This is a genomic window from Streptomyces sp. NBC_00249 (assembly GCF_026342355.1).
GTDB lineage: Bacteria > Actinomycetota > Actinomycetes > Streptomycetales > Streptomycetaceae > Streptomyces.
Map to the genome: position 1 here is coordinate 334917 of NZ_JAPEMV010000004.1, position 55191 is coordinate 390107.

The following is a 55191-nucleotide window of genomic DNA, read 5'->3' on the forward strand; positions in this document are numbered from 1 at the left end:
AGGTGTACTTCGCGGCGGACCGCATGTACGGCCTGATCGAGGGCACCATCCACCGTGACGGCGTGCAGCCGGTCATCGCGACCTCCGACTGGATCGTCGCCTAGCACCGCGCTCCGACCGCTCGGTGGGGCCCGGACCGCGTCGCGGGGTCCGGGCCTCAGTGCTGCCCGGGCCTCAGTGCTGTCCGGGCTGCTGCGACGGCGGCGCCCCGACGAGGAGGTTCCAGCGGCCCGCCCGCCCGCTGAGGGCCGTCACGGTGTCCGGCCGTACGTCGAGCCGCCAGAACGCCGCGGCCGGCAGCTCCAGCGCGGCCACCACCACCGCCCGTACGACGGCCTGCGCGACCACCGCGTGGTGCCGGCCCGGTTCCAGCGCGGCCAGGTGCGCTCCCGTACGGGCGATCAGCGCGGCCACCGACTCCCCGCCGCCCGGGGGCGCGTAGTCGGGGTCCGTGAGCCAGCTCCGCACCCCCTGCGGGTCCTCGGCGGCGACCTCCTCCAGGGTCCGGCCCGCCCACGCCCCCAGGTCCGGCCCGGCGAGGCCCTCGTGGCCCGGGCAGGGCCGCGCGGACCCGAAACGGCCCTGGCGGGCGGCGTCGTCGAGCGGGGGCGTGGTCAGCAGGAGCCGTACCGGGGCTGCGGAAGATGTCACGGGCATGGGCAGGAGCGTAGAGCGCGCGCCCGGGGCGTGAGACGGCGGACACACGCCGTGGTGTTCAAGCCACGAGCGCGGTACGGTCTCGGACGACATGACGAAGGCATGACGGAAGCACCGGTGAAAATCCGGCACGGTCGCGCCACTGTGAACCCTCCCCGCACCATGAACGGGAGGCAAGTCAGACCCGCCACCTTCGTCGAGTGCACCACTGACCGGGACGCGTGTTCCCTCTGGAGGTTCTGCCATGGCCCACTCCGCCACGCCCACCACGGCCCCTGTCGCCGTAGCCCCCATCTCCCTCTCCGCGCTGGCCCCCTGGGCCGCGTTCGCCGCCGTACTGACGCTGGTGCTGCTGTACTTCGTCGGCATCGAGCAGGGCGCCACCGCCGTCTTCCAGGGCGAGAACATCCACGAGTGGCTGCACGACGGCCGTCACCTGCTCGGCTTCCCCTGCCACTGATCCCTGCTGATCCCTGTCTCGATCACGCAAGGGAACCCCACGTGAACACCATCTCCCCCCGCGTCCTGCTGCTGCGCGGAATGCTCGCCGGGCTGCTCGCCGGCGCGGCCGCGTTCCTCGTCGCCTACCTCATCGGTGAGTCCAAGGTCGACGCCGCCATCGCCATCGAGGAGGCCGGCGCCGCCCTCGGCGGCCACGACCACGGCGACGAACCCCCGGTCAGCCGAGCCCTCCAGGCCACCGCCGGCCTGGGCACCGGCGTCCTGCTGTACGGGGTCGCGCTCGGCGGCATCGCGGCGCTCGTCTTCTGCTTCGCCCTCGGCCGCATCGGACGCTTCGGCCCGCGCGCCACGGCCGCGCTGGTCACCGGCGCGCTGTTCGTGACCGTCACCCTGGTGCCGTTCTTCAAGTACCCGGCGAACCCGCCGGCCGTCGGCGACCCGGACACGGCCGCCCGCCGGACCGCCCTCTACCTGCTGATGATCGCCCTGAGCGTGCTGCTGGCCGCGGGCGCGCTGATCCTGGGCCGGCGGCTCGCCCCGGGCCTCGGCAACTGGAACGCCTCGATCGTCGCCTCGCTCGCCTTCGTGGTGGCGGTCGGCCTGTCGTACGCGCTCCTGCCCGGGATCAACGAGGTGCCCGCCGACTTCCCGGCGGCCCTGATCTGGCAGTTCCGGCTCGCCTCCCTGGCCATCCAGGCCACCCTGTGGGCGGCTTTCGGCCTGGCCTTCGGTTTTCTAGCCGAACGCGCTATTGCCCCGGCCGCCGCGCCCAAGGAGGCTGTACAGCCTACAAGTTGAGAGCGTGACACCTGTGAAGGTGTCGAGGGTGGGGGCCGGGACATGCACACCGCGATCCGGGAATGGCGGGGCTGGACCGGCGCCGCACCGTTCTGGCTGAATTCGCTCCTGCTCGTCCTGGCACCCTTCACCGCCGTCACCCTGCTCGCGCAGCTCGGCGTCATCACCGCACTCGCCGCCCTCGGCGGCCTGGCCCGCCAGCTCTGGTACGGCGACTACGGCCACCCCGCGATGCACCTCGCCGCCGCCCTCATGGGGGCGGCGGCGGTCGCATTGGTGGTGGTCTGACGAGGGAGAATGACGGTTCGTTCGAACGAACCTGAGGGGCTGGCGTGACGTCTGGGCGGGACATACCCGAGGAGTATCTGAGCGGGTACGCACGGATCCTCACCACGGCCGCGGCCACCGGCCGGCGTCCCGGCCGCGAAGAACTGGACGCCCGGCGCGCGCTCGGCGAGAAGGCCGCCGAGGACGGCTACGCCCTGCGGACCCTGATCGGCGCCCACCTCGCCACCACCCGCCGGGCCCTCGCCGGCCGCATCACCCCCGACCACGTGATGGCCGCGATGGAACAGGCCGTGGACGCCTTCGCCGAGGGCCACGAGCGGGCCCAGCGCCTGGCCGTGCGCCAGGAGGAGGCCGCGCGCCGCGAGTTCATCGACGACCTGCTGCTCGGACGCAGCCACCTGGGCCGCCTCAGCGAACGCGCGGCCCGCTTCGGACTGCACCTCGCGCACGCCCACGCGGTGGCCGTCGCGCGCGGCCCCGAGTCCTACGAGGACACCGGCGCGGCCGCCCGGCAGGTCGAACTGGCCCTGACCGCCCGCTTCGGGAGCCGCACCTTCCTCCTCGCCACCAAGGACGGCCAGCTCATCTGCGTGGCACCCGGCGACCATGACGAACTCCTCGCCTGCTTCGCGAAACAGGCGTACGAGGCGGCCTCCGCGCGCGGGCTCGTCGCCGTCGGCCGCCCCCACCCGGGCGCGGGCGGCGTCGTCACCTCCTACGAGGAGGCCCTCGGCGCCCTCGACCTCGCCGACCGGCTCGGCTTCGACGGACCGGTGCTGCGCGCCGCCGACCTGCTGGTCTTCCCCGTCCTCACCCGGGACCGGGCCGCCATGGCCGACCTGGTGCTGAGCGTCCTCGGACCGCTGCGCGCCGGACGGGGCGGGGCCGTACCCCTGCTGGACACGCTGACCGCGTACTTCGACGCGGGGTGCGTGTCGGCGGAGGCGGCCCGCCGGCTGAGCCTGAGCGTGCGGGCCCTGACGTACCGCCTGGAACGCATCCACCGCCTCACGGGCACCGACCCCGGCGACCCGGTCCAGCGCTACACCCTCCAGACGGCCGTGATCGGCGCCCGCCTCCTGGACTGGCCGCAGCGCCCGCTGTAGCGGCGCCGCCGCGGCCGGTTCACCCGTTCGGCCGCACGGCGGCCGTCGGCGGGAGCACGACCGGCGCACCGCCCGCCAACTGCGAAGACGCCGCCAGGGCGTTACGACACTCCGGTGACGCGGAGCCAGTTCCTGGCACTCGCCGATGTGCGCACGGCCCGGGAGCGGTCCACTGCTCCCAGGAGCCGGCCGCACGGGCCGGGACAGGAGGAACACCATGCCCCACGCCCGGTGGGCCGTCGCCGCCCTGACGGTCACCCTGCTCTGCGCCGGCGCGGTGGCGTTACGGGACGGTACGGGCGGCGCGGGCGCGGACCCGGCGGCCTCCGGCGTCACGGACGCGCTGCCCTCCCGGGCCCTGGGCCTGTCCGGACACCGCCGGCTCGTACGCGGACTGGAGCAGGCCGGCGAACACGCCCCGGGCCGGAACTCCCGCGCGGTGCCCGCCACTCCGATGCGCGCGGCCCGGCCGCTGCGGCTGCGGATCCCCAGCCTGGGGGTGGACGTCCCGGTGACGGGCGGCCCCCGGGGCGAGCGGGGCGCGGCCGGCTGGGACACGGCCGGCCCGGCCCCCGGGTCCGCCGGGACCGCCGTGGTCACCGGCAGCGGGCTCCCGCTCGGCGGGCTGCGGCGCGGCCGGACGATCGAGATCCCGCGCGCGGACCACCGTACGGCGGTGTTCACCGTCGAGCGCATCTCGCCGGGCGGGGTCGACGCGGCGCCGTCGGACCGGCCGGGCCGGGCCCGGCTGCGGCTGGTCAGCGGGGAGACGGCCGTGCTGGCCCGGCTGGCGGGCCCGCTGCGCACCGGCTGATCCCCGCTCCTCGACCGGCACCCCCTTCGGCCACCTGTCAGCCGAGAGGGGGTGTCTTCGTCCCCCGGTCGGGGGCTTCTTGGGGCCGGGCGGGGAGTCGCCCGGCGTGGCGGGGCATGGAAGCGCTCATGAGCGGTGCGCGGAACACGCGGACGGTGCTGGCGCGGGCCCTGACGGTGGCCTGCGTCGCTCTGCTGTGCCTGTTCGGCCCCGGTCCGGCGATGACGAGCGCGGCGACGGCCGCCGAGCTCCGGCCCGCCTCCTCCGTACCGTCCGAGCCCACCGAGGGGCCCTCGGACCCGGGCGCGGAGCCCGAGGCCCGGGCGGCAGTCCGCCCGGCCGCCCGCGGGGTTCCGGCCGTACAGCGGCCGATGCCGGAGATGTTTCACGTGAAACACGCGGACGAGCCGTCCCGCGTGGCCCGGTACGGGACGGCCGGCACGGCCCCGTCCCGGCTGACGGTGACGGGTGTGGTCCTGCGCTGCTGAGCGGGCCGAGCAGCAGCGCACCCCCCACACCCCCCTCGAACACCGTGAGGTTCCGCCATGCCCATCGACCCGTACGCCGCTCTGAACGCCATGCTCCGCGCCGAGGCCGCCCGTTTCACCCCGCCGGCCCGCCGGGCGGAGCCGGCCCCGCCGCAGCCGGTACCGGTACCCGCCGACACCGAGCCGACCGGTGAGGTAACGCAGGGCCCGGGCGACCCGGTGGCGTAACGCGCGGCGCCGGTTCCCGCCACGGGAACCGGCGCCACGGTCACTCCAGGGCTTCAGTCCTCCCGCGTGTAATACCGGTAGAACGCGACGATCCCGACGCCCGCCCCCACAGCCAGTCCGATCCCCGTGGCGCGCAACACCGAGGAGTTGGTGAGGCTGTGCAGGTAGCCCGCGGCGATACCCGCGAACACCCCGTACGCGGCGGCGTGCACCTCTCTCTTCAGCCTCGGCCCGACGCGCGCGAGGGCGAACATGCAGGCGGCGAAGAGCGCGCCGCACAGGATCCCGTAGAAGACGTTGCCCGCGTCGACCGGGCCCATCTGGCGCTTGATGAAGGCCGCCCAGACCCCGTAGACGAGGCCGAGCGCCAGCGCGCGGATCAGGGAGTTCCTGCTGGTGTGGTCCACGTCCGCCGATGTCCTCGGGCGGTGCCGCCGGTGGGCGGTGGGTGCCGCATGTGCCATGGCGGGACTCCTCTCTTCCACCCTCCAGGGCACACCCGGCGCCCCGGAGCGGCAAGTGGATCACCCGGGACACCCGGACGCAGCAGCACCACTGGCGCCGGGCACCGCCCCGGCTTCCCCTGGTGACGTGCGCACCTACCTTTCGGCGGCCCTCATCGTGCTCGTGGCCCTGCTCGTGCCCGCGAGCGCGGTCGCGTACTGGGCCGACCGGGAGCTGGGCAACGCCGACCGCTACACCGCGGCCATGTCCCCGCTCGCCTCGGACCCGGCCGTCCAGGAGGTGGTCGTCACCCAGACGGGCCGCGCCCTCGCCGGGCAGATCGACGCCGGCCCCTTCCAGGGCGGGGTGGACGCCCTGATCGGCGAGGCCCTGCGCTCCTTCGCCGGGACCCCCGCCTACCGGACGGCCTGGGACGCGGCCAACCGCGCCGCGCACGCCTCTTTCCTCCGCGCCCTCACCACCGGCGACGGCGACGCCGTCACCCTCGACCTCGCGCCCGTGATCGCCCAGGTCAAAGGAGAGCTGGTCGCCGACGGAGTGCCCTTCGCCGACCGCATCCCCGAGACCCACCTCTCCGTGAAGGTCATGGAGTACGAGAACCTCGGCGCCCTCCGGAAGGCCTTCCGCATGCTCCAGATCGCCGGCGTCTGGCTCCCCGTGCTGACCGTGGTGCTCGCGGTGACGGCCGTCGCCGTAGCCCTCCACCGCCGCCGCGCCGTCATCGCCACCGGCATCGGCCTCGCCGTCGGCGCCCTCCTCCTGTGGATCGCGACAGCCCTGTGCCGCCGCCTGACCCTGGACGACCTGCCCGACGACACCGACCGGGCGGCCGCCGCCGCCGTGTACGACGCGCTCACCACGTTCCTGCGGACCACCGCCTGGGTGGTCCTCGCCATCGGTCTCGCCGCCGCGCTGAGCGCATGGCTGGCGGGCCGGCTACGCCGCACCCCATAAGCTCGGAACGTACCCATCCTCCGCAGAACTCCCCAGAAGAACCGATTCGCGAGCGGCGACACGGAAGCGGAATGACCACCGAACGACGCACCGAGCACATACCGTCCGGGCGGCCCCGGCCGAAGCCACTGACTCCGCCCGCCTGGCTGCTCGCGGGACTGCGGCCCAGCAGCGCCCCCATCCCCTGGGCGGCGGTCGCCCGCGCCGGGATCGCACTCGCCACCCCCCTCGCCGTCGGCTTCGCCCTCGACGAGCCCGAGTACGGGGCACTCGCCTCCATGGGCGCCCTGTCCGGGGTGATCGGCGACACCGCCGACGCCTACCGGATGCGGGTCCTGAACATCGCCGTCCCCCAGCTCCTCGGCGCGGTCGGAGTGGCCATCGGAACCCTGGTCTTCGGCCACGGCTGGCTGGCGGTCGGCGTCCTCACCCTGGTCGCCCTCGTCTCCGGAATGATCTCCTCGATCGGCACGGTCGCCTCGGTATCGGGCCTCCTCCTCCTGCTCAACGCCGTGGTCGGCGCCGGCCTGCCCATGCCCCAGCCCTGGTGGACGGCCCCCCTCCTGCTGACCGCCGGCGGCCTGTTCGTCCTCGCCCTGACCCTCCTGGGCTGGCCCCTGCGCGGCCGCCAGCCCGAACGGGCCGCCGTCGCCACCGGCTACCGGGCCCTGGCCGACGCCCTGGAAGCCGCGGGCGGCCCCGCCTACGACGAACGCCGCCAACAGCTCACCCAGGCCCTCAACCAGGCCTACGACCTCGTCCTGGGCCGCCGCGCCCGGGTCCACGGCCGCAGCCCCTCCCTCGTCCGGATGCTCGCCCAGCTGAACGTACTGATCCCCCTGGTCGAGGCCGCCCCCGCCGCCCACCTGCGCCGCCGCCCCCTGCCCCCCGAGATCCCGGCCGCCGTACGCGAACTGGCCGCCGCCGTCGAAGAGGGCCGCACCGGAACCCCCGACCTCCACCTCCCCGCCCCGCACACCCCCTCGGAACGGGCCGTGGACGCCGCCCTGCGGCACGCCGCCGCCATCGTCCACCTCCCCGAACCCGACCTGCACAACGTCGACGACCGCCTGGGCCGCCCCGCCGCCCTGGGCGTCCGCGCCCGCCGGGCGGTCCGCGACATGATGCTGTCCAGCGCCTCCTGGCGGTACGGCCTGCGCCTCGCCCTGTGCATCGGCCTGGCCCAGTCCCTCGTCTCCCTCATCCCCGTGGAGCGCTCCTACTGGGTCGCCCTCACGGTCACCTTCGTCCTCAAACCGGACTTCGGCTCCGTGTTCTCCCGCGCCGTCCTGCGTGCCCTGGGCACAGCCGCGGGCCTGGTCCTCGCCGCAGCCGTCCTCGCCGAAGTCCCCCGAGGCTGGTGGGACGTACCGGCCATCATGTTCCTGGCGGCCCTGATCCCAGCCTTCTCGGCAAAGGGCTACGCCTTCCAGACCGCCGCCATCACCCCGGTCATCCTCCTGCTCTCCGACCAGCTCAACCACCAGGGCTTCGACCTGATCCGCCCCCGCCTCCTGGACAGCCTCATCGGCTGCGCCATCACCCTCATCGCCGGCTACCTCCTGTGGCCCGAGAGCTGGCGCACCCGCATCGGGGACCGCCTCGCCGACGCCGTGGACGACGCCGCCCGCTACGTGGAACGGGCCTTCGCCCCGGTCGCCGACGAAGCCGCACTCCGCGCCGCCCGCCAGTCCCGCCTCCAGGCCCGCCGACGGATCTACCGCGACCTCTCGGGCCTGCGCAGCGAGTTCCAGCGCGCCCTCACCGAACCCCCGCCCACCGGCGCCCGGGCCGCCGCCTGGTGGCCCCTGGTCGTAGCCGTGGAACGCATCGTCGACGCCACCACCGCCGCCCGCGTCCGCGTCACCCACGGCGCCGAACCCCCGGCCCCCCACGAGGTCGACCAGATCACCCGCCAGCTCCGCGCACTGGCCGAACGGGTCCGCAACAGCACGGTCCCCTCCCAGACCACGGCGGAACCGACAACAGACGACACCAGCGTCCTGGCCCCCCTGGACCAGGAAATCGCAGCAGCCCTGGCCATCACCCAACCGGACCACTGACCACAACGGACCGGGACGGGGACCACGGACCTGAGGGGTCGGGGACGGGGTGGGGTGTCGTCCGGGATGTAAAACGTGATGTGTTGGCGCGCGGTACCTCGTATCCAACGAAGCACCGGACGGGGCGCCATAAATCATGCCCATCCCGGACGGCACCCCACCCCGTCCCCGACCCCGCCCCCACCCATCCCCAGAACACCCGCATCCCCCGAACGGCCCCCACCCCAGGCCCCCCACCCCACCCCGCGCGAGCATCGAAGCATGCGCCGCACCCGAGCCCTGCTCGCCCTGGCCGCCCTGGCGGCAACGGCAGGCTGCGCCGACGTGGCAGGCCTCCAGAACGACGGCGACCTCGGCACCGTGCACGCCCCCCAGACCCTGTGGAAGAACATCCGCCCCGACCCCCCGGCCCCCGGCCAACAGCCCGGCACCGCCGCACCAGTCCCGGGCCTCCCCAAAGTCCCCAGCGGCAGCGACATGCGCACGGTGGACGCCCTCTCCGTAGTCCGCGCCGACATCACCTCCGCCACCACCGAAGACAACGGCACCGGCCGCCTGGTCGACCCCCGCGCCATCCAGCGCCTGGCCCTCTGCACGCGGGCCCCCGCCGGCGGCCCCGACTGCCCGGTCCGTCCCCCCGCCCTCCACGACGTGACGGGCGACGGCAAGCCCGAACTGATCACCGCCCTGGACATCGACGGCCGCCTCTCAGAACTACGCGTCTACAAGATCACCAACAACGGCGGAATCACCCGCATCCTGTCCCGCCGAGCCGTCCTGGAAGGCGTAGAGGTCGCCGCCGAACACCTGGCCGTCCGCGAGCCGACCTCCAACCCCCAGTACACCTCCGTCTCCGACTACGTGTGGGACCCCAAGGCCGGGATCATGAACCTGTCCCAGCTGACCCTGGACGAGTGCCAGGCCCTCACCGACACCCCGCTCGGCCCGGACCGGACCCGATGCGCCCGCTGAGCAGCCTGCGCTGGAAGATCGCCCTCACCACCACCCTGGTGTGCTGCCTGGTCGCCGCCGTCCTCGGGATCCTGGTGCACAACGTGGCCGCCCAGCAGATCGTCGGCGAGGTCCGCAAGGACGCGAACCAGGAGCTGGACCACGCCCTCGGCCACTACGAGTACGGCACCGCCCACGGCGACGTGAACGTCGCCCTCGACCCGCCCGGCCTCCCCCCGCCCCTGAAGGCGCTCGTCGCCCGCGGCCGGACCGGCAGCATGGTCGGCCTGCACGACGGCGCCCCCGTCATGTGGGCGGCCGCGCCCGCCGACCGGCAGGCCCTCGCGGTCTGGATCCCGTACGAGCACACCCGCACCCGCCTCCGCGACATCGACGCCGCCATCCTGGCGTCCTCCGCGCTCGCCGCGGGCCTCGTCGCACTGGCGGGCCTCTTCCTCGCCAACCGGATCAGCCGCCGCCTGACCACCACGGCCGCCGTGGCCCGCCGGATCAGCGCCGGGGACCTGGACGCCCGGGTCGGCTTCCCCGCCGACGACGCGACCCTGCGCCCGCGCCGCTACCGCGACGAGGTGCGCGACGTGGCGCAGGCCCTGGACTCGATGGCCGCCTCGCTCCAGGGCCGGCTCGAGGCGGAGAAACGCTTCACGGCCGACGTGGCGCACGAGCTCCGCACCCCGCTCACCGGATCCCTGGCCGCGGCCGCACTGCTCCCCGAAGGCCGCCCCAAAGAAATGATCAACGACCGCCTCAAGGCACTGCACCTGCTCACCGAGGACCTGCTGGAGATCTCCCGGCTGGACTCGGGCGTGGAGCGGGCCGACCTGGCCCAGGTGGAACTGGGACGGGCGGTCCAGCGGGCCGTGGCCGCCACCCGGCTCGCCGCCGAAGTCCACGTCGTACGCGACGCGGTGGTGCTCACCGACCGCCGCCGCCTGGACCGCATCCTGGCCAATCTCCTGACGAACGCGCACAAACACGGCCTCCCACCCGTGGACATCACGGTGGAAGGCCCGGTCCTCACGATCCACGACCACGGCGGGGGCTACCCACCCGACCTGATCGACCAGGGCCCGCAACGCTTCCGCACCGGCGACCCCGGACGCGGCCGGGGCCACGGCCTGGGCCTGACCATCGTCGCGGGCCAGGCGGCGGTCCTGGAGATCGCCCTGACCTTCGACAACGCCCCGGACGGCGGCGCCCGCACGACGCTGCGCCTCCCGGTAGGAAAACTGCCGGAGGGCAGCTGACCGCAAACGGCCAACTGCCCCACTCAGCTACTCAGCCACTCACCGACGACATCACACGCCGAATCACACGCCGATGTTCTTGCCGTCCTTGCGCCACACGGACACGACCGCCGGACGGACGATCTTGCCGGGCCCGTCGGGCCACACCGACTGCGGCTTCTCGACGGACGCGCCGTCGATCTCGCCCGGGTGCTGCACCGACACCAGGACGCGCTTGTCCTGGATCAGCGGACCGCAGGTCTCGGCGCCGCGCGGAACGGTCAGGAACTGCTTCAGCTCACCGCGGCGCTCACCGGCGGTCGCGACGCCGAACAGGCCGTCGTGCGAGCCGAGCTGGTTGCCGTCGGTGGAGATCCACAGGTTGCCGTGCGGGTCGAAGGCCACGTTGTCGGGGCAGGAGATCGGGCTGACCTTGTCCTTCGGGAAGCCCGCGAAGTAGGTGGCCGGGTCGTTCGGGTCACCGGCGACCAGGAAGAGGCGCCAGGCGAAGCCGTCGCCCGCCGCGTCGTCGAAGTTCTCGGCGAGCTCCAGGATCTGGCCGTGCTTGTTCAGGTTGCGCGGGTTGGGCTCGGTGGCGCCTTCCTTGCCCGGCTTGCCGCGGTCGGTGTTGTTGGTCAGCGCGATGTACACGCGACCGGTGCGCGGCGACGGCTCGACGTCCTCGGGGCGGTCCATCTTGGTGGCGCCGACCTTGTCACCGGCCTGGCGGGTGAAGACGAACACCTCCTCGGCGGTCATGCCCTCGACGTGCGAGACGTTGCCGGAGGCCGAAGCGGTGGCCAGCTTGATCCAGACGCCGGAGCCGTCGAACTCGCCGTCGGCGGGGAGCTTGCCGGTGCCGTCGATCGCGGCGGCCGGGGAGTCACCGGTGAGCTTGGCGACGTAGAGGGTGCCTTCGTCGAGCAGCGTCAGGTTGTGGTCCTTCGCCGCGCGCGAGTTGCCCTTCTTCATCTGCTTGCTCGACACGAACTTGTAGAAGTAGTCGAAGCGCTCGTCGTCGCCCATGTAGACGACCGGACGGCCGTCCTCGGTCAGGCGGGGCTGCGCGGCCTCGTGCTTGAAGCGGCCGAGCGCGGTGCGCTTGCGCGGGACCGAGTTCGGGTCGTACGGGTCCAGCTCGACGACCCAGCCGAAGCGGTGCGACTCGTTGGGCTCCTGCGCGACGTCGAAGCGCTTGTCGAACCGCTCCCACTTGCGCTCGGTGGCGCCGGCGGTGACGCCGTAGCGCTTCAGGCGGGCGGCCTGGCCGGCGTCGGTGACCTGGCCGGCGTTGCCGAAGTACTGGTTGAAGTTCTCCTCGCCGTGGAGGGTCGTGCCCCACGGGGTGGTGCCGCCGGCGCAGTTGTTGAGGGTGCCGAGCACCTTGGTGCCGGTGGCGTCCACGGAGGTCTTCAGCAGGGCGCTGCCCGCGGCGGGACCGGTCAGCTTGAACTCGCTGGTGGCGGTCAGGCGGCGGTTGAGCTGGTGGCGGGTGACGGCCGTCAGCTTGCCGCTGCGGTGGTCCTCCTGGACGACGACCACGGACAGGCCGTGCGCGGCCCAGGCGATCTCGACCTGCTCGCGGGTCGGGTTCGCCGGGTCGTAGCCCTTGAACATGAGGTTCTCGTCCGTGTACTCGTGGTTCGCCACGAGCAGCTGCTGGCGCTCGTAGTTGCCGCCGAGCGGGAGCAGGCTCAGGAAGTCGTTGTTGTAGCCGAACTGACCGGCCTGGGCGGCGGCGGTCTGCTTGTCCGGGTTGAAGCCGGGGGCGCCCTTGAGGATCGGCTCGCCCCAGCGGATGACCACGTTCTGCTCGTGGCCCTCGGGGACGGTGACCTTGTCGTCGGTGTTCGGCGCGACGGCCTTGAAGCGCAGGCCGCGGGCGGGCTCGCCGCCGCCGCCCGCGCGCTGGGCGTCGGCGCCGTCGACGGGGGCGGCGCTGGCGCTCTGGCCACTGCCGGTGCCGAGGGCGACGGCGGTGCCGGCGGCGGTGGCGACCGTGACGACGGCGGCGGAGCGCAGCATCGAGCGGCGGGAGTACGCCCGGGCTATGACGTCGCCGACGTACTCGTTGTCGCTGGTGTTGGGCACCTCGTGGAAGCATGCGTCGCCACAGCGGTAGCGACAGGTGAGAGCGGAACGGCCGCTCCCATGCGGGTTGCCGATGAGCGGCAGGAGCTTGCGCACGAGGTGTCCTCCGGTGAAGTGCACGGCGCCGACAACGTGTCGGTAGGAATCCAGCCGTGACGCTAGGGCCGAGTTGCGCCGGTGCGGCGGCGCGGGGATGAACGCCGGATGAACCCGGCACGGCGGAGGGGGAGTTCGGAGAGCGGCGCCACGAAAGGCGCCCCTGCCGAAGTTCCAGCCACGGGGCCGATAACCTTACGTGTCCACTCTGGGCAGGGATCAACCGCACAGTACGGACAAATGACGCACGCACTCATGCGAAAGGCCTGGCCCATGGGTATTCGGAGCTTGTTGCGCAAGGTGTTCGGACGTTCTGCGGAACCGGTTCCGGAGACTTCGGACACCCCTTCTGCCGCCGTCCCGAACCAGGCGGAACGCACTCCCCTGGACGTGGCCGCCGAACTGGTGGCGGCGTCCTTCGACAATCCGACCGTTCCGCCGCAATCCGCACCGCGCGACCGGGAGCCGGGCACGCTGCTCACGGCCCCGGCCACCACCTCGGACCCCACGGTCCCGGAAGCCCGCCGCCCGTCGCCTCCGGCGGTCCCCGACCCCACCCCCGCGGCGGTAACCCCGGAACCCGAAGCGGAACCGGTTGCCACCACGCCGGAGCCCAAGGCCGAGGCCCTCACCCCCGAGCCTGAGGCTCAGCCCGCACCGGCCGAACAGCCGGAGGCAGAAGCCGTCACCACCGAGGCGAAGCCCGAGCCGGTCGCCGCCGAGGCGGAGCCCGAGGCTGCTGCAGCGCCGGAGGCAGAGGCCGTGGCCGTAGAGGCCGCTGCCGAGCCGGAGGCCGAGGCTCAGCCCGAGCCGGTCGCCGCCGCGGCGGAGCCCGAGGCAGCCGCCACCGAAGCCGAGCCGGAGGCCGAGGCCGTCGTCACCGCCGAGCCGCAGGCCGACGTCGAGCCGCAGGCTCAGACCGTCGCCGACGACGCCTCCCTCACGGCCACGCCCGCCGAGCCCGAGGCCGCTGCCGAGCCGGAGACCGAGGCACAGCCCGAGCCGGTCGCCGCCGAGGCGGAGCCCGTCGCGGAGCCGGCCGCCGAGGCCGCTCCCGAGCCGAAGGCGGAGGCCGACGTGGCCCCCGAGCCTGAGGCCGAGGCGCAGCCCGAGCCCGTCGCCGAGCCGCAGGCCGACGTCGAGCCGCAGGCTCAGACCGTCGCCGCCGACAACGCCGTCACGGCCGCGCCCGCCCAGGCGGAGCCCGAGGCTGCTGCGGCGCCGGAGGCAGAGGCCGACGTAGCCACCGAACCCCAGCCGGAGGCAGCGGCTCAGCCCGAGCCCGTTGCCGCCGCGGCGGAGCCGGAGACGGAGGCCGACGTAGCGACCGAAGCCGAGCCGGAGGCAGAGGCAGAGGTCGAGCCCCTCGCCGCCGAGTCGGAGGCACAGCCCGCGCCGGAGGCAGGGGCTCAGCCCGAGGCCCCCGAGACCGAGCCGGAGGCAGAGGCAGCGGCAGAAGGTCCCGCGACCCCCGCGGCAGCGGTCCGGCGGCGGGCGCCCCTGGTGGCGGGCGCGTACAAGACCGCCGGCCAGGTGCTGCGCACCAAGGGCAAGGCCGGCGCCCGCGCCAAGGTGTACCTGGTGCTGGACCGTTCCGGTTCGATGCGCGGCTTCTACAAGGACGGCAGTGCCCAGCACCTCGCCGACCACGTCCTCGCCCTGTCCGCGCACCTCGACGAGGAGGCCACCGTCCACACGGTGTTCTTCTCCACGGAGGTGGACGGCACCGCCGAGCTGACCCTCGACGCCCACGACGAGGGCTGGGTGGAGGCCCGGCACGGCGAGCTGGCCCGGATGGGCCGCACCAGCTACCACGTGGCCGTGGAGGCCGTCCTGGAGCGCTACCAGAAGGACGGCGGTACGGGCCCGGCCCTGGTCGTCTTCCAGACGGACGGCGCGCCCGACAACCGTCAGCCCGCCCGTCAGGCGATCACCGATGCCGCGACCGCCGCCCCGGAGGTGTTCTGGCAGTTCGTGGCCTTCGGTGACGACGACTCGAAGGCCTTCGACTTCCTGCGCAAGCTGGACGCCGAGAACGCCGGTTTCTTCCACGCCGGCCCGGCCCCCACCGAGCTGGCCCCGGCCGCGCTCGTGAAGGGCCTGCTCCAGCGGTTCTGATCCCCCCGGCACACAAAAGGGCGGCGCCCCCTCCACCCGGAGGGGGCGCCGCCTTCGTACTGCCGAATACCAGGTCAGCCGCGCGGCGACCCGGCGTCCGGGATGACCGCGTCGGAGACGGGCCGCTCCGAGGCCGGGGCGGCCTTGGTCTCGACCGGCTTGCGCAGCGCGATGTTCAGCTCGCGCAGGCGGGCCTCCTCCAGCACGGTCGGCGCGCCCATCATCAGGTCCTGGGCGTTGCCGTTGAGCGGGAAGGCGATGGTCTCGCGGATGTTCGGCTCGTCGGCCAGCAGCATCACGATGCGGTCCACGCCCGGGGCGATGCCACCGTGCGGCGGGGCGCCGAGGCGGAACGCGCGCAGCATGCCCGCGAACTCCCGCTCGACGGTCTCGGCCTCGTAGCCGGCGATCTCGAAGGCCTTGAGCATGACCTCGGGCTCGTGGTTGCGGATGGCACCGGAGGACAGCTCGATGCCGTTGCAGACGATGTCGTACTGCCAGGCCAGGATGTCGAGCGGGTCCTTCTCCTCCAGGTCCTTCATGCCGCCCTGCGGCATGGAGAACGGGTTGTGGGAGAAGTCGATCTTGCCGGTCTCCTCGTCCTTCTCGTACATCGGGAAGTCGACGATCCAGCAGAAGCGGAAGACGTTCTCCTCGAACTGGCCCGCGCGCTTGGCCGCCTCGACGCGGACGCCGGACATGATCTTGGAGACCTCGTCGAACTCGCCCGCGCCGAAGAACACCGCGTGCCCGGCCGCCAGGCCCAGACGCTCGGTGAGGACCTTGACGTTCTCCTCGGTGAGGAACTTGGCGATCGGGCCGGTCAGCGCACCGTCCTCGCCCACGCGGACCCAGGCCAGGCCCTTGGCGCCCAGCGAGATCGCGTACTCGCCGAGGCCGTCGAAGAACTTGCGCGGCTGCGCGGCGGTGTCCGGGACGGCCAGGGCGCGCACGTGCTTGCCGGCGAACGCCTTGAACTCCGAGGCCTCGAAGACGTCGGTGATGTCGACGAGCTCCAGCTTGGCGCGCAGGTCGGGCTTGTCGTTGCCGTACTTGAGCATCGACTCGCGGAACGGGATCCGCGGGAACGGCGAGGTGACCTCGCGGCCCTTGCCGAACTCGGTGAAGATCTCCGTCATCAGCCGCTCGATCGGCTGGAAGACGTCTTCCTGCTCGACGAACGACATCTCGACGTCGAGCTGGTAGAACTCGCCCGGCGAACGGTCGGCGCGGGCGTCCTCGTCGCGGAAGCAGGGCGCGATCTGGAAGTACCGGTCGAAGCCGGAGATCATCAGCAGCTGCTTGAACTGCTGCGGGGCCTGCGGCAGGGCGTAGAACTTGCCCGGGTTCAGACGCGACGGGACGACGAAGTCACGGGCGCCCTCGGGGGAGGTCGCGGTGAGGATCGGGGTCGCCATCTCGTTGAAGCCGAGGGCCACCATCTTCGAGCGGATCGACGCGATGACCGCCGAGCGCAGCATGATGTTGCGGTGCATGCGCTCGCGGCGCAGGTCGAGGAAGCGGTACTCCAGGCGCCGCTCCTCGTTCACACCGTCGTCGGTGTTGATGGTGAAGGGCAGCGGGGCGGCCGCGCCGAGCACCTCGACCTCGACGGCCTCGATCTCGATCTCGCCGGTGGGCAGCTCGGCGTTGACGTTGTCGGCGCCACGGGAGACGACCTTGCCGTCGACCCGTACGACCGTCTCCTTGGACAGCTTGTCCAGGACGGCGGCGGCCGCGGTGCCGGGGCGGGCGACGAGCTGCGTGATGCCGTAGTGGTCACGCAGATCGATGAAGAGGATGCCGCCCAGGTCTCGACGATTGTGCAGCCAGCCGCTCAGCCGGACGTCGGAGGCGACGTCGGAGGCACGGAGCTCGCCGCACGTGTGGGACCTGTACCGATGCATCAGTCATCCAGTTCTACGCGATACCAGGGTGGATTCAACCGTCCCAAGGTTACCGTCAGGGCGCGCCACCGTGCGGGCACGCCCGGGGACCGCCGTGAACAGGCACTCCGGTGGGATGACCTGTAAAGATGACGGAGTGCGCACCGAGGACGTCCTGGCCGCCATCGCGACCGGTCTGTGGCGATGGGACAACGCCTCCGGGACGGTCACCCTCGACAGCGAGGCCGCCCGGCTGCTCGGTCTGCCCGCGGAGCCCGTCATGCTGCCCGAGGTGGCGGTGCGCTCGCGTTTCCATCCGGTGGACTGGAACGAGATCAACGGCATCGTGAACCTGGCGGTGGCCGAGGGCACCCTCGCCGAGGCCCGGCTGCGGATCATGGACGAGGACGGGCGGGTCCTGCGTACGGTGCGCAGCCGCTCCAAACCGCTGGAGAACGTCACGGCGGACGGCCGCAACGACTACGAGCTGATCGGCACCCTCCAGGAGATCGCCGAGCCGCAGCCGGGCACCACCGCCGCGCACACCCCCATCACCGGTGACTGGCGGCGTTCCCGGGAGGCCTTCCTGCTGGACGCCGGCCGGGCGCTGGCGGAGGCGCGGTCCACGGCGGAGGTGCTGCGGGTGGCGGCCTCGCTGTCCATGCCGGGGTTCAGTCCGGACGGGCTGGCCGTGTTCGGCGTGGCGGGCGACCGGCTGTCGGTCACCGGGCACCACGGGCACGGCCCCGGCGACGAGGGCCCCTTCTCCGACATGGGCCTGGACACCGACTATCCGGCGGCGGAGGTCGTCCGGACGGGACGGGCGATCTACCTCCCCTCCCCCGAGGACTACCAGCGGCGCTTTCCGGCCACCTGGCCGCTGGCCCAGCGCTTCGGCCGGATCTCCTGGGCCTTCCTGCCGCTGATCGTCGCCGGACGGACCATGGGCGCCTGGATGGCCGCCTTCAAGCATCCGGTGTCCTTCTCGCCCGACGAGCGGTCCGTACTGACGACGGTGGCCCGGATGCTGGCCCAGGCCCTCCAGCGGGCCGGTGTGGCCGAATCCGAACGGGAGCTGACGACGGGGCTCCAGCGGTCGATGATGCCGCAGCTCGGGCCGGAGATCCCGGGCATGACGATCGCCGCGCGCTACGTCCCGACTGGTGGCGGGCTCCAGGTCGGCGGCGACTGGTACGACATGATCCCGCTGCCGTCGGGCCGGTTCGCGCTGGTCATCGGCGACGTCCAGGGGCACGACGTACGGGCCGCGGGCCTGATGGGCCAGCTGCGGATCGCCGTACGCGCCTACGCCTCCGAGGGCCACCGGCCCGACGCCGTCCTGTCGCGGGCCTCCCGCTTCCTGGCCGGACTGTGCTCCTCCCAGGAGCACCCGGCCGGCTCCGGCTCCCCCGACCCGGACTTCCACAGCCCCCGGTTCGCGACCTGCCTCTACGTGGAGTGCGATCCGGCGACCGGCCTGCTGGAGGTGGCCCGCGCCGGGCATCCCGATCCGGCGGTGCGGATGGCGGACGGCACGGTCCTGATGCGGCCGACGGCGGGCGGGCTGCCCCTGGGCATCGTCCCCGACACCGACTACCCGACGACCCGGTTCACCCTGGAGCCGGGCGAGACGATGATGCTGTGCACCGACGGGCTCATCGAGACCGGCGGGCACGACCTGGACACCGGCTGGGCGCGGCTGCGCGCCATCCTGGAGTCCGACACCCTCGACCCGGACTCCCCCGATGCCTCCGGCCCCTCGGAGGGCCACCTGGAGCGGCTCGCGGACCTGCTGGTCCAGGCCGTGCACGGGCCGTCCTCGCACCACACCACCGGACCGCTCGCCGACCGCCGCGAGGACGACATAGCCGTGGTGCTGCTGTGCCGCGAGAGCGCCGACTGCGGCTGCGGCACCCCGCCGCTGCACCCGTCGCGGCCCCCGCGGCGCACGATGCTGACGGTGGCGCAGGCAGAACCGGAGCGGCTCTCGGGCGCCCGCCGGCAGGTCCGGGAGCTGCTGCACGACTGGGCGGACCCGGAGCAGGTGGACTCGGCGGTACTGATGGTCTCCGAGATGGTCACCAACGTCCTGGTGCACACCGACGGCGACGCGGTACTGGTGGCGGAGGCGGCGGGCGAGCTGGGCACCCGGCGGCTGCGCGTGGAGGTCGCGGACGCCAGCGACGAGCTGCCGCACAAGCGCCACCCCGGGGAGATGGCGTCGAGCGGGCGCGGGGTGCTGCTGATGGAGATGCTGGCCGACACCTGGGGCGTGGACCCCCGGGGCGCGGGCAAGTCGATCTGGTTCGAGCTGTACGAACGCTCCAAACCGGACGACGACGTCGAGGACTGAGCCCTCTGCACACTGAAAGGTAAGTGGACGCGGCGATGCCGACCCCTCTGCTGCCCGAGCCGGTGCGGCGACTGGCCGCCTGGTGTGCGGTCCTGCTGCTGGTCACGGGTGTCGCCGCCGTCGGGATCTGGCTGTGCGTGGTCTTCAAGACCGCCGTCACGCCCGTCCTGCTCGCGGTCCTCGGCACCGCCCTGCTCGGCCCGCTGCACCGCCGCCTGGTCCGGATGGGGGTGAACCGCTCGCTGGCCGCCGCGGTCACCTGCCTGGCCGTGGTCGCCGTCGTCGGCGGGGCCACGTACATCGTGGCCCTGGCGCTCGTCGAGACCGGCGACCAGATCATCGACGCGCTCGTACGGGCCGGGGAGAGCCTCGCCGAGCACTTCGGGGCGGCCGGCACCTCGCTTTCGGACCTCGCCGCGAACTCCAAGGACCTCCTGGCGAAGTTCGGCGGCACGGCCGCGTCGGGGGTCCTCGCCGGACTCAGCGTGGTCGGCACGATGATCGCGACGGCCCTGCTGGCCCTGGTCCTGATCTTCTTCTTCCTGCGCGACTCCGACCGGGCCGTGGGCACGCTGCGGGCCCTCGTCCCGAGCCGCTCGGGCGACCTGATGGAGGCGATGGGGCGGCGCGCCTACGGGGCCGTGGAGGGCTTCATGCGCGGGACCACCTTCGTGGCCCTGGTCGACGCCGTACTGATCGGCGCCGGCCTGCTGGTCCTGCGCGTACCGGGCGCGCTGGGCCTGGCCGCCCTCGTCTTCGTGACGGCGTACATCCCCTACCTCGGCGCGTTCCTGTCGGGCGCGGTGGCGGTCCTGGTGGCCCTCGCCGACCGGGGCTGGGTGATCGGCCTGTGGACGCTGGGCGTGGTCCTGGCCGTCCAGATGATCGAGGGCTACGTCCTCCAGCCGATGGTCCAGAGCCGCACGGTACAGATGCACCCGGCGGTGGTGATGCTGGCCATCACGGCCGGCGCGAGCGTCGCGGGCATCCTCGGCATGCTCCTGGCAGTCCCCCTCACAGCAGCCGCCTTCGGCGTCATCTCAGAACTCCGCACCCGCTACACCGCCCCGGCAGGGCCGCCCCCGAGCGACTGAGGCGCCTGTTCAGGTCCTGTCCGGGTCGCGTTCTTCCTTCAGGACTCCGTAGACGATGGAGTCGCGCCAGCTGCCCCGGACGAGGACATGCCCGCGAATGCGGCCTTCTTCGGTCATGCCAGCGGCCAGGAGGGTCTTCGCCGATGCGCTGTTCTTCGGGGCCCGGGCAGCCCAGACACGGTGCAGGTCCAGGTCGTCGAAGGCGAGGTCGAGCAGGAGGTGGACGCTCTCGGTGCCGTACCCCACCCCCCAGGCGTCCGGACGCAGGGCGAAGCCGATGGTCGCGGCCTGTTGCTGATGAGGGTCCATGGCCAGGCGCGCGAAGCCGACCAGCGGGCCGCCCTCGCCCTCTGTGACGGCCAGGGCGTATTCCTGGCGAGGCGTGGCGGTGGCCGAGGCCATCGAGCGGGCCACGATGCCTGCGACCTGGTCGCGGGTCCGTGGTTCGAAGGAGAGGTGTTCGGTCGCCTCGCTGCTGCCGTAGATGGCGTGGACGTTGTCCACGTCATCGAGTCTCAGCTCGCGCAGGGCCAGACGGTGGCGGTGACGGGCGACCGGATACATGCGGCGGACTCTATGCGAGGTTCAGCGGGGTAGGGCAAGAGCAGGACGGGAGAACGTCTCGATCTCCTCGCGCAGCTCGCGGGCGACGGCCGCGTCACGGTAGCCGGGCTGCAAGAGGGCCGAGCGCACCCGGCGAGCGGAGTGGATGATTCCCGCGTTGCGCTGGTCCGCAGACAGGTCCAAGACGGGACGGACTGCTTCTGCGGCTCCGTCGAGGTCCCCGGTCCAGAGGCGGGCCAGGCCAAGATTGGTGCGGGCGCCGGCAGCGTCCCCGAAGGCCCAGTCGGCATGCCCGGGGTCGCTGAAGCCGCCCACCGCCCGCTCGGCGCGTTGTGCGAGCTGGGCATCCCCGTGGCCGAGCAGGACATGGGCCTCGACGTCGTAGTAGTCCTGGCGGACACGGGGGAACGTGAGCAGGCCGCCCAGCGCGTCCAGGTCGTCGGGGACCGTGGTCTCGCGCAGATCAGTGGCGCGCCTGGTGGCCCGGGTGACGGTGTCGGCGTCGCCGATCAGCGAGGCCGCGCGGGCTTCGAGACCGGCCAGCCACACCGTCACCGTGCCGTGCTGGGAGGCGGCCTGGGCCGCGCCCTGGCGGGCGTAGTGGAGGGCGTCGGTGGGGCGGTCGGCCCAGTACGAGATGAGGGACTGCAGCCCCCTGACCCAGGCCCCCATCGCGGGGTGATCGGCCTGCTCGGCGCAGACGGCGGCGGTGCGCGCCTGCATCATCGCCGCGTTCGGGTCCCCCAGGTCGTGACCGGCCTTGGCGAGCATGCCCGAGGACAGGGCTGCGATCAGGTAGAGGTCGCGCAGCTGGACCGGGCGGGCCCGTCCGGATTCCAGGAGGCGGAAGCACTCGTCCTGCACGCTGATCAGATCGTCCAGGACCGCTGCGAGCGGAACCCGGACGTAGGCGGACGCCAGGCGCCGTGCCTCGTCCTGGAGGTATCCCATGGTCTCCTCGCCGACCCGGCCTCGCTCTTCTCCCATGGCGAATGCCATCGCACGCCGTGCTGCCATAGCTGCGTTCGTTCCCATCTCGTGCAGACCCGCGCCGTCAGCGGCGCCGGGTGGGGCGGAGTACGACATACCGTGCCGCGCCGGTGCGGGCGCGGCGCGGGGCGGGGCGGATGCCGGAGACCACAGGTCGTCGATGCTGTGGCCCAGCAGGTGGACCAGGACCCGCCGGGAGTCCGGATGAGGCCGGCCGGTGCCGTAGTACCAGCGCTCGAAGGTCGCCTCGGAGACGGTGAGCCTGGCGTACTTCTCCAGGCCTTCCAAGTCGGCCAGTTCACTGGCGGCCGCCGTGAAACGGGAGAGGAAGACATCGAAGTCCCGCCACTCCCTGGCATCGAGCAGCACCCGCAGCAGCGTCGTCATCACGCCCCCTTACCGGTCCGGTATGTCGCGTCCGACCGTAACCCGACGCCGTCGTCAATCTCCTTCCCAAAAAGGGAAGTTGGCGCACATGAGGCGCGAATGAGGGAGAAGCGATGCCGCACCTCACCCCACAGGCGGATTCCAAGGGCCGAATGCGGGTGGATCTGCTCCGCTTGCCGCCACCACGCTCGTACGTGTCCCTGCCGACGAGCCGGCCGCCGCAATCGGGCCGGGCCGAAATGGTCCTGGGGCGGCCCCACGGCCGCCCTGGGAAGGAAACGAAGGCCGTCGTGATCGAAACCCCCGCGGACCTCAGTACCCCCGTCGCCTGCGAGTGGTCGATGAGCTACACCATGGTCAAAGGGTCGGTCGGTCTCACCCGGATCCACGCCCGCAGACTGCTGACCGCATGCAACTGGACCGGCGACGTCCAGGACGCCGTCGTCATCGTCAGTGAGCTGGTCACCAATGCCATCCGTCACGCGCACAAACGGGGCCACGTCCTGGGACTGCGGATCTCCGTCCTGGAGGACCACACCCTGGTCATCGACGTCAGCGACCCCGTCCCCGCCTTCCCCCGCACGGGCGGGCCCGCCCCCGGCGATCAGGACGAGGGCGGCCGGGGCCTGCTCGTCACCCGCGCTCTCGGAGCCGAGGTGACCTGGTTCCTGCGCAGGCACGTCGGCAAGACCGTCCGCGCCACCCTCCCCGCCCACCGCGCAACGGCCTGACGCTCGAACGGGAACGAAAAGGCCCAGGTCAGCGACCTGGGCCTGCTTCGTTCCCGCATCTTCCGGCGCCCCAACCACAGGGCCCGGGCCGGTCAGTCCTGGTCTGCCTCGCCCGTGCCGCGGTGGCCGAGGCCCGTGCGGGCCGTGGTGGGGATGGTGCCGAGGCGGCCCGCCTGGAAGTCGTCGAAGGCCTGCTGGAGTTCGTCGCGGCTGTTCATGACGAACGGCCCGTAGTGCGCCATCGGCTCGCGGATCGGCTGTCCGCCGAGGATGACGACCTCCATGTCCGGCGCGTTCGAGTCCTGGGACTCGTCCGCCCGCACCGTCAGCGAGCCGCCTTCTCCGAAGACCGCCGTCTGTCCGGTGTGGATCGGCCTGCGGTCCTCGCCGACCGAGCCGCGCCCGGCCAGGACGTAGACGAGGGCGTTGAAGTCCTCGCGCCACGGGAGGGTGATCTGCGCGCCCGGGGTGACGGTCGCGTGGACCATCGTGATCGGGGTGTGGGTGATGCCCGGGCCCTCGTGCCCGTCGAGCTCGCCGGCGATCACCCGGAGCAGCGCGCCGCCGTCCGGGGTGGACAGCAGCTGGACCTGGCCGCCGCCGATGTCCTGGTAGCGCGGGGGCATCATCTTGTCGGAGGCCGGGAGGTTCACCCACAGCTGGAGGCCGTGGAAGAGGCCGCCGGACACCACCAACGACTCCGGCGGGGCCTCGATGTGCAGGAGGCCCGAACCGGCGGTCATCCACTGGGTGTCGCCGCCGTTGATGACTCCGCCGCCGCCGTTGCTGTCCTGGTGGACGAAGGTCCCGTCGATCAGGTAGGTGACGGTCTCGAAGCCGCGGTGGGGGTGCCAGGGGGTGCCCTTGGGCTCGCCCGGCGCGTACTCCACCTCGCCCATCTGGTCCATCATGATGAACGGGTCGAGGTACTGGTAGTTGATCCCGGCGAACGCCCGGCGCACCGGGAACCCCTCGCCCTCGAATCCACCCGGAGCCGTGGTCACGGCCAGCACCTTGCGGGCGGCGGCCGTCTGCGGCACGGCCACGCGCGGAAGGGTCAACGGGTTCTCAACAGTCACTGCGGGCATGGTCAGGACCTCCTTCTGCGTCGAGTTTAGTTGAAACTCGAACTTTCTGCCACCGCTCAGAACAGCGCACCCGCCCGGCTCATTCCCGGACGGGTGCGTGAAGGGTGGCAGGCCCCCCGACCAGGGAGATCCCGCCAATGTGCATACGTATGACAACCGGGGCGCCCGCGATGCGGTCTTCCCGGACATGGAGAACCGCACGACCGATCCCCTGCCCGAGCCGGGAACGGAGACCGAAGCCGCCCCCGCCCCCCGCTGGACCCCGCCCGAGCCGCTGCTCGCCCTCGGCCGGGCCACCGGCATCACCGCCCTGGTCACGGCCCTCGGCTACGCCGCCTACCGCTGGGCCGCGACCGGCCTGCCGATGGAACCGCTGCCCGGCTCGCCCTGGCCGTACCTCACCGCCTGGGCCGTCCTGACCTTCGTCGCCTGCCTCATCCTGAACTGGGCGACGTCCGGGATCGACTACGACGGCCGCTGGCAGCTCATCGTGTTCCCGGCGTTCGCCGGGGTCCGCCTCTGCCTGCGCCTGCGCCCGGACACCGCGCTCGTGTACGCGTACGGGCTGGGGTTCCTGGCGGTCGCGGCGGTGGCGGTCGCCGTGTGGCGGTGGCGGTGGCGCCGACGGCTGTCCGCTACCAGCTCGAAATGACGATCGAGTTGATCGGCGAGAGGTTCTCCGGCCAGCCGTCCCCGGGACGCATCTTGGGCAGGCAGTCGGTGCCGTTCGAGCCCCGGCAGAGCTTCACGGTCCAGCCGCCGGTCTGGTTGTTGTAGACGATGTGCGTGCCCTCCCAGCCGTCGATCCGGTGCGTCCCCCAGGCGCTCCAGCTCCTCGACGGCGCCTGGTTCCAGTCCGTGCCGGGGTAGAAGCAGACGGACCCCGACTCACAGCCGAACGAGCTGTCCGCGTGGGCCGGGCCCGCCGCCAGGACCCCCGTTCCGAGCGCCAGCGTCGCGGTCGCGGCCACCGCTGCGAGCTTCGTGCGGATCGACGTGATCGACGTACGGGCCATCACTGCCTCCTCGATTGGAGCGGGGGATCCCCCCGTGGTTTCCCCCGCGCCCCGATGGTCCGCCGCACCCGCCCGGCCCCGCGATCCTTTCGGCGGTGCCCGAAGGCTTCACCGAAGGCTTCACCGCAGCCTTCAGCGGCCGCCACCGCGCAGCAGGTCCACGCCGAGTCCGGTGGCCGAGTGCAGGACCGCCTTCCCGTCCCGCTCCGTGGTGATCAGCCCGGCCGCGCGCAGGGTGCGGGTGTGCTCGGACACCGACGGCAGGCTGATGTCGAGGTCCCGGGCCAGCTCGCTCGTCGTGCGCTGCGCGGTCAGCCGCTGGAGGACCGCCGCCCGGGTGCGCCCCAGCAGGGCGTCCAGCGCCCCGTCGGCGGGGCCCTCGGCGGCCAGCGGGAAGGGGGTCAGCGCCGGGTAGATCAGTACGGGCCGCCCTCCGCCGTGGTCGGCCAGCATCGGCCGTCCCGTCCCGAAGACGGTGGGCAGCAGCTGGAGGCCGCTGCCGTCGAGGCGCACCTCGTAGTCCGGCGGGAGGTCGACCTCGAAGGTGGTGCCGGACCAGCGGGCCCGCGGATGGGTGCTCGCCAGGACGGCCTTGATGCCGTGGGCGGCCATCAGCCGGCTGCGCCAGGCGACGTCGGCCTGGAAGGACTGCCGGATCCGCGCCCAGTGCGGGGCCACGGCCGCCGCGTGCCCGGCGCGCAGGGCCGCCTCCAGCTGGTCCCAGGCGGCCGCGTCCTGCCGCCACAGCGCCCGCAGCCAGCTGCCCGAGCCGCGGGCCCGGGACACCGCCCGCTCCAGCTCCTCGCGGGTCAGGGTGGACCGCGCCGCCCGGACGGCGAGGAGCCCCTCCTCCACGTCGGTGACGAAGGGCTCGGCGAAGGGCGGGTTGTCGCCGTCGGGCCGGAGCAGGTCGAGCAGCGGCCGGACCCGGTCCGGTAACTCGCGGGTGAGGCGGCTGCGCCAGCGCCCGTAGACGGCCGCTTCGTCGGTGCGCTGCCAGGCCACCAGCGCGGTGCCGAGCTCGACCAGGGGGTAGGGCTCCCGGGCGAAGGTGACGCCGAGCAGGTCCTCCGCGGTGAAGTGCACCTTCAGCAACGTCCGTCCCCCGTCAGGCCCCGCCGACCGGCCGCTCAGCCCACGAGCAGCCGTCTAGCCGTCTAGCCGTCTAGCCGTCTGCGCATGAATGGCGTCTAGCCGTACATCCGGCGCATCGCGAAGTCGACCATCTGCTCGACGGCCTTCGCGTCGAAGACCATCCGGTGGTCGCCCTCCATGTCGAGGACGAAGCCGTACCCGGTGGGCAGCAGGTCGATGACCTCGGCGCCGGTGATCACGAAGTACTTGGACTCCTTGCCGGCGTACCGGCGCAGTTCCTTGAGCGTGGTGAACATCGGGATGACCGGCTGCTGCGTGTTGTGCAGGGCCAGGAATCCGGGGGTGTCGCCGCGCGGGCAGTAGACCTTCGAGGTGGCGAAGATCTGCTGGAAGTCCTCGGCGGACAGCGATCCCGTGGTGAAGGCCCGTACCGCGTCGGCGAGCGACGGCGGCGAGGGCTCGGGGTAGAGCGGCTGCTCGCCGTACCCGCCGCCCATCTGCTGCGGGGCGGCGTACTGCTGTTGCTGCCCTGCGCTCACGTTCTGGTCGTAGCCGTACATGGACCGAAGCGTACCGAGCGCCGCCGTCTTCCAGGATCCCTCCACCGGTTCTGGCTTGATGCTGGTCACAGTCGTCGGTGAAGGGTTGATTCTTATTACTGGTGGGTAGCATCATGACGTTACCGATTGGTATGTACGAGGAACCTGTCTCCCCGAGCCTTAACGGAGCCGTCGCCATGGGGCACTACAAGTCGAATCTCCGCGACATCGAGTTCAACCTCTTCGAGGTGCTCGGCCGCGACAAGCTGTACGGCACCGGTCCCTTCGAGGAGATGGACACCGAGACCGCCAAGAGCGTCCTCTCCGAGCTGACCCGCCTCGCCGAGAACGAGCTGGCCGAGTCCTTCGCGGACGCCGACCGCAACCCGCCGGTCTTCGACCCGGCCACCAACACCGCGCCGGTCCCGGCCGCGTTCAAGAAGAGCTACGAAGCCTTCATGGACTCGGAGTACTGGCGCCTGGGCCTGCCCGAGGAGATCGGCGGCACCACCTCGCCCCGCTCCCTGATCTGGGGTTACGCGGAGCTGCTGCTCGGCTCGAACCCGGCCATCTGGATGTACTCCTCCGGCCCGGCGTTCGCCGGCATCCTCCACGAAGAGGGCAACGAGGCGCAGAAGAAGGTCGCGCAGATAGCCGTCGAGAAGCGCTGGGGCTCCACCATGGTCCTCACCGAGCCGGACGCCGGCTCGGACGTCGGCGCCGGCCGCACCAAGGCGATCGAGCAGGCCGACGGCTCCTGGCACATCGAGGGCGTGAAGCGCTTCATCACCTCCGGTGAGCACGACATGGAGGAGAACATCCTCCACTACGTCCTCGCCCGCCCCGAGGGCCACGGCCCGGGCACCAAGGGCCTGTCCCTCTTCCTCGTCCCGAAGTTCCACTTCGACTGGGAGACCGGCGAGCTGGGCGAGCGCAACGGCGTCTACGCCACCAACGTCGAGCACAAGATGGGCCTCAAGGCCTCCAACACGTGCGAGATGACCTTCGGCGACCAGCACCCCGCCAAGGGCTGGCTGATCGGTGACAAGCACGACGGCATCCGCCAGATGTTCATGATCATCGAGTTCGCCCGGATGATGGTCGGCACGAAGGCCATCGCCACCCTCTCCACCGGCTACCTCAACGCCCTGGAGTACGCCAAGGAGCGCGTGCAGGGCCCGGACCTGGCCAACTTCATGGACAAGTCCGCACCCAAGGTCACCATCACGCACCACCCCGACGTGCGCCGCTCGCTCATGACGCAGAAGGCCTACGCCGAGGGCATGCGCGCCCTCGTGCTGTACACCGCCTCCGTCCAGGACGCGATCCAGCTCAAGCAGGCCGCCGGCGAGGACGCCTCCGCCGAGATCGGCCTGAACGACCTGCTCCTGCCGATCGTCAAGGGCTACGGCTCCGAGAAGTCCTACGAGCAGCTCGCGCAGTCCCTGCAGACCTTCGGCGGTTCCGGTTACCTCCAGGAATACCCGATCGAGCAGTACATCCGCGACGCCAAGATCGACACCCTCTACGAGGGCACCACGGCCATCCAGGGCCAGGACTTCTTCTTCCGGAAGATCGTCCGCGACCAGGGCGCCTCGCTGAACATCCTCTCCGAGACGATCAAGAAGTTCCTCGCCGAGGCCGTCGGCGGCGAGGACCTCGCCCCGGCCCGCGACGCCCTCGCCAAGGCCGCCGTGGACCTCGAGGCGATCGTCGGCCAGATGATCGTCGACCTCACCGCCACCGGCGAGGACGTCCGCAACATCTACAAGGTCGGCCAGAACACCACCCGCCTGCTGATGGCCTCCGGCGACGTCGTCGTCGGATACCTGCTGCTCAAGGGCGCCGCGGTGGCCGCCGAGAAGCTCCCCACGGCCTCCCCGAAGGACGTGGCCTTCTACACCGGCAAGATCGCCGCCGCGAAGTTCTTCGCGCAGCAGGTCCTGCCCGGCGTCTCCGTCCAGCGCGCGCTGGCCGAGATCGTCGACAACTCCCTGATGGACCTCGACGAGGCCGCCTTCTAGGCCACGCCGCACCACAGGGCACACGACGTACGCGGTGTACGTACGACAGCGGCCGGGCCTCCCGTACGGGGGCCCGGCCGCCTGCCTGAGCGGCCGTTTTCCCCGTTGTCGGCGGTCCGTGGCACGCTCGTAGACATGAGCCCACAGGAGCAGCACGGCAGCAGGGGGTATTCCGTCCCCACCGGGCGTCCGTACGCCCTCAAGGAGCTCCAGGCCAACGTGGGCGCGCTCGGCGACCGGGTCAAGGAGCTCTACGACGGCGCGCACCCCGCCGAGTACGACCCGGTGGCCGACGCCCTCTACGTGGCCTTCCAGACGGCCGCCGCCCTCGCCCCGGCCAAGAGCTACACCGGCTGCCCCGAGCACCCCAACGGCGCCCTCGACCCCGAGGCGCCCGAGGGCTGGGGCCGCTGCCTCATCTGCAACGACCGGCGCCGCCTCGGCCGCCGGCTCCAGGGCGGCCGGGCGGCGGGCCCCGCGCCCGCCGGGGAGCAGCGGCGCCTGGGCTACCCGGTGCCGGAGCCCCCGTACAGCCTCGAGGTGCTGCGCCAGTACCTGCGTACCATCGACGAACAGCGCTTCCACCTCACCCTGGGCTCCCCCGACCAGGACTTCGTGCGCATCGCGGACGACCTCCACCGGGCGTTCATCGTGGCCAGGGAGCTGTCCCGGCCGCGCAACGCCTCGGGCTGCTCCGAGCACCCCGGAGCGCCGATCGACCCCGATGCCCCTCCCGGTGAGGCCTGTATCTTCTGCGCCGGGCGCAAAAGACGCGCGCAGCGCCCGCCGCAGACCCCCGAGATGCTTCCGCGCATCCGCCGGGGCGAGCGCAGACAGCTGCAGCGCCGATTCGAGCGTCCGCCGGGCTGACCTAGGGGAGTGCGGGCCAACCGCCCCTCGCTCCCCGACCTTCCGGCCATCCGCCGCAGTCCGGCCAAGGCGAACACGACCGTCGTTAAGGTGACACACATGAGCTCTCCCGCCCGCTTCGACCGCGGCCACACCGACGACCTGATGACCTTTCTGACGGCCAGTCCGTCGCCGTACCACGCCGTGGCCAACGCGGCCGAGCGGCTGGAGAAGGCAGGCTTCAGGCAGTTGTCGGAATCGGACGCCTGGGACTCGGGCACCGGAGGCCGCTTCGTCCTGCGCGGCGGGGCGATCATCGCCTGGTACGTGCCCGAGGACGCCGAGGCGCACACCCCCTTCCGGATCGTCGGCGCGCACACCGACTCCCCCAACCTGCGGGTCAAGCCCGTCCCGGACACGGGCTCGCAGGGCTGGCGGCAGGTGGCCGTGGAGATCTACGGCGGCACCCTGCTCAACACCTGGCTGGACCGCGACCTGGGCCTGGCCGGCCGCCTCACCCTGCGCGACGGCACCGAGCGGCTCGTGAACATCGACCGGGCGCTGCTGCGCGTCCCGCAACTCGCCGTGCACCTGGACCGGTCGGTGAACACCGACGGCCTGAAGCTGGACAAGCAGCGCCACATGCAGCCGATCTGGGGCCTGGGCGACGCCCGCGAGGGCGACCTCATCGCCTTCCTGGAGGAGGAAGAGGGCCTGGCGCAGGGCTCGGTGGCCGGCTGGGACCTGATGGTCCACTCGATCGAGGCGCCCGCCTACCTGGGCCGTGACCGCGAGCTGCTGGCCGGCCCGCGCATGGACAACCTGCTGTCGGTGCACGCGGGCGTGGCGGCGCTGGCCGCCGTCGCCACCGCCCCCGGCAAGCTGGACCACATCCCGGTCCTGGCCGCCTTCGACCACGAGGAGAACGGCTCCCAGTCGGACACCGGCGCGGACGGCCCGCTGCTGGGCAACGTGCTGGAACGTTCAGTCTTCTCGCGCGGCGGCTCGTACGAGGACAAGGCCCGGTCCTTCGCCGGCACGATCTGCCTGTCCTCCGACACCGGGCACGCCGTGCACCCCAACTACGCGGAGCGGCACGACCCCTCGCACCACCCGCGCGCCAACGGCGGCCCCATCCTGAAGGTCAACGTCAACCAGCGGTACGCCACCGACGGCAGCGGCCGCGCGGTGTTCGCGGGCGCCTGCGAGCGGGCCGGCGTGCCGTGGCAGACCTTCGTCTCCAACAACTCGATGCCGTGCGGCACGACGATCGGCCCGATCACCGCCGCCCGCCACGGCATCCAGACCGTCGACATCGGCGTGGCGATCCTCTCGATGCACAGCGCCCGCGAACTGTGCGGCGCCGACGACCCGTTCCTCCTCGCCAACGCCCTCCTCGCCTTCCTGGAGGGCTGACCCGCCGCCGGGGCGGGGCTCAGGCCCGGGGCGTCAGCTCCCGCGCCCGCCCCTCCCCGTCGCGGACGGCCTCCCGCGGCGCCTCCGCCCGGGGCGCGGGCAGCAGCCCCGCCGCCGGGGCGGCGGCCGGGGCGGGCGGCGCGGGCGCCGTCCAGTGGCCGAGGGAGATCTCGGCGGTGATCCCGGGCCCGAAGCCGGCCAGCAGGCCGCGCCCGCCCGGCTTCGCACCGCCCTCGGCGAACAGTCGGGCGAGGGCGTCGAAGACGACGGCACTGGCGATGTTGCCGCGTTCGGTGAGCGTGGCCCGGCTGTGCCGGAACGTCGTCGGGGGAAGCCCCAGGTGCCGGCCGAGGTCGTCGAGGATGCGCGGGCCGCCCGCGTGCACCAGGTAGAAGTCGAGGGCGCCGACGTCCCAGCCGTGCGGACCCGCCATCTCCCGCAGCGCGGGCGCGAGGACCTCCATGGTGCCCGGGACCCGCTTGTCGAGCCGGAAGTGGAAGCCGGTGTCGCGGACGGCGTACGAGATCCAGTCCTCGGTCCCCGGCACCAGGTGGGAGCCGTTGTGCTCCAGGCGGATGCCGTGCCCGCCCTCCCCGCGCACCACGACGGCGGCCATCGCGTCGCCGAACAGCCCGTTGGACAGCAGGCTCCCCACTCCGAGGTCGTCCGGCTGGTAGAGCAGCGAGCAGAACTCGCAGGCCACGATGAGGGCGTTGCTGTGCGGGTAGGCCGTCAGGAAGTCGTGGGCCCGGTTCACGGCCGCCCCGCCGGCGGCGCAGCCCAGCTGGGAGACGGGCAACTGCCGGGTGTCGGACCGCAATCCCATGGTGTTGATCAGGTGCGCGGTCATCGACGGCATCATGAACCCGGTGCACGACACGTACACGAGCAGCCCGATGTCGGCCGCCGTGAGCTCCGCGTGGGCCAGGGCCGCCTCCACGACCTGCGGGAGCCGCCGCTTGGCCTCCTTCTCGTAGGTCAGGTTGCGTTCCTCGAAGCCGGGGTGGCGCAGGGTCTCCTCCAGCGGCCGCACCAGGTGGCGGGTACGGACGCCGGTGTTGGCGATCAGCCGCAGCGCGAGGCCGAGTTGCGGGTGCCCGGCGTGCAGGGTGCGGGCCAGGTCGAGGGTCTCCTCGGCGGTGACGACGTACTCGGGTACGGCCACCTCCGGGCGGCACAGGGTCGCCATCCCCCTCACCACGCGACCGGCAGGGCCAGCGGGTAGCCGACGGCGGTGCGCGGCATCAGCCGGGCCAGGTGCGAGCCCGCGTAGCGGGTCACCGGCCGGCACGGGCCGCTGCCGTACGGCATGTCGACCTTCGCGACGCCTTCCTCCCGGCGCAGGGCGGTCATGAACGGGACGGGCTCCGGCGCCACGTCGTGGCGGAACAAACAGCTCTGACTCACGGCATGATCAAACGACCGGTGACCAGCGCGGTCACGCGCCGGCCACCGGTCAGGGGCCCGTCAGGGGCTCAGGCGTCCATCCCGGCGAGGACCAGCGGGAGCCGGGCCGCGCCGCCGGCGACGACGCGGACGGGGACGCCCCAGTCCTGCTGGTGGACGTGGCAGGCCGGGTACTCGTTGGCCGGGTCGTCGTCGCAGGACGCGGCCATCGCCGAGACGTGCAGCACGCCTTCGGTGACGTCCGGGTCCAGCACCAGGTCCCGGAACAGGTCGCTGCCGGGGCCCTCCCCTTCCGCCAGCAGCCCGGGCGGGGTCGAGGAGACCAGCAGCCGGGTGGAGGGCCCGTAGCGGGTGTCCAGCTTCTGGCCGGCCGGGGCCTGGAAGACCACGTCCAGGCGGAGCGTGCCGGGGGCGACCTCGGTGGCGGCCCGCTGCGTGCGGTGGGCGACCGCGTCGACCCGTACGGCCTCCTCGGGCAGCCGCAGCCGGGTCAGCCGGTGCCGGGCCGACTCGACGACCACGATGTCATCGCCGACGAGCACGGCGTCGCTGGGCTCGCGCAGGTCGGTGGCGAGCGTGGAGACCTGGCCGGTGGCGGGGTCGTAGCGGCGCAGCGCGTGGTTGTACGTGTCGCAGACCGCGACCGAACCGTCGGGCAGCGCGGTGACTCCGAGGGGGTGCTGGAGCAGGGCCTGGGCGGCGTCGCCGTCGCGGTGCCCGAAGTCGAACAGGCCGGACCCGACGGCGGAGGTGACGACGTAGCCGTCGGGCGTGTTCTCGACGTACCTCAGCGCGCTGGTCTCCGAGTCCGCGACCCACAGCCGGTCCTCGGTGGCGGCGAGCCCGGACGGCTGCGCGAACCAGGCCTCGGCGGCGGGGCCGTCCACGAGCCCCTCGTTGGTGGTTCCGGCGGCCACCTGGACCGTGCCCGCCTCGGGGTCCCAGGTCCACAGCTGGTGGACGCCGGCCATGGCGATCCACACCCGGCCCTGCCACCAGGCCACGTCCCACGGGGAGGACAGGTCCACCTCCAGGGCCGGCCCGGAGGTCGGCGAGCCCTGCCACCACTGCCGCCCGGTACCGGCGACGGTCTCGACGGCGCCCGTGGCGGGGTCGAAGCGGCGCAGCGCGTGGTTGACGGTGTCGGCGACGACGACGGTGCCGTCGGGCAGCAGCGCCAGCCCCTGCGGCTCGCTGAACCCCTCCGGCCCGAAGCCGCGTTCCCCGCTGCCGATGCGGCGTACGACGCTCTCCCCGTCCGGAGCCAGCTCCACCAGCTGGTGCCGCGTGGAGTCCGACACGAGCAGGTTCCCCGACGGCAGCGCGAGCGCCTTCCCGGGGAACCGCAGGTCGGTCGCCACGGGCTCGGGCGCCACGTAGGGCCCGTCACCGCGCCGCAGGGTCCCCTTGGCCTCGTGCTCGGCCTCCAGCTCCTCGACGAGCCGGGCGATGGCGTGGGCATGCCCCTCACCGGCGTGCTGCGCGACGACGTACCCCTCGGGGTCGATCACCACGAGCGTGGGCCACGCCCGGACGGCGTACTGCTTCCAGGTGGCGAGCTCGGGATCGTCGAGCACGGGGTGGTGCACCTCGTACCGCTCGACGGCATCGACGACGGCCGCGTGGTCGGCCTCGTGCACGAACTTCGGCGAGTGCACACCGACGATGACGACGGTGTCCCGGTGCTTCTCCTCCAGCTCACGCAGCTCGTCGAGGACGTGCAGGCAGTTAATGCAGCAGAAGGTCCAAAAATCGACAACAACACACTTACCTCGCAGGTCGGCGAGGGTGAGCTCTTTGCCTCCGGTGTTGAGCCAGCCACCCTTGCCGATCAGCTCGGGGGCACGGACACGGGCACGTCGTCGGGGCGCGGGCGCAGGGGTGGGCGCCGGGGCGGCATCGTTCATGCTTCAAGCTTGCCATCCTGGTATGAACGCCGGATCACATGACGGCTCGGCCGTCGCTACCCGAGAACTCCCGGAGGCGGCTCGGTGCCCGTCGGCTTCGCCCAACGGATCTGGATGCGCTGCTCAGGGATGATCCGCTGTCCGCGCACTCCCTTGCTCACCTCGACTCGGTCCAAGGCCAGCGACAACCGATCGCTCCGCTCTGCGTTCGTTGCGTTCGTCCATGCCTCGCGCAGGGTGAGGCTGTCGAGCATCAGTGACACGTCCACGGACGGCATGGGGAGCTGACGGAGATCAGTGCGAAGCCCCTCGATGCGCCCCCTCAGGCGTTCCGAAAGCCGGTCGTAGCGAGCTACGGCTGCGGTGTCACCGAATTCACCACGCACGTAGCGAGCGTCCTCCAGGTCGGCCAAGCGGGCTTCCTCATCATGAATTTCGGCAGTCAGCGCATCCCGTTTCGCGAAGGTCTCCGGGTCCACACGCTGCAGCCAGCGATCTGTGATCGCGACAAGCAACGGATCGCCCGGCCCGAGCGCTGGAAGCTTGGTGAGGAACTGTTCCGTCACGTAGCGGTCAACCGCCTCCGCCAGTGCCGACGCTCCGACGCACTGATTACCCGCACGGCGAGCCATGCACTGATAGCTGCCGCCCACACGGTGCATCCGGCGACCGCAGCCAGGAACCGCGCAGTAGACGAGCCCTGTGAGCAGCGCCGTCCCTTCGGGCTTCGGCCGCCGCTTTCCTGCGTGTACGAACGTTCTGGATTCCAGCGTGCGGATGATCCGTTCACGCTCTCCGACCGTGATGATCCCCTCGCCGATCTCGACCGTGTCGAGCGTCTCGGGATGGCGGTACGGGAAACCCTGCCCGTGTACTTCCGCTCGCCGTCGTCCGTCGCAACGGTCTCGGTTTCCGGCATCAGGCCGGCGAGTGCCGGGGAACGCAGGAGCTGCATGATGCTGGCCGCATTCCATTGTCCGCCCCGGGGCGACGGGATTTCGTACTCATTGAGGAGTCGGGCGATCTTGACCAACGATGTCCCGGCCAGCGCTTCATCCGCGATCAGGCGGGCGTAGACGGCGTGCTCCGGGTCGCGGATCAGCTTCTTGGTCTTCGGGTCGACACGCAGCCCGTACGGGGCCTGCCCGCCGATCCACTGGCCCTTGCTGCGCAGGTAGAGCTTGGCGTTGCTGACGCGGGTGCCAAGGTTCTCGGACTCGGAACGGGCGAGGTCGGCAAGTTTGGCGACGACCATGCGTGCGGAGTCGTTCGAGGTGTCGAGATCGTCCACGACGGAGACGAGACGGCCGTCGGCCTTCTCTATGTCGTCCAACACCTTGCCCACCTGACCGATGCCCTTGCGGGACAGTCGGTCCAGTTTCCAGACGACCAGCGTGCCGACGACGCCCGCCGTGATTGCCGCCAGCGCGGCATCGAATCCCTTGCGCTCAACGGTCTTGTAGCCAGAGCGCCCTCTGTCCATGTGGACCTTGCGGACGGTCAGTTCGTTGCGTTCGGCCCAGGCACGGCAGTCGGCTTCCTGCCGTTCGATTGCGGTTTTGCCGTCCCGGTCGAGGGACGAGCGGAGGTACAGATCACAGATCGCGTCTTGGTGCACGCCCTCAGATTGGGCAAGAGTTCGGTGGCCTGTCGTTCTACTTCTGAAAATCGAGGAGGTCGATCCCCGCAGATGCACCCGAACAGGTGACGACGTGGCCCCGGCCGCCGTGTCCGGGTCCGACGCCGAAACCGACCACGTCGTGAAGCGCAAGCGGTACGTCCTCTAGATCGTTCTCACAGGCGGTGACGGAGCAGTTGCAGCCGCAACATCGAGGGGTCCCCGCGTGCTAACTTGCGGGCCGTGTCGACGACAGAACTGATACCCGGCCGGCTCGACGGAGAGGCCCGGAGCGCCCGCCCCGTGGACCTGCCCTCGCTGACGGGGCTGCGGTGGACCGCCGCGCTGATGGTGTTCCTGTACCACGTGCACATCGTGGAGTACTTCGGCGGACGCTCCCAGGACCTGGTCACCTTCGCCTTCGGCGCGGGCAGTACCGGGGTGTCGTTCTTCTTCGTCCTCTCCGGTTTCGTCCTCGCCTGGTCCACGGCCACCGCGCCCGTCGGCCGGGGGATCGTGCGGTTCTGGCGGCGCCGGTTCGCCCGGGTGTACCCGCTGCACCTGGTGACCGCGACCGCCGCGCTGGCCATGGCCCTCCTGCTGGGGGTCGGCGAGACGCCGACGCTGCGGCCGTTGGCGGCGAACCTCGCGCTGGTCCAGTCCTGGGTGCTGGAAGTCCCGTACTTCCAGGGGCTGAACCCGGTGAGCTGGTCCCTCGCCTGCGAGGCCTTCTTCTACCTGTCGTTCCCGCTGCTGCTGTGGCCGCTGCGCCGCCTCGGCCCGCGCGCGGCGGTGGTGGCCGCCGTGCTGTCCCTGGCCGTGATCCTGGCGGTGCCGACCGTGATGGAGCTGACCGGCGTCCCCGACGGCACCGTCTGGTCCCAGTACTTCTTCCCGCTCACCCGGCTGCCCGAGTTCGTCCTCGGCATCGCGCTGGCCGAGCTGGTCCGCTCGGGCCGCTGGCGCGGGCCCGGCCTGACCGTGTCGCTCGCCCTCACCCTGGGCGGCTACTTCCTCAGCTACCAGGCCGACTACGCCTTCCGCTCCTTCGCCTGCACGGTCGTCGGTTTCGGCGCGCTCATCGCGGCCGCCGCGCAGGCGGACCTGCGCGGGGAGCCGTCCCCCTGGCGGGGCCGGCTCAGCGTCAAGCTGGGCGAGGTCTCCTTCGCCTTCTACATGGTGCACATCCTGGTGATCCGGGCCGGCGAGCACTTCTTCGGCGGACACCCGAAGCTGCCCGTGTGGGACGGCGGCCTGCTGGTGCTCGGCGCCGCCTTCTCGGTGTCGCTGGCCCTCGCCTGGGCCCTGCACACCTGGATCGAGGTCCCGGGGCGGCGGCTCCTGCTCAAGCGGTGGCGAGGAACGACCGCAGCGAGCTGACCAGCGCCGCCACGAAGGAGTCCCGGACGTCCGGCGCCAGCAGGTCCAGCGACAGGTACGGGTTCAGGTCCTCCAGCTCGACCAGCAGCAGCTCCCCGGAGGGCGCCCGGCAGGCGTCCACCCGCTGGATGCCGTGCGCGAGGGTGTTCCACTCCACGAAGCGGCGCGCGAAGGCCAGGTCCGCGGAGGTCGGCTCGTACGGCACGAGCTCCCAGCGGCGCGCCGGGTCCGGGGCGTACAGGGCGTACTGGAAGGCGTCGTCGACGAAGTAGAAGGACACCTCGTACGCGAAGTCGATCCGCGGCTGGATCAGGACCTCCCCCGCCGGGCCCGACGGGTGCGCGGTGAAGGTCAGCCCGATGGAGTCGGCGCCCTGCTTGGGCTTGACCGCGTACGTGGGGACCTCGGGCAGCCGGTGCAGCTCGGCCGGGTCGTCGACGGTCGGGATGACGGGCAGCCCGGCGTCGGTCAGGTCGAGGAGGTACTGCTTCCCGGCCATGTCGCCCCGGCCGGTGAGCGGGTTGTAGACGCGGGCCCGGGCGGCGAGCGCGGCCGTGCGGAAGGCCTCGTAGGCCTCCTGGTAGTGCAGGACCGGGCCGCTGTTGCGGACGATCACGGCGTCGAAGCCGGGCATGAGGGCCGCCGCGTCCAGCGGATGGCACAGGGCGAGCGGGAAGTGCTCGCGCAGCCGGGCGGTGAGGAATATGTCCTCGTCGCAGTAGCGGCGCCCGCGCGCCGGGTAGGCCAGGTCGGTCACGTAGAGGAGAGGCATGACCGCAACCTATCCCGGGCAGCGATCAGCGCATGAAATACCTCGTACGGGACAAAATGCTGGCCATCGGTGACGACGCCCTCGTCGAGGACGAGGACGGCCGGCACGTCTTCCTCGTCGACGGGAAGGCCCTGCGCTTCCGCGACACCCTGGAGCTGAAGGACACCGAGGGGCGGATCCTGATCACCCTGCGGGAGAAGCTGTTCGGCCTGCGCGACGCGATGACCCTGGAGCGCGACGAACGGCGGCTCGCGGTGATCCGCCGCAAACGGCTGTCGCTGCTGCGCAACCACTTCCGCGTGACCCTCGCCGAGGGCACGGAGCTCGACGTCAGCGGCCGGATCCTGGACCGCGAGTTCAAGGTCGACTACGACGGCGAACTGCTCGCGCTGATCTCCCGCCAGTGGTACCGGATCCGCGAGACGTACGCCGTCGAGGTGGTCCGGGAGGAGGCCGACCCGGCGCTGCTGATCGCGGTCGCCGTATGCGTGATCCGCATGGCCGAAAAGGAACGGGAGGCCTCCGCCGCCGGGTGAAGCGGGCGTTCCGGGGGGACGCTCCCGCCCACGGGGGCCGACCCGTCACCAGGAGGCGATCATGGCGAACCGTTCGCACAGCGGCGAACAGGCCGAAGAGCCCGGCTACGGACTGCTGACCCCCGGATTCTTCCGCGACCCGTACCCCGCCTACGCACGGATGCGGGACGCCGACCCCGTGTACTTCCACGAGCCCCTGAACGCCTGGCTGCTGAGCCGCTACGAGGACGTCGACCTCCTGCTCCGCGACCGGCGCACCTCCGCCGACCGGGTCGGGCCGCTGCTCGCCGAGGCCCCGCCCGAACTGCACGAGGAGGCGGCCCTGCTCGGCCGCTTCCTCGGCGACTGGATGATCTTCGCGGACGCCCCGGAACACACCCGGCTCCGCGGACTGATGACCCGCACCTTCTCCGCCCGCGCCATCGCCGGACTGCGCGCCTTCACCGCGCGCACCTGCGACGAACTCCTCGACGAAGCCGCCGCCCAGGGGGAGTTCGACCTGATCGGGGAGGTGGCGATGGCGCTGCCCCTGCGCGTCATCGGCCACATCCTGGGCATCTCGCCCGGCGACCTCGACGACTTCAAGCAGTGGTCCGCGGACCTGATGGCCGTCCCCATGATGAGCGGGGAACCGAAACAGCGCTACGCGGGCGCGATCGCCGCCGTCCACTGCCTGGAAGCCCTCTGCGGGGAGCTCATCACGCAGCGCCGGGCCCGGCCCGGGGCGTATCCGGACCTGCTGGGGCACCTGGTCGCCGCCGAGGTCGACGGGCAGTCCCTCACCGACGAGGAACTGGTGGCCTGCTGCGCCCTGATCGTCATCGCCGGGCACGAGACCACCTCCTACGCCATCGGCAACGCCGTGCTCGCGCTGCTGGAGCACCCGGAGCAACTGGCCGCGCTGCGCGCCGATCCGGCGGGCCGGGCCGGGGCCGCCTTCGAGGAGGGGCTCCGCTGGAACAGCCTGTCGGGGTGGGTCGGCCGGACCGCCACCGCCGAACTGGCCGTGCGGGGGCGGCTGATACCGGAGGGCAGTCTCGTCTTCGGGCTGACGGGGTCCGCGAACCGCGACGAACGGGCCTTCGACCGGCCCGAGGTGTTCGACATCGCCCGCCCGGCCGCCGCGACCCGGCGCCACCTCACCTTCGGGCACGGGCTGCACATGTGCCTGGGCGCCGCACTGGCCCGGATGGAGGGCGGGGTGTGCCTGGAGAAGCTGGTCACCCGGATGCCGGGCCTGCGGCTGCGGGTGCCGGCGGCGGAGGTGGACTGGCTCCAGGGCCTCGCCCTGCACGGCCCGGCGACCCTGCCGGTGAAGGTCTGACCTGCCGGTGGCGGTCCGACCTGCCGGTGGCGGTCCGACCTACCGGTGACGGTCCGACCCGCCGGTGACGGTCCGACCCGCGGCCGGCGGTCTCCGGAGCGGAACCGGGCACCGCCGGCGCGGCCGGTCAGGCGCCCGGGGTGCGCAGGCCCAGGATGCGGTCCTTCAGGGCCGGGAACTGCTCGCGGGTCTCGGCGACCTTCGCCGGGTCCAGGTCCACCGTCAGGACGCCCTCGCCCGGGCCCGCCTCGGCCAGCACCTCGCCCCACGGGTCCACCACCAGGCTGTGCCCGGACTGCTCGACGCCCGCGTGCGTACCGGCCAGCGCGCAGGCCAGTACGTACGACTGGTCCTCCACCGCCCGCGCCCGGTTCAGCAGGGTCCAGTGGGCCCGGCGCCGGGCCGGCCAGCCCGCGGCGACCACCAGCGTCGTGGCGCCCGCGTCGACGAGGCCCCGGAACAGCTCGGGGAAGCGCAGGTCGTAGCAGGTGGCGATGCCGAGGGTCTGCTCCGGCAGGGTCACCGTCGTCAGGGAGTCGCCGGCCGACATCAGCACGGCCTCGCCCTGGTCGAAGCCGAAGCGGTGGATCTTGCGGTAGGTCGCGGCGAGCTCGCCCGCCGGGGACAGCACCAGGGCCGTGTTGTAGAGCGAGCCGTCACCCGCGCGCTCCACCACCGACCCGGCGTGCAGCCAGACCCCCGCGTCCCGCGCGGCCTTGGACATGGCCTCGAAGGTGGGGCCGTCCAGCGGTTCCGCTTCGGTCTCGAACTGCTCGTAGGCGAAGGCGCCCACCGTCCACAGTTCGGGCAGCACGACCAGATCGGAATCCGCCTGCTCCCGTACGAGGTCGGCGGCGCGGGAGCGCCGGGACGCGACCGACTCCCCGTCGTTCACCGCGATTTGGATCAGCGAGGCGCGCACAGTACCACCGTCCTGGCTTGTCAGCCGTCGACTCAGGCCTACGATCGTCACACGAAAGCACTGCCGGGGTGCTCCTCGGCAGCGTAGTTTTGGGCATAGTCCACAACGCGCCACTGAACAGCCTGCGAGGGGTCCCGTTGACCGTCCATCCCAGCCTTGAGCCCTATGCCGACGCGTGGACGCATTCCATCGAGGCGATAACCGAGCTGGTCCTCCCCCTCACCGAAGGCGAGTGGAACCGGCCCACCCCCTGCCCCGGCTGGTCCGTGCGCGACGTCGTCTCGCACATCATCGGCATCGAGTGCGAGCAGCTCGGGGACCCGCGGCCGATCCACACGCTGCCGCGCGACCTGCGGCACGTGGTGGACGAGTTCACCCGGTACATGGAAGTGCAGGTTGACGTCCGGCGCCACCACACCGCGCCGGAGATGACCTCCGAGCTGGAGTACACCGTCATCCGGCGCGCCCGTCAGCTGCGCAACGAGAAGCGGGATCCGGCCACGATGGTGCGCGGGCCGCTGGGCGACCAGGTGACGCTGGAGCACGCGCTGCGGCTGCGGGCCTTCGACGTGTGGATCCACGAACAGGACCTGCGGTGGGCGCTCGGCGTCCCGGGGAACTGGGACTCGCCCGGCGCGTACGTGGCGCGGGACCTCCTCCTCGCGGGGCTGCCGAAGGCCGTCGCGAAGGGCGCGGGCGCTCCCCCGAACTCGGCGGTCGTGGTGGACGTGCACGGGCAGCTGGAGTTCATGCGGACCGTACGGGTCGACGGGACGGGCCGGGCCACCCTGGAGAAGTCCCCTTCGCTGGGCCCGGCGGTGACGCTGACCCTGGACTGGGAGACGTACGTACGCCTCGCCGCGGGCCGGGTCCGGGCGCGTGCCGTGGCCGGCGACCGGCTGAAGGCGGAGGGCGACCCGGAGCTGGCCGAGGCCATCCTCGCGGCCTTCGCCGTCACCCCGTAGGAGCCCCGTAGGCCGGCCGGGCGGCAGGCCCCGCGTCAGACCCCGGCCGGGCGGGCGGGGGTCTCGGTGGCCTGCGCCGGGACCATGACCACCGGCCCGGCGGGCAGCCGGTCGCGCTCGCGGGCCAGGGCCCGGCCGCGCAGGCGCAGGATCTGGACCACGCCGAGGGCCTCCAGGACGAACACCGACGAGAAGGCGGTCCGGTAGTCGTCGCCGGTGGCGTCGAGCAGGACGCCCACCGCGAGGAGGGTCGTCATGGAGGCGAGGAAACCGCCCATGTTGGTGATTCCGGAGGCGGTGCCCTGACGTTCCGCCGGGTTGGCGGGCCGGGCGAAGTCGAAGCCGATCATCGAGGCCGGTCCGCAGGTGCCCAGCACCACGCACAGCGCGACCAGCAGCCACATCGGGGCCCGGTCCCCCGGGTAGGCGAGGACGGCGCCCCACAGGGTGGCGGTGAGCGCCACCGTGCCGAGGGCGAGCGGGATCCGCGCGGACTGGCGGCGGCCGACGATCTGCCCGTAGACCAGCCCGAAGCCCATGTTCGAAGCCACGACCAGGGTCAGCAGCCCGCCGGCGGTGGTCCGCGACAGGCCCTGCGCCTCGATCAGGAAGGGCATCCCCCACAGCAGCAGGAACACCATGGCCGGGAACTGCGTGGTGAAGTGCACCCACAGCCCGAGCCTGGTGCCGGGCTCCCGCCAGGAGTCGGCGATCTGGCGGCGTACGAAGCCCCCCGCGCGGCCCGCGGCGGGCGCGGCGGGTTCCGGCCCGAAGCCCTCGGGCTGGTCCCGCAGGAACAGCACCAGCGGCACCAGCACCACCAGCCCCGCCACCGCGCTGCCCGCGAAGGCCGGCACCCAGCCGACCCCGTGCAACACGGGCGCGAGCACCAGCGTGGACACCAGGTTGCCCGCCATGCCGACGAGCCCGGCCAGCTGCGCCATCAGCGGGCCGCGCCGGGCCGGGAACCAGCGGGTGCCGAGCCGCAGCACGGAGATGAAGGTCATCGCGTCGCCGCAGCCCAGCAGGGCGCGGGCGGCCAGCGCCATCCCGTAGGACGGCGACAGGGCGAAGCCGAGCTGCCCGGCGGTGAACAGGACGGCGCCCAGCGTGAGCACCTTCTTCGTGCCGAGCCGGTCCACCATCAGCCCGACGGGTATCTGCATGCCCGCGTACACCAGCAGCTGGAGGAGGGAGAAGGCGGCCAGGGCGGAGGCGTTGACCTGGAAGCGGTCCGCGGCGTCGAGCCCGGCGACGCCCAGGCTGGTGCGGAAGATGACGGCGACGAAGTAGACGGCGACGCCGATCGACCAGACGGCGACGGCCCTGCGCCCGCCCGGAGGGTCCTCGGGCAGGCCGGTCATCGGCCGGCCCCCCGCACCAGGGCCTCGACGCGCCCGATGTGCCCGCGCACGGCCCCGGCGGCGGCCTCCGCGTCCCCGGCGCGCAGCGCGTCCAGGATCCCGGCGTGCTCGGCGAGGGTGCGCTCCACCCGGTCGGGGTGCCCGTGCAGCAGGGCCGCGCCCATGCGCAGCTGACGGTCGCGGAGCTGGTCGTAGAGCCGGCACAGGATCTGGTTGCCGGCGGTGCGGACGATCTCGGCGTGGAAGCACCGGTCGGCGGTCGCCAGTGCGGCGAGGTCGCCGGACTCGGCGTGCCGGTGCTGCTCGGCGAGCAGTTCCGCGAGCCGCTCCAGCAGGGCGGGCGGCGCGGGCACGGCCTTGCGTACGGTGAACTCCTCGACCAGCAGCCGGGTTTCGATGACGTCGGCGATCTCCTGCGCGGAGACCGGCAGCACCAGCGCGCCCTTCTTCGGGTACAGCTTGAGCAGGCCCTCGGTCTCCAGCCGCAGCAGCGCTTCGCGCACCGGCGTACGGGAGACCCCGACGGCTTCGGCGAGTTCGCCCTCGGTGAGGAGGATCCCGCCCTCGTAGCGGCGGTCCAGGACGCCCTGCTTGACGTGCTGGTAGACGCGGTCGGCGGCGGGCGGCGGCTTCAGGGCGGGTGCGGCATGCGGGGTCGGCATGCGCACAGGATAGATACATCAGAGATACGTGGTGCGCGCCCGTCCGGGATGTGGGACGCACGGCCCGCTGCATCGAAGGATGTACCCCGCGTTCGTCCGCCGGCAGGACGTACCGGGCCCCGCGGCCCCGGACGCTGGAGTCATGGCCGACACCCTGCTCACCCCGGCGACCCGCGCGACCGCCCGGCTGCCCCTCCTCGACGTCCTGCGCGGCGCCGCCATCCTCGGCACGCTCATGACCAACGTCTGGATCTTCGCCTCCCCCGGGTCGGAGTGGTCCGTCCTCCAGGGCGGCCTCACCTCGCCCGACCCCGTCGCGGACCCTTCCGCCGCGAACATCGCCGAGACCGCGTTCCGTGCCCTCGCGGACGGCAAGTTCCTGGCCCTGCTCACGATCCTGTTCGGGGTGGGCCTGGCCATCCAGTACGACTCCGCCGCCCGCCGCGGCGACCCCTGGCCCGGCCGCTACTGGCGGCGCGCCGCCTTCCTCCTCCTGGAAGGCACCGTCCACTTCGTCCTCGTCTTCGCCTGGGACGTGCTGATGGGGTACGCCGTCACCGCCCTGCTCGTCGCCCGGCTGCTGGCGCGCTCGGAGAAGGTCCGGCGCCGGGCCATGTGGACGGCCGCCGCCGTGCACCTGACCCTGGTCTCCCTGCTGACCCTCGCCCTGGCGAGCGGGGACGACGGCGCGCCGAAGACCCCGGACCCGGACGCCGTCGCGCTGTACGCGCGGGGCGGCTACGGCGACCAGATCGCCTTCCGGCTGGAGAACTTCGCCGCACTGCGCATCGAGCCCGTCTTCTCCTTCGGACTGCTGGTCTTCCTCTTCCTCCTCGGCGTCCGGCTCCACCGCGCGGGCGCCTTCGCCCCCACCGGCGTCGGCCGCCGCATACGGGCCCGGATGGCCGCCTGGGGCCTGGGCCTCGGGCTGCCCCTGACCCTCGCGACCACCCTCGGCGGCGACGACTTCTTCGTCCTGGGCCGCTACGGCGTCGCGCCGCTGGTCGCCGTCGGCTACATCGGCCTGATCGGCTTGGCCCTCGACCGGCTGTGGGTCCCGAAGCCGGTCGTCACCGCGCTCGCCTCCGTCGGCCGCACCGCCCTGTCCTGCTACGTCGCCCAGAACCTGCTGTGCATGCTGCTCTGCTACGGCATCGGACTGGGCCTGGCCGCCCGCCTCGCCGACACCGGCCCCTGGTGGGTGATGGGCCTGTGGGCGGCCGTGGCCCTGACCCTGACGGCCGGTTCGTGGCTGTGGCTGCGCCGCTTCGACCGGGGCCCGCTGGAGTCCGTACAGCACCGGGCGCTCAGGCCCCGGCCGTCACGGTGACCTCCAGCAGGAACTCGTCGTACGGCGCCTCCTGCGGGTACGGCGGCCGCACCTGCGCGAAGCGGATCCGGGCCCGGCCGCCCGCCCGGACGGCACGCACCGTGTACGCCCGCTCCAGGGCCGCGCCCGGCTCCGCCCGCCGCCCGGCCGACTCCGGCCCCTCCGCGACCGACACCGCGTCCTCGTCACCGCCGACCCGCCAGGTCCACACGTAGCCGCGGGCCCCGCGCCCGGTCAGCCGCAGGGTGTACGACTCACCGGGCGCGAGCTCGATCTCCCGTACCTCCACCCCGCGGCTCCTCTCCTCGCGCATCTCACGCCGGGCCGATCACCGGCCCCTCGTGCCAGCCCGCGCCGTCGCGCCAGTAGTGCTGGAGCAGGCGGTCGGTGCGCAGGACGACGACTTCCAGGTTGAACCCGAAGCTGCCCTGGAGCATCCCGGTGACGGCGAGGACGTCGTGCCCGAAGACCGCGCCGCGGCTCCAGGGGGCGCCGGCGGCGTTGCCCCGCCACCAGTGCTCGACCCGGCCGTCGGCGACCGCGACGCACAGCTCGTAGTTCCCGGCGGTGTCCTCGTCGGCGGCCCCGTGCTGGCCCTCGATCAGGCAGGGCGCGGAGGTGGCGCCGCTGCCGAAGACCTCGCCGGGGCGCCAGGCGAAACCGTTCGGGTCGTCGCGCCACCACAGCTGCATCCGGCCGTCCGTCCGGGCGGCGACCAGGTCGAGGTGGCGGGCGCGGGTCTGGACGAGGGCCGGGCCGTAGTGGGCGATGCCGGAGGCGAAGCGGCCGCCGTCGTTCCAGGTCCAGGGGGCGCCGTTGATGCGCCACCAGTGGTTGAGGCGGCCGTCGGCGGTGCGGACGACCACCTCGAAGTTGCCCGGCTGGCCGTAGTCGCTCTGGATGAAGGCCGGGGTCGAGCCGAGGGCCGCGTCGCCCGGGCCGAAGGCGCCGCCGTCGCGCCAGACGCCGAAGGCCTGCTCGTAGTACCAGTGGCGCAGCCGGCCGCCGGTGGTGACGTGCAGGGACTCCATGTTGCGGTTGTAGGTGGTGCCGGTGAAGGCGGGCTGGCCGGAGGCGTCGCCGGCGTAGGTGGCCGCGCGGGACCAGGCGAACGGCGCGTCGCCCTCGCGCCACCAGTGCTGGAGCCGGCCGCCGCCCGCCGTCGCGGACATCTCGAAGTTGCGGTGGGCCCGGCCGTTGCCGCTCTCGTAGACGCTGCCGGTGTGCAGGCGGCGCTTGCTCCACGGGTCGATGTTGGTGCCGAGCAGGCCGCACTTGGCCCAGTAGTCGATGTTCACCTCGCCGTAGGCGATCCGGCCGTAGCCGCCGACGTGGTAGCCGGTCCCCCAGGAGTTCTTGAACAGCCAGCAGCCCGCCGCGTCGTCGTAGCCGACGACCAGCACGCAGTGGCCGCCCGCGAGCCGGTCGCTGGTGCGGTGGTACACGCCGGAGCCCAGCGCGAAGAAGTCGTCGTAGACGTCGAAGCAGGCCGTCAGCGGGCCGACGGTGTCCAGCCACACCTTCTGCTGCTCCACGTCGCCCAGGCGGACGTATTCGGTGATGCGGACGCTGCGGCCGGAGCGGTCCCAGCTCGGCGTGTACTCGGCGCGCCAGGCCTCGCGCCGCTCGGCGGGCAGGCCGGGGGGCGGGGTGCTGTACGGCCAGCAGTCCGGGTCCGCGAGGCCGCCGTTCTCCTGGATCCAGTCGAGGGCGGTCTCCGGGTTGCTGCCCTGCCCGCAGGTGAACTTCAGGCCGTCGTGGACGTCGCCCTCGGAGCGCTCCGCCCAGACGTCGTGCTCGATGCGGGCCATCGACTCGACGAGGCCGGCCGCGCCGAACGCCCAGCAGGAACCGCAGGGGTTCTGGTCCTTGACCTTGGTCAGCCACGGCCAGCCCCAGCGGCGGCGCCAGTCCACGGCGGCGGGCCGGCCGCCCGCCGTCGGTGCGTTGCCGGGCAGCAGGCCGTGCGCGGCCCGGCGGCGGGTCAGGTGCGGGTTGCCGCTCTCCCGGCCGACGAGCGCCCGCAGGTCCACCGCGCCCGCCTCGGCGGCGGGCGTCAGGTTCGCCCCCGGCTCCAGGCCGAGGGAGGGCCGGGGGACGGGGTCCGCGTCCGCGAGGTGCTCGCTGACCGACCACCTCGCCCCGCGCTCCGCGAGCCGCGCCCGCAACTCCCCCGCCGTCTGGACAGACTCCTCCGGCATACCCGGCCCCCCAGCTGCAACCCTCGATCGTGAGCCCCGGGAGCGTCTCCCCGCCACCGGGCCCCGTCAAGGGGGTCCGCACGGTCGCGCGGGGGCACGGGGGTCGTACGCTTCGGCGATGGAAACGGGGCGTACGGCACGGCAGTTGGGGATGATCGCGGAGGTCCGCGGGCTGGGGATCGAGGTGTGGCTGCGGGGCGGCTGGGCCATGGATTTCTGGCTCGGGGAGGTCACGCGGGAGCACGAGGACGTGGACTGGTTCGCGTGGGCGGACGACGGCGCCCGGCTGCGGGAGCGGCTCGTGGCCCTGGGGTACGAGGTCCGGCGCGCGGACGACCAGCAGCTGGACCTCGTACGTGACGGGGAGGAACAGAGCTTCGCCTTCGTCGCGCCGGGCCCGGCCGGAGCCGTGGTCGCGGCGGGCGGGCCGTGGGCGGGGACGGCCTGGCCCGCCGGGACCCTGCCGGAGGCGGAACCGGGGCGCCTGGGCGGGCTGGAGTGCCCGGTGGTGTCGCCCGGGGCGCAGATCGAGATCAAACGCATGATGCCGGTGTGGGTACCGGGACGTCCCCGGCGCCCGAAGGACGCCGAGGACATCGCCCGCCTGGAGGCGGCCCTGGCGGCGCGGGGACCCGGCCGGGCCGGGGCGTAGGGCGGGCCGGGGCGTAGGGCGGGCCGGGCGTGAAGGGACGAAGCCGTGACCGCGCCGAGGCGCTTCGGCTGGGCTCGATGGCAGGCCGACGCCCCAGGCGTCCGTCACCCTGCCGGGTCGCCCGCCAGCTCCTGCTCCCTCTCCGCCACCTGCTTGATCACGTTCTCGGCCAGCCCGCGGAACTCGCGGTAACACGTCTGCACGTACTTCTGGGTGCTCCCCAGCGCCCCGTCGGCCGCCTTCAGGTCGAACATCGGCTTCCGGGCGTCATGGGCCAGCGGCATGAGGCTCCGGTAGTTGCGCAAGGTGGCGATGCGGTGCGGGTCCCCCGCGTCCGCCGCCGGGCTCTCTCCGAGGACAGCCGCGGAGTACACCCAGGGAATGCGCTGCAACCAGCGCTCGTACGCCTTGACCGGACGGTCGAGCCGCATCTCCGGCTGCATGATCACATAGCCCAGCGGGATCATGGAGCCCTTGGGCGCGGAAATTCCCTGCGGCACCTTCGGCAGGATGAGCTGCTGCCAGCTGCCCCTCCACTCCCTCAGCGTCGGTCCCAGGTTGCTCAGACCTTTGAGGGAGAACAGGTCCGCGGCGAGCGGCATGAGGACCGTGTCCGCGCCGATGAGCGCGGCCCGGTTGATGGCCCCGAGGTTCGGCCCGACGTCTATGAGGATGATGTCGGCATCCACCGCTCGGGCCGCCTGCTCCACGATCCGGTGGAACGCCGTGGTCGTACGGATGGCGGCGACGTCACCGGCGAACGACTTGAACCACTCGGTGGACAGCTTGTCCTCGAAACGGCTGAGGTCCAGACTGCCCGGCAGGAGCCACAGCCCCGTCTTCAAGGACACCGGCTCCACGTGCGCGATGTCTCCCGTGCCCTCCAGGATGGGTCGCACGGCGTCGGCGATCGTCTGCCCCCCGCGAACGCGGCCCGTGCCGTGCAGTGCCGCCGGCGCGGCCCCCTGCGCGATCAGCTCGGAGGCGTTGTCCCACAGCTCCTCGATCTCGCTCTCGTCCAGGCACATGGACGTCAGATTGGCCTGGGGGTCGAGGTCCACCGCCAGGACGGTGTGTCCGTGCCTGCTGAGCATGTGCGCCAGATGGTAGGCGAGGGTCGTCTTCCCGACTCCACCCTTGTTGTTGAAGAGCGCGATGGATGCGGCGGCGGTCATTCGGCTCTCCTGATGGTCACGGCCCAGGACGAGTCGTCGACCTGAAACTCGGCGGGGGGATTTCCGTTGCGCTCCAGCGCTGCCCGCACACGGCCGATCCCCCGGCCGAAGCGGTTCACGTACCCGAGGCCCTTCAGGGCAGCGGCCAGTGAGGGATTCCGGTAGTCGGTGACACGGTCGAAATTGTCGTCCCTCACCTGCCCGTAGGGGCCTCCCGGATTCGTGACCTCGATCCGGTCATCGAACCAGACGATCCTCGTCGGAGCGTACGACGTCTCGTAGTTGCGGTGCATCAAGGCGTTCATGCAGATCTCGCGCAGCGCCTCGATCGGGTAGTCCGGCTGCTGCACTTCGCGGAAGCCTTCTCCTACGACCCTGGTCCGCAGATTGCTGCGCAGCAGCGGTTCGAGCCGGGCCGCGGTACCGATCAGGTTCTGCCGGAGTTCCTGGTCGTCGGCGATCGGCGCGTCGAGGTCGACGCCGTTGTACCTGACGAACTGGGTATAGGCCCCGGGCACTTCGCTCGACGGGTCCATCCCGACGGCCAGCAGGCCCAGCACGGTCGGAGCCCCGTCCGGGGTGGCCAGGTGCAGGGAGGACAGCTGGAGGATGACGGGCCGGCCGTTCTCCTCGATCACCTCCGGGTCGACCAGGGAGGGGAGGTACGAGCGCTGGAAGAGGTCGAGGTCGAGGTCCCCGAGGTCCGCACGCGGGACCTCCCTGGTATCGAAGGGCCCGTCCTTTGCCCGGCGGCGCTCGGACAGGACCCGTTCGTCCTCGCGGCTCGCTTTCCTCGTGGTCGGCCCGGGGCGGACCCACACCACGCCCTCAAAGCGCACCGGCAGGACCGCTGAGGCCTCGACGTGGATGTGCACCACCGGCTTTCCCCGGAAGCGGGCCTCCCGCACGGTGAAACTGGGGCGGTCCAGGATTCGCCCGTCGTCGCGCAGGTCGGTCAGAGCGAGCAGCGCACGATCACTCACGTCGACGCCGTCGACGGGCAGTCCTGCGTCGTCGACCCCGATCAGGATGTCACCGCCGCCGGCGCCCCCGAGGTCGTTGGCCATCGCGCACACGGCATTGCCGATGGCGTCGCCGCGCTTTCCCTCGCGCTTCGCGGTGCTCTTGAACTCAAGCGTGGTCGTCTCGCGGGTACCGAGGACATCTGCCAGATCGTCGTCACTCACGGTCCGCATTGTCTCAGTTCTCACTTGGTCGGACATCTGAGAACGTCCGGTTCCCCGGCTGTACCCCACGGCCCGGCATCCGAACGCTGCCGGGGCCGTGGGGAGGTACCGGGCGTCAGGGGACGGGCAGCGGGACCGGGGCCGGGACGGGTGGGAGCGCGGGGAGGCCCGGGAGGCCGAGGCCGGTGAGGAGGGCGACGAGGGCGGCGACCAGGTCGGTCACCACGTCGGTGACCTTGGCCTTGGCGTCGGTCGCACAGCCGCAGGGCCCGGCGACCTTGGCGAGGGCGTCGAGGGAGGCCTTGAGCTTGTCGAGGGCGGCGTTGACACCGTCGAGCGGCCCGGGCGCGGGCTTCGCCTTGGCGGCGCCGGTGATGATGGGCAGCTTGGGGGCGTCCACCGGGAGCTTGGGGGCATCCACCGGGAGCTTCGGCGGGTCCACCGGGAGCTTGGGGGCATCCACCGGGAGCTTCGGCGGGTCCACCGGGAGCTTGGGGGCATCCACCGGGGGTGCGGGGACCGGGAGGGCGGGGGTGGCCGGGAGGTTGGCCTTCAGGTCGGCCAGTGCCGAGTCGGCCTTCGCCTTGAGTGCGTTCAGGTCCGCCTCCGGGACCTTGCCGTCGGGGGACTTGAGGACGGCGGCCAGGAGGTCGGTGACGGGCGACAGCACCGCGCCCAGGCCGCCCAGCGACTGGACCTGCGCGAGCAGCGCCTCGGCCCCGGGGACGGCCTTCCCGGCGGGCGCGGCGGCGACGGGCGGGCGTCCGGGAGCGGCGGCGGCGCCCGCGAGGCCGGGGGACGCGGCCAGCAGGGTCACGCAGAGGGCTGCGGGGACGGTGTAGCGGGTGAAGCGGCGCAACGGATCTCTCCTTGTCCAGCGGGGACAGCGGGGCAAACGGGGACAGCGGTGACATGGGACGTGTCCCGGTCCACGTAGGGACAGCCCGCCGGGCCCCGCAACCGCAGCCCCGACCCGACCCCCGGGGACACGCCGGGCAACCGGCGTACGTACCGCCCTGACCAGCGGCGACACCGTCACCCGTGCGTGATGGCCCGTCAGGATGCAGGCGGCAGCGCCCCGCCGCCGAGGCCCGCCGCCCCGCCCAGCTGCCCCTGCCACCACGCGGCCACCTCCCCCTCGCCCATCGCCGCCCAGGCCGGGGTCCGCTCGACCTGCGCCCGCCCGAGCCGGCGCGCGAGGGCGACGAGGTCCCGGCCGGCCGGGCCGCGGGCCGCCTGGTAGTCGCGCAGCAGCTCCGCCCAGGACCCGGAGCGGCTCCAGGCCGCCCCGAACGCCGCCGCGTCCTGGAGGGCCTTGGCGGCGCCGCTGGTGTTGTGCGGGCGTACGACGGTGGCCGCGTCCCCCGCGAGGAGCAGCCCGGCGGCGGTGACGCGGGCGGTGTCGAGGTCGTAGATGGGCTGCACGAAGGTGTCGGCCGGGTCGGTCAGCGCGAGCGCCTGCCCCCAGTAGGGCGGGAACTCCCGTTCCAGCAGGGCCCGCAGGTGCTGCGCGAGCTCGGGGGTCAGGGCGCCGGCGGGGAAGCTGGTGGGGTCGTCGAAGCGCAGCCGGCCGTCCTGCGGGGGCGGCGCGTAGAGCACCCAGTTGAGGCGCGGGCCGTCGGGGCCGGGGATGCGGTAGATCACGCAACTCCCGCCCGGGAAGCAGACGGTGGTGACCGCGCGGGGGTGCGGGTCGGTGTCCCGGCCGAGCTGCGCGAGCCGCGCGGCGTCGAGGTTCCCGCGCCAGCACACGTACCCGGCGTACTGCGGCCGCGCCCCGGGGCAGACCGCCTCGCGGACCACGGAACGGTAGCCGTCCGCGCCGACGGCCAGGTCGTACCGTTCGACGGTCCCGTCGGCGAGCCGCACCTCGGCGCGGCCGGAGCCCCCGTCCACGCCCGCCACCGTCACGCCCTGCCGGAACTCGACCCCGTCCGGGGTGGCTTCGTACAGCCCGCGCCAGAGCAGCCCCCAGTGGTACGAGTGGAACGGGAACGGCTGCTCCCAGATGAGCCGCCCGCCCGCCGCGCCCGCATCCCGCACCACCCACCGGCGCCGCTCCAGCCGGTGCGCGGGGATCCCGCCGGGCAGCGCCCCGGCGGCGGCCAGCTCGGCGGCCCGGTCGTCGTGGACGCACAGCCCGAGCCCCCGGTCGGCGAGCCGCCCGCGCGTCCGCTCCAGCACGACGACCTCCCCGGCCCCCGCCCGCACCGCCGCCGAAGCGAACGCACACCCGGCGATGCTCCCGCCGACCACAGCCACCGTTCCGCCCCGCATGAGCACCTCGCATCAGATGTACGTCTGCCACATTCGCTACATGACTGAGCCGGTAGTCGCATCCATGGCCGAAGTACGCTCCCACCTCGCGGACGTCATCGACCGCGCCCGCCGCGACGGGACTCCCACCGTCATTACCCGCCGCGGCAAGGAAGAAGCCGTGCTGGTCGACATCGACGAGTACCGGCGCCTGCGACACCTCGCCGAACAGGCCGAGGACGCCTGGCTGGGCCGGCTGGCCGACGAAGCCGAGGCCGAGGGGACGGCCGGCTTCCTCTCGCTCGAAGCGATGGCCGCACAGTGCCGCTCCCCACATGGCTGAGCCCCGACACGACACCCAAGCCGGCCAGAGCCCGTCCGATCCACCCGGACCCACGACCCCTACGGCCCAGCGCCACCGCCGTCTACACCACGGCTCGGACCAGCAGCGTGCCCATGGTGCGCTTCTCGTGATCGGGGGCCGGAATGACGGTGATGGTCACGTCGGGGAACCCGTACTCCTTGAGGAGCGAGCACCAGGTATCGGGCTCGTAGTCCCACCGCTTCACGACGGCGGGGTCCTCGTCGGCGCCACGCGGGATATACGACGCCTGGCAGCCGTAGCAGCCTTCGACAGGGGGCCGCTGGGACAGGGCGAACACACCGCCCGGCTTGAGGTGCGCGCGAACGACGGGGAGCAACAGCCCGGGGTCGGTGAACCAGGCAGCGCCGAAGACGCTGTAGATCGCGTCGAAGACCGTGCTGGTGTCTCCGAGGTAGGTGAGGGCGTCGCCCCGGTACAACTCCAGGCCGTCCACGTCCGGCCACCGCTCACGTGCCTTGGCGAGCTGCCTCTCCGAGAGGTCGAGCCCTACCGACCGCATGCCCAGGGTGGCGAGGTGAGCGGCGTTCCCGCCGGAACCGCACCCGAGGTCCAGCGCACTGTCGCCCGGCTTTGACGCCAGCACTTCCGCCCCGGGGCCGTGGTCGGCGTACTGGGTCCAGTTGAACCACGTGGTCTCACCGTTGGCATTGGTCCGTCGCCGCTGGGGCTTGCTCTGCGCGTAATGGTCCCAAGCGGCACTGCGGTTGTCAGTCACTGCCGGTCCGTTCTCGTCAATGGCGACAGCCGCCCGGCGCGATACCGGGCGGCTGGCGTTGGCGGGTTGCTAACTCACGGGGCTGTCGGAGCAGCCGGCATAGCTCTGGGAGCAGTCAGCGGCCCCCTCGTTCGGCCAGAACTCGGCGTCGATGCCGAAACCGGCCGCGCGGATCGTCTCCACCGTCCGGGCCAGGGCCTTGCGGCCCTCCTTGGGGTTGTGCCGGCTCCGGTCGGGGACGTGGTGGATGAACGCGCCGAGGGCCTCGCAGAAGTCAGCGTACGGCTTCGTGTGGAGCACGAAGCCGTGCCAGAACAGGTCCACGCGAAGGCTCGGGGTCATCTTGCCGTCTGTCATGCGGGTGGCAGCGAGGAACGCGATCAGCTGGTTCACGCCGCGCTCGCCGAGCTCGCCGGTCAGCTCCGGCCAGTAGTCCTCACGGACGAACGTGATGAGGTCGGCCCGCAGCTCGGGGCCGATGAGGTCCTGAACCTCGGAGAGGTTCAGTCGGGTCAGTCGGGTGATCGTCATGTCTGTGCCTTCCTGGTCTCGGGGAAGCGTCGAGGGCACGTGCACGCCGGCCGAGCGGCGGACGCTGCCCCTGCTGTGGGACACCCGCACCGTCGTAGCCGTTGCTCTCCCTCCTGGTGCTGCCCGGTCCTGTTGAAGGGTTCGATGTTCGCCCTGGAGGCCGGGTCGGAGCGACGACGGAGCGGGCGTCACCGGGACGTCACTGAGATGGGCGTCAATGACACCTACAAGGGCGTCAATTAGGTGTCATTAGGCGGCAGTTCGTTCTAGCTTTGACGTCATGACGACGACCGCCGTGGTGCCGAATGATGTGCTCCGGGCCGTGCGTATCGGCCTGCGGATGAGCCAGGACGACTTCGCCAAGGCGATCCGCCGGGCAGGTGCAGAACTGGGTGAGCCCAACGAGGCCTCGAAGCGTCTGGTGCAGCGCTGGGAGGCCGGTACGAGCAAGACGCCCCGAGGTGTGTACGCCAGGGCGTTAGAACGGGTCACGGGCCGTCCGGTCGAGGCCCTGGGCTTCACCCTGCCGGTACCGATGGCCAGGGTCCACGCAGACGGGACGGGAGGGCATGACATGGACGCGGGAGCGGGTGGGGTCACTTCCGCCGCTGTAGGCGCTCAGACGGCCGCACGGGCAGCCGCCGAAGCGTTCTCGGGGGTGTGGCTCAGCCGGTACGAGTTCTACTCGTCCAGCCGGGCCGAGACGTACGAGGGCAAGCACTACGTCGTGCTCGTCCAGCACGGAAACCGGCTGACCGCTCAGAGCCTGCCGGGGGCGTCCAGCAACCCGGACAGCCCGCTCACCCTGGATCTCACCGTGGACCGGAACGTCGTCACGGGGTCGTGGGTCGAGCAGACCGCTTCGGACGGCTACTACAACGGAGCCCGGTACCACGGAGCGATTCAGCTCCTGGTCGAGCCGACCGGCCGACGCATGGCCGGGAAGTGGGTCGGCTTCGGGAAGGACTTCGACGTGAACACGGGGCCGTGGGAGCTGCGGCTGGTGGACCGCTCCACGTCGAAGGCCGCCCTGGAGCAGTACAG

At 72.4% G+C, this 55191-nt stretch carries 55 protein-coding genes (2 of these 55 running past the window's edge); 28 read left to right on the forward strand and 27 right to left on the reverse strand.

Going from position 1 to position 55191, the window contains the following annotated elements; translation table 11 throughout:
* Positions 1–104 carry the 3' portion of a factor-independent urate hydroxylase gene (gene pucL, locus OOK31_RS19850; RefSeq protein ID WP_267088618.1) on the forward strand. The gene continues 814 nt to the left of window position 1, outside the view, so only the last 104 of its 918 coding nucleotides appear in the window; its start codon lies beyond the left edge, outside the window; the stop codon is at positions 102–104.
* Positions 105–174: 70 nt separating this feature from the next.
* Here pucL and OOK31_RS19855 read toward each other — a convergent pair whose 3' ends face one another.
* Positions 175–657 carry a histidine phosphatase family protein gene (locus tag OOK31_RS19855; protein ID WP_267088619.1) on the reverse strand — a complete coding sequence of 161 codons (483 nt, stop codon included), beginning with the start codon at positions 655–657 and terminating at the stop codon, positions 175–177.
* 244 nt (positions 658–901) lie between these two features.
* Between OOK31_RS19855 and OOK31_RS19860 the strand changes: the two genes are divergently transcribed.
* From OOK31_RS19860 to OOK31_RS19890, 7 genes are all read left to right on the forward strand, one after another.
* Positions 902–1117, forward strand: coding sequence for a CbtB-domain containing protein (locus tag OOK31_RS19860; protein ID WP_267088620.1), 216 nt, complete (start codon positions 902–904; stop codon positions 1115–1117).
* Between the two features lie 41 nt (positions 1118–1158).
* Positions 1159–1917: a CbtA family protein gene (locus OOK31_RS19865; protein ID WP_267088621.1), complete on the forward strand. Its 759-nt coding sequence runs from the start codon at positions 1159–1161 to the stop codon at positions 1915–1917.
* A 42-nt stretch (positions 1918–1959) separates the two neighbouring features.
* Positions 1960–2205: a hypothetical protein gene (locus OOK31_RS19870; protein ID WP_267088622.1), complete on the forward strand. Its 246-nt coding sequence runs from the start codon at positions 1960–1962 to the stop codon at positions 2203–2205.
* A gap of 44 nt (positions 2206–2249) precedes the next feature.
* Positions 2250–3311 (forward strand): CdaR family transcriptional regulator, encoded by a 1062-nt coding sequence (locus OOK31_RS19875; RefSeq protein ID WP_267088623.1) that lies wholly within the window; start codon positions 2250–2252, stop codon positions 3309–3311.
* A 217-nt stretch (positions 3312–3528) separates the two neighbouring features.
* Positions 3529–4125 (forward strand): class F sortase, encoded by a 597-nt coding sequence (locus OOK31_RS19880; protein WP_267088624.1) that lies wholly within the window; start codon positions 3529–3531, stop codon positions 4123–4125.
* A 128-nt stretch (positions 4126–4253) separates the two neighbouring features.
* Complete coding sequence (locus OOK31_RS19885; protein WP_267088625.1) at positions 4254–4613, forward strand: hypothetical protein; 360 nt, start codon at positions 4254–4256, stop codon at positions 4611–4613.
* A gap of 57 nt (positions 4614–4670) precedes the next feature.
* Positions 4671–4841: a hypothetical protein gene (locus OOK31_RS19890; RefSeq protein WP_267088626.1), complete on the forward strand. Its 171-nt coding sequence runs from the start codon at positions 4671–4673 to the stop codon at positions 4839–4841.
* 53 nt (positions 4842–4894) lie between these two features.
* On the opposite strand, the gene OOK31_RS19895 is transcribed toward OOK31_RS19890, so the two are convergent.
* Positions 4895–5305 carry a hypothetical protein gene (locus OOK31_RS19895; RefSeq protein WP_267088627.1) on the reverse strand — a complete coding sequence of 137 codons (411 nt, stop codon included), beginning with the start codon at positions 5303–5305 and terminating at the stop codon, positions 4895–4897.
* Between the two features lie 127 nt (positions 5306–5432).
* On the opposite strand from OOK31_RS19895, the gene OOK31_RS19900 reads away from it, so the two are divergent.
* The 4 genes from OOK31_RS19900 to OOK31_RS19915 all read left to right on the forward strand — a co-directional run bounded on the left by OOK31_RS19900 (position 5433) and on the right by OOK31_RS19915 (position 10542).
* The gene (locus OOK31_RS19900) at positions 5433–6260 is read left to right on the forward strand and encodes a hypothetical protein (protein WP_267088628.1); all 828 of its coding nucleotides are present in this window, start codon (positions 5433–5435) and stop codon (positions 6258–6260) included.
* A gap of 71 nt (positions 6261–6331) precedes the next feature.
* The gene (locus OOK31_RS19905; protein WP_267088629.1) at positions 6332–8323 is read left to right on the forward strand and encodes an FUSC family protein; all 1992 of its coding nucleotides are present in this window, start codon (positions 6332–6334) and stop codon (positions 8321–8323) included.
* 261 nt (positions 8324–8584) lie between these two features.
* Complete coding sequence (locus tag OOK31_RS19910; protein ID WP_267088630.1) at positions 8585–9295, forward strand: hypothetical protein; 711 nt, start codon at positions 8585–8587, stop codon at positions 9293–9295.
* Positions 9283–10542 (forward strand): HAMP domain-containing sensor histidine kinase, encoded by a 1260-nt coding sequence (locus tag OOK31_RS19915; RefSeq protein ID WP_267088631.1) that lies wholly within the window; start codon positions 9283–9285, stop codon positions 10540–10542. The genes OOK31_RS19910 and OOK31_RS19915 overlap by 13 nt, the downstream gene beginning before the upstream one ends.
* Before the next feature lie 63 nt (positions 10543–10605).
* Here OOK31_RS19915 and OOK31_RS19920 read toward each other — a convergent pair whose 3' ends face one another.
* Positions 10606–12708: a PhoX family phosphatase gene (locus OOK31_RS19920; RefSeq protein ID WP_267088632.1), complete on the reverse strand. Its 2103-nt coding sequence runs from the start codon at positions 12706–12708 to the stop codon at positions 10606–10608.
* Between the two features lie 390 nt (positions 12709–13098).
* Between OOK31_RS19920 and OOK31_RS19925 the strand changes: the two genes are divergently transcribed.
* Complete coding sequence (locus OOK31_RS19925) at positions 13099–14826, forward strand: VWA domain-containing protein (protein ID WP_267088633.1); 1728 nt, start codon at positions 13099–13101, stop codon at positions 14824–14826.
* A 74-nt stretch (positions 14827–14900) separates the two neighbouring features.
* Here the strand turns inward: OOK31_RS19925 and aspS are convergent, their stop codons facing one another.
* Complete coding sequence (gene aspS / locus OOK31_RS19930; protein WP_267088634.1) at positions 14901–16733, reverse strand: aspartate--tRNA ligase; 1833 nt, start codon at positions 16731–16733, stop codon at positions 14901–14903.
* 136 nt (positions 16734–16869) lie between these two features.
* Between aspS and OOK31_RS19935 the strand changes: the two genes are divergently transcribed.
* Positions 16870–19065 carry a SpoIIE family protein phosphatase gene (locus OOK31_RS19935; RefSeq protein WP_267088635.1) on the forward strand — a complete coding sequence of 732 codons (2196 nt, stop codon included), beginning with the start codon at positions 16870–16872 and terminating at the stop codon, positions 19063–19065.
* Between the two features lie 35 nt (positions 19066–19100).
* The gene (locus OOK31_RS19940; RefSeq protein WP_267088636.1) at positions 19101–20159 is read left to right on the forward strand and encodes an AI-2E family transporter; all 1059 of its coding nucleotides are present in this window, start codon (positions 19101–19103) and stop codon (positions 20157–20159) included.
* A 9-nt stretch (positions 20160–20168) separates the two neighbouring features.
* Here OOK31_RS19940 and OOK31_RS19945 read toward each other — a convergent pair whose 3' ends face one another.
* The gene (locus OOK31_RS19945) at positions 20169–20723 is read right to left on the reverse strand and encodes a GNAT family N-acetyltransferase (RefSeq protein ID WP_267088637.1); all 555 of its coding nucleotides are present in this window, start codon (positions 20721–20723) and stop codon (positions 20169–20171) included.
* A 21-nt stretch (positions 20724–20744) separates the two neighbouring features.
* On the reverse strand, positions 20745–22100 hold the full coding sequence (locus OOK31_RS19950; protein ID WP_267088638.1) for a hypothetical protein: 1356 nt from the start codon (positions 22098–22100) through the stop codon (positions 20745–20747).
* 290 nt (positions 22101–22390) lie between these two features.
* Here OOK31_RS19950 and OOK31_RS19955 point away from each other — a divergent pair, with 290 nt between their 5' ends.
* Positions 22391–22831 carry an ATP-binding protein gene (locus OOK31_RS19955; protein WP_267088639.1) on the forward strand — a complete coding sequence of 147 codons (441 nt, stop codon included), beginning with the start codon at positions 22391–22393 and terminating at the stop codon, positions 22829–22831.
* Positions 22832–22923: 92 nt separating this feature from the next.
* Here the strand turns inward: OOK31_RS19955 and OOK31_RS19960 are convergent, their stop codons facing one another.
* Positions 22924–23919 (reverse strand): pirin family protein, encoded by a 996-nt coding sequence (locus tag OOK31_RS19960; protein WP_267088640.1) that lies wholly within the window; start codon positions 23917–23919, stop codon positions 22924–22926.
* A 139-nt stretch (positions 23920–24058) separates the two neighbouring features.
* Between OOK31_RS19960 and OOK31_RS19965 the strand changes: the two genes are divergently transcribed.
* Positions 24059–24571: a hypothetical protein gene (locus tag OOK31_RS19965; RefSeq protein ID WP_267088641.1), complete on the forward strand. Its 513-nt coding sequence runs from the start codon at positions 24059–24061 to the stop codon at positions 24569–24571.
* Here OOK31_RS19965 and OOK31_RS19970 read toward each other — a convergent pair.
* The 3 genes from OOK31_RS19970 to OOK31_RS19980 all read right to left on the reverse strand — a co-directional run bounded on the left by OOK31_RS19970 (position 24555) and on the right by OOK31_RS19980 (position 26590).
* Positions 24555–24935: a hypothetical protein gene (locus OOK31_RS19970; protein WP_267088642.1), complete on the reverse strand. Its 381-nt coding sequence runs from the start codon at positions 24933–24935 to the stop codon at positions 24555–24557. The two genes, OOK31_RS19965 and OOK31_RS19970, sit on opposite strands and share 17 nt — an antisense overlap.
* A gap of 132 nt (positions 24936–25067) precedes the next feature.
* Positions 25068–26021, reverse strand: a complete 954-nt coding sequence (locus OOK31_RS19975) for a DUF5937 family protein (RefSeq protein ID WP_267088643.1) — start codon at positions 26019–26021, stop codon at positions 25068–25070.
* 104 nt (positions 26022–26125) lie between these two features.
* Positions 26126–26590 (reverse strand): SseB family protein, encoded by a 465-nt coding sequence (locus tag OOK31_RS19980; RefSeq protein ID WP_267088644.1) that lies wholly within the window; start codon positions 26588–26590, stop codon positions 26126–26128.
* Between the two features lie 176 nt (positions 26591–26766).
* On the opposite strand from OOK31_RS19980, the gene OOK31_RS19985 reads away from it, so the two are divergent.
* The 3 genes from OOK31_RS19985 (at position 26767) to OOK31_RS19995 (ending at position 30858) form a co-directional block, all read left to right on the forward strand.
* Positions 26767–28593 carry an acyl-CoA dehydrogenase gene (locus OOK31_RS19985; protein ID WP_267088940.1) on the forward strand — a complete coding sequence of 609 codons (1827 nt, stop codon included), beginning with the start codon at positions 26767–26769 and terminating at the stop codon, positions 28591–28593.
* Between the two features lie 135 nt (positions 28594–28728).
* A complete protein-coding gene (locus tag OOK31_RS19990; protein WP_267088645.1) occupies positions 28729–29463 on the forward strand; it encodes a hypothetical protein in 735 nt (244 codons plus the stop codon).
* A 99-nt stretch (positions 29464–29562) separates the two neighbouring features.
* Positions 29563–30858 carry a M18 family aminopeptidase gene (locus OOK31_RS19995; RefSeq protein WP_267088646.1) on the forward strand — a complete coding sequence of 432 codons (1296 nt, stop codon included), beginning with the start codon at positions 29563–29565 and terminating at the stop codon, positions 30856–30858.
* A 19-nt stretch (positions 30859–30877) separates the two neighbouring features.
* Here the strand turns inward: OOK31_RS19995 and OOK31_RS20000 are convergent, their stop codons facing one another.
* From OOK31_RS20000 to OOK31_RS20020, 5 genes are all read right to left on the reverse strand, one after another.
* Complete coding sequence (locus tag OOK31_RS20000; protein ID WP_267088647.1) at positions 30878–32047, reverse strand: type III polyketide synthase; 1170 nt, start codon at positions 32045–32047, stop codon at positions 30878–30880.
* A 5-nt stretch (positions 32048–32052) separates the two neighbouring features.
* Complete coding sequence (locus OOK31_RS20005; RefSeq protein WP_267088648.1) at positions 32053–32265, reverse strand: hypothetical protein; 213 nt, start codon at positions 32263–32265, stop codon at positions 32053–32055.
* Between the two features lie 68 nt (positions 32266–32333).
* Entirely contained in the window at positions 32334–34172 is a 1839-nt protein-coding gene (locus OOK31_RS20010; protein ID WP_267088649.1) for an NHL domain-containing thioredoxin family protein, read from the reverse strand.
* A gap of 56 nt (positions 34173–34228) precedes the next feature.
* Positions 34229–34738 (reverse strand): hypothetical protein, encoded by a 510-nt coding sequence (locus tag OOK31_RS20015; RefSeq protein ID WP_267088650.1) that lies wholly within the window; start codon positions 34736–34738, stop codon positions 34229–34231.
* Positions 34735–35943, reverse strand: a complete 1209-nt coding sequence (locus OOK31_RS20020) for a recombinase family protein (protein ID WP_267088651.1) — start codon at positions 35941–35943, stop codon at positions 34735–34737. The genes OOK31_RS20015 and OOK31_RS20020 overlap by 4 nt, the downstream gene beginning before the upstream one ends.
* Positions 35944–36033: 90 nt before the next feature.
* Here OOK31_RS20020 and OOK31_RS20025 point away from each other — a divergent pair, with 90 nt between their 5' ends.
* On the forward strand, positions 36034–37170 hold the full coding sequence (locus tag OOK31_RS20025; protein WP_267088652.1) for an acyltransferase: 1137 nt from the start codon (positions 36034–36036) through the stop codon (positions 37168–37170).
* Here the strand turns inward: OOK31_RS20025 and OOK31_RS20030 are convergent.
* Entirely contained in the window at positions 37136–37942 is an 807-nt protein-coding gene (locus OOK31_RS20030) for a hypothetical protein (protein WP_267088653.1), read from the reverse strand. The two genes, OOK31_RS20025 and OOK31_RS20030, sit on opposite strands and share 35 nt — an antisense overlap.
* Positions 37943–37974: 32 nt before the next feature.
* Between OOK31_RS20030 and OOK31_RS20035 the strand changes: the two genes are divergently transcribed.
* Complete coding sequence (locus tag OOK31_RS20035; RefSeq protein ID WP_267088654.1) at positions 37975–38478, forward strand: LURP-one-related/scramblase family protein; 504 nt, start codon at positions 37975–37977, stop codon at positions 38476–38478.
* 61 nt (positions 38479–38539) lie between these two features.
* A complete protein-coding gene (locus OOK31_RS20040) occupies positions 38540–39802 on the forward strand; it encodes a cytochrome P450 (protein WP_267088655.1) in 1263 nt (420 codons plus the stop codon).
* 127 nt (positions 39803–39929) lie between these two features.
* Here OOK31_RS20040 and OOK31_RS20045 read toward each other — a convergent pair whose 3' ends face one another.
* Positions 39930–40724, reverse strand: a complete 795-nt coding sequence (locus tag OOK31_RS20045; protein WP_267088656.1) for a carbon-nitrogen family hydrolase — start codon at positions 40722–40724, stop codon at positions 39930–39932.
* A gap of 137 nt (positions 40725–40861) precedes the next feature.
* On the opposite strand from OOK31_RS20045, the gene OOK31_RS20050 reads away from it, so the two are divergent.
* Entirely contained in the window at positions 40862–41689 is an 828-nt protein-coding gene (locus tag OOK31_RS20050) for a maleylpyruvate isomerase family mycothiol-dependent enzyme (protein WP_267088657.1), read from the forward strand.
* Positions 41690–41724: 35 nt separating this feature from the next.
* Here the strand turns inward: OOK31_RS20050 and OOK31_RS20055 are convergent, their stop codons facing one another.
* Positions 41725–43053, reverse strand: coding sequence for a nitrate/nitrite transporter (locus OOK31_RS20055; RefSeq protein ID WP_267088658.1), 1329 nt, complete (start codon positions 43051–43053; stop codon positions 41725–41727).
* Positions 43050–43715 (reverse strand): GntR family transcriptional regulator, encoded by a 666-nt coding sequence (locus OOK31_RS20060; protein ID WP_267088659.1) that lies wholly within the window; start codon positions 43713–43715, stop codon positions 43050–43052. Before OOK31_RS20060 ends, OOK31_RS20055 begins: the two co-directional genes overlap by 4 nt.
* 142 nt (positions 43716–43857) lie before the next feature.
* Here OOK31_RS20060 and OOK31_RS20065 point away from each other — a divergent pair, with 142 nt between their 5' ends.
* Positions 43858–45045, forward strand: coding sequence for a DUF418 domain-containing protein (locus OOK31_RS20065; protein WP_267088660.1), 1188 nt, complete (start codon positions 43858–43860; stop codon positions 45043–45045).
* Here OOK31_RS20065 and OOK31_RS20070 read toward each other — a convergent pair.
* Both OOK31_RS20070 and OOK31_RS20075 read right to left on the reverse strand, forming a co-directional pair.
* Positions 45023–45334: a protease inhibitor I42 family protein gene (locus OOK31_RS20070; protein WP_267088661.1), complete on the reverse strand. Its 312-nt coding sequence runs from the start codon at positions 45332–45334 to the stop codon at positions 45023–45025. The two genes, OOK31_RS20065 and OOK31_RS20070, sit on opposite strands and share 23 nt — an antisense overlap.
* A 25-nt stretch (positions 45335–45359) precedes the next feature.
* Entirely contained in the window at positions 45360–47246 is a 1887-nt protein-coding gene (locus tag OOK31_RS20075) for a C1 family peptidase (protein ID WP_267088662.1), read from the reverse strand.
* 118 nt (positions 47247–47364) lie between these two features.
* Here OOK31_RS20075 and OOK31_RS20080 point away from each other — a divergent pair, with 118 nt between their 5' ends.
* A complete protein-coding gene (locus OOK31_RS20080; RefSeq protein WP_267088663.1) occupies positions 47365–47898 on the forward strand; it encodes a nucleotidyltransferase domain-containing protein in 534 nt (177 codons plus the stop codon).
* Between the two features lie 104 nt (positions 47899–48002).
* On the opposite strand, the gene OOK31_RS20085 is transcribed toward OOK31_RS20080, so the two are convergent.
* The 4 genes from OOK31_RS20085 to OOK31_RS20100 form a co-directional block, all read right to left on the reverse strand.
* Entirely contained in the window at positions 48003–49073 is a 1071-nt protein-coding gene (locus OOK31_RS20085) for a ParA family protein (RefSeq protein ID WP_267088664.1), read from the reverse strand.
* Positions 49070–50269, reverse strand: coding sequence for an ATP-binding protein (locus OOK31_RS20090; RefSeq protein WP_267088941.1), 1200 nt, complete (start codon positions 50267–50269; stop codon positions 49070–49072). The genes OOK31_RS20085 and OOK31_RS20090 overlap by 4 nt, the downstream gene beginning before the upstream one ends.
* Before the next feature lie 106 nt (positions 50270–50375).
* Positions 50376–51119 (reverse strand): hypothetical protein, encoded by a 744-nt coding sequence (locus tag OOK31_RS20095; protein ID WP_267088665.1) that lies wholly within the window; start codon positions 51117–51119, stop codon positions 50376–50378.
* 197 nt (positions 51120–51316) lie between these two features.
* Positions 51317–52537, reverse strand: coding sequence for a monooxygenase (locus OOK31_RS20100; protein WP_267088666.1), 1221 nt, complete (start codon positions 52535–52537; stop codon positions 51317–51319).
* A 40-nt stretch (positions 52538–52577) separates the two neighbouring features.
* Here OOK31_RS20100 and OOK31_RS20105 point away from each other — a divergent pair, with 40 nt between their 5' ends.
* Positions 52578–52859: a type II toxin-antitoxin system Phd/YefM family antitoxin gene (locus OOK31_RS20105; protein ID WP_267088667.1), complete on the forward strand. Its 282-nt coding sequence runs from the start codon at positions 52578–52580 to the stop codon at positions 52857–52859.
* Between the two features lie 82 nt (positions 52860–52941).
* Here OOK31_RS20105 and OOK31_RS20110 read toward each other — a convergent pair whose 3' ends face one another.
* Both OOK31_RS20110 and OOK31_RS20115 read right to left on the reverse strand, forming a co-directional pair.
* A complete protein-coding gene (locus OOK31_RS20110) occupies positions 52942–53616 on the reverse strand; it encodes a class I SAM-dependent methyltransferase (protein WP_267088668.1) in 675 nt (224 codons plus the stop codon).
* A gap of 69 nt (positions 53617–53685) precedes the next feature.
* Complete coding sequence (locus OOK31_RS20115) at positions 53686–54147, reverse strand: hypothetical protein (protein ID WP_267088669.1); 462 nt, start codon at positions 54145–54147, stop codon at positions 53686–53688.
* A 280-nt stretch (positions 54148–54427) separates the two neighbouring features.
* Between OOK31_RS20115 and OOK31_RS20120 the strand changes: the two genes are divergently transcribed.
* A protein-coding gene (locus tag OOK31_RS20120) for a DNA-binding transcriptional regulator (protein ID WP_267088670.1) crosses the window boundary here: on the forward strand, positions 54428–55191 show its 5' portion. 16 nt of this gene lie beyond the right edge of the window; the window shows 764 of its 780 coding nt (coding positions 1–764); it begins with the start codon at positions 54428–54430; its stop codon lies beyond the right edge, outside the window.

Bases quoted from the DNA above. Each gene is read 5' to 3' on its own strand.
- OOK31_RS20075 (WP_267088662.1), bottom strand. From the start codon at position 47,246: ATGCCGGAGGAGTCTGTCCAGACGGCGGGGGAGTTGCGGGCGCGGCTC.
- OOK31_RS19890 (WP_267088626.1), top strand. From the start codon at position 4,671: ATGCCCATCGACCCGTACGCCGCTCTGAACGCCATGCTCCGCGCCGAG.
- OOK31_RS19885 (WP_267088625.1), top strand. From the start codon at position 4,254: ATGAGCGGTGCGCGGAACACGCGGACGGTGCTGGCGCGGGCCCTGACG.
- OOK31_RS19990 (WP_267088645.1), top strand. From the start codon at position 28,729: ATGAGCCCACAGGAGCAGCACGGCAGCAGGGGGTATTCCGTCCCCACC.
- OOK31_RS20100 (WP_267088666.1), bottom strand. From the start codon at position 52,537: ATGCGGGGCGGAACGGTGGCTGTGGTCGGCGGGAGCATCGCCGGGTGT.
- OOK31_RS19910 (WP_267088630.1), top strand. From the start codon at position 8,585: ATGCGCCGCACCCGAGCCCTGCTCGCCCTGGCCGCCCTGGCGGCAACG.
- OOK31_RS20060 (WP_267088659.1), bottom strand. From the start codon at position 43,715: ATGCCGACCCCGCATGCCGCACCCGCCCTGAAGCCGCCGCCCGCCGCC.
- OOK31_RS20000 (WP_267088647.1), bottom strand. From the start codon at position 32,047: ATGGCGACCCTGTGCCGCCCGGAGGTGGCCGTACCCGAGTACGTCGTC.
- OOK31_RS19905 (WP_267088629.1), top strand. From the start codon at position 6,332: ATGACCACCGAACGACGCACCGAGCACATACCGTCCGGGCGGCCCCGG.
- OOK31_RS19945 (WP_267088637.1), bottom strand. From the start codon at position 20,723: ATGTATCCGGTCGCCCGTCACCGCCACCGTCTGGCCCTGCGCGAGCTG.
- OOK31_RS19960 (WP_267088640.1), bottom strand. From the start codon at position 23,919: ATGCCCGCAGTGACTGTTGAGAACCCGTTGACCCTTCCGCGCGTGGCC.
- OOK31_RS20010 (WP_267088649.1), bottom strand. From the start codon at position 34,172: ATGAACGATGCCGCCCCGGCGCCCACCCCTGCGCCCGCGCCCCGACGA.
- aspS (WP_267088634.1), bottom strand. From the start codon at position 16,733: ATGCATCGGTACAGGTCCCACACGTGCGGCGAGCTCCGTGCCTCCGAC.
- OOK31_RS19940 (WP_267088636.1), top strand. From the start codon at position 19,101: ATGCCGACCCCTCTGCTGCCCGAGCCGGTGCGGCGACTGGCCGCCTGG.
- OOK31_RS20065 (WP_267088660.1), top strand. From the start codon at position 43,858: ATGGCCGACACCCTGCTCACCCCGGCGACCCGCGCGACCGCCCGGCTG.
- OOK31_RS20030 (WP_267088653.1), bottom strand. From the start codon at position 37,942: ATGCCTCTCCTCTACGTGACCGACCTGGCCTACCCGGCGCGCGGGCGC.
- OOK31_RS20105 (WP_267088667.1), top strand. From the start codon at position 52,578: ATGACTGAGCCGGTAGTCGCATCCATGGCCGAAGTACGCTCCCACCTC.
- OOK31_RS19985 (WP_267088940.1), top strand. From the start codon at position 26,767: ATGGGGCACTACAAGTCGAATCTCCGCGACATCGAGTTCAACCTCTTC.
- OOK31_RS19860 (WP_267088620.1), top strand. From the start codon at position 902: ATGGCCCACTCCGCCACGCCCACCACGGCCCCTGTCGCCGTAGCCCCC.
- OOK31_RS19880 (WP_267088624.1), top strand. From the start codon at position 3,529: ATGCCCCACGCCCGGTGGGCCGTCGCCGCCCTGACGGTCACCCTGCTC.
- OOK31_RS20080 (WP_267088663.1), top strand. From the start codon at position 47,365: ATGGAAACGGGGCGTACGGCACGGCAGTTGGGGATGATCGCGGAGGTC.
- OOK31_RS20085 (WP_267088664.1), bottom strand. From the start codon at position 49,073: ATGACCGCCGCCGCATCCATCGCGCTCTTCAACAACAAGGGTGGAGTC.
- OOK31_RS19870 (WP_267088622.1), top strand. From the start codon at position 1,960: ATGCACACCGCGATCCGGGAATGGCGGGGCTGGACCGGCGCCGCACCG.
- OOK31_RS19980 (WP_267088644.1), bottom strand. From the start codon at position 26,590: ATGTACGGCTACGACCAGAACGTGAGCGCAGGGCAGCAACAGCAGTAC.
- OOK31_RS20035 (WP_267088654.1), top strand. From the start codon at position 37,975: ATGAAATACCTCGTACGGGACAAAATGCTGGCCATCGGTGACGACGCC.
- OOK31_RS19895 (WP_267088627.1), bottom strand. From the start codon at position 5,305: ATGGCACATGCGGCACCCACCGCCCACCGGCGGCACCGCCCGAGGACA.
- OOK31_RS20090 (WP_267088941.1), bottom strand. From the start codon at position 50,269: ATGCGGACCGTGAGTGACGACGATCTGGCAGATGTCCTCGGTACCCGC.
- OOK31_RS19915 (WP_267088631.1), top strand. From the start codon at position 9,283: ATGCGCCCGCTGAGCAGCCTGCGCTGGAAGATCGCCCTCACCACCACC.
- OOK31_RS20055 (WP_267088658.1), bottom strand. From the start codon at position 43,053: ATGACCGGCCTGCCCGAGGACCCTCCGGGCGGGCGCAGGGCCGTCGCC.
- OOK31_RS19950 (WP_267088638.1), bottom strand. From the start codon at position 22,100: ATGACGACGCTGCTGCGGGTGCTGCTCGATGCCAGGGAGTGGCGGGAC.
- OOK31_RS20040 (WP_267088655.1), top strand. From the start codon at position 38,540: ATGGCGAACCGTTCGCACAGCGGCGAACAGGCCGAAGAGCCCGGCTAC.
- OOK31_RS19995 (WP_267088646.1), top strand. From the start codon at position 29,563: ATGAGCTCTCCCGCCCGCTTCGACCGCGGCCACACCGACGACCTGATG.
- OOK31_RS20115 (WP_267088669.1), bottom strand. From the start codon at position 54,147: ATGACGATCACCCGACTGACCCGACTGAACCTCTCCGAGGTTCAGGAC.
- OOK31_RS19855 (WP_267088619.1), bottom strand. From the start codon at position 657: ATGCCCGTGACATCTTCCGCAGCCCCGGTACGGCTCCTGCTGACCACG.
- OOK31_RS19970 (WP_267088642.1), bottom strand. From the start codon at position 24,935: ATGGCCCGTACGTCGATCACGTCGATCCGCACGAAGCTCGCAGCGGTG.